Source organism: Thioalkalivibrio sp. AKL19, from assembly GCF_000420165.1.
Lineage (GTDB): Bacteria > Pseudomonadota > Gammaproteobacteria > Ectothiorhodospirales > Ectothiorhodospiraceae > Thioalkalivibrio.
Window position 1 is genome coordinate 170,954 of record NZ_ATUK01000013.1, and the last position, 56,960, is coordinate 227,913.

Annotated in this window: 55 protein-coding genes and 1 tRNA gene (2 of these 56 running past the window's edge); 22 read left to right on the forward strand and 34 right to left on the reverse strand. The window is 66.3% G+C overall.

Features of this window, described 5'->3' with window-relative positions:
* The 6 genes from F817_RS0109000 to F817_RS0109025 all read right to left on the reverse strand — a co-directional run.
* On the reverse strand, positions 1–354 hold the 5' portion of the coding sequence (locus tag F817_RS0109000) for an HDOD domain-containing protein (protein ID WP_024327337.1). It extends 486 nt beyond the left edge of the window; 354 of the gene's 840 nt are visible here — the first part of the coding sequence; it begins with the start codon at positions 352–354; the stop codon falls past the left edge of the window.
* Positions 354–683, reverse strand: coding sequence for a hypothetical protein (locus tag F817_RS0109005; protein WP_024327338.1), 330 nt, complete (start codon positions 681–683; stop codon positions 354–356). The genes F817_RS0109000 and F817_RS0109005 overlap by 1 nt, the downstream gene beginning before the upstream one ends.
* Before the next feature lie 67 nt (positions 684–750).
* Entirely contained in the window at positions 751–3,504 is a 2,754-nt protein-coding gene (acnA, locus tag F817_RS0109010; RefSeq protein WP_024327339.1) for an aconitate hydratase AcnA, read from the reverse strand.
* A 15-nt stretch (positions 3,505–3,519) separates the two neighbouring features.
* A complete protein-coding gene (gene hflD, locus F817_RS0109015; RefSeq protein ID WP_024327340.1) occupies positions 3,520–4,149 on the reverse strand; it encodes a high frequency lysogenization protein HflD in 630 nt (209 codons plus the stop codon).
* A 75-nt stretch (positions 4,150–4,224) separates the two neighbouring features.
* Positions 4,225–5,322, reverse strand: coding sequence for a tRNA 2-thiouridine(34) synthase MnmA (gene mnmA, locus F817_RS0109020; protein ID WP_024327341.1), 1,098 nt, complete (start codon positions 5,320–5,322; stop codon positions 4,225–4,227).
* On the reverse strand, positions 5,319–5,780 hold the full coding sequence (locus F817_RS0109025; protein ID WP_024327342.1) for an NUDIX domain-containing protein: 462 nt from the start codon (positions 5,778–5,780) through the stop codon (positions 5,319–5,321). Before F817_RS0109025 ends, mnmA begins: the two co-directional genes overlap by 4 nt.
* A 154-nt stretch (positions 5,781–5,934) precedes the next feature.
* Here F817_RS0109025 and icd point away from each other — a divergent pair, with 154 nt between their 5' ends.
* The 3 genes from icd to clpA all read left to right on the forward strand — a co-directional run bounded on the left by icd (position 5,935) and on the right by clpA (position 9,907).
* Positions 5,935–7,191: an NADP-dependent isocitrate dehydrogenase gene (icd, locus tag F817_RS0109030; protein ID WP_024327343.1), complete on the forward strand. Its 1,257-nt coding sequence runs from the start codon at positions 5,935–5,937 to the stop codon at positions 7,189–7,191.
* A gap of 113 nt (positions 7,192–7,304) precedes the next feature.
* A complete protein-coding gene (clpS, locus tag F817_RS0109035) occupies positions 7,305–7,631 on the forward strand; it encodes an ATP-dependent Clp protease adapter ClpS (protein ID WP_024327344.1) in 327 nt (108 codons plus the stop codon).
* A gap of 5 nt (positions 7,632–7,636) precedes the next feature.
* Positions 7,637–9,907 (forward strand): ATP-dependent Clp protease ATP-binding subunit ClpA, encoded by a 2,271-nt coding sequence (gene clpA, locus F817_RS0109040; protein ID WP_024327345.1) that lies wholly within the window; start codon positions 7,637–7,639, stop codon positions 9,905–9,907.
* An 87-nt stretch (positions 9,908–9,994) separates the two neighbouring features.
* Here the strand turns inward: clpA and infA are convergent, their stop codons facing one another.
* Positions 9,995–10,213, reverse strand: a complete 219-nt coding sequence (gene infA / locus F817_RS0109045) for a translation initiation factor IF-1 (RefSeq protein WP_012982660.1) — start codon at positions 10,211–10,213, stop codon at positions 9,995–9,997.
* Between the two features lie 211 nt (positions 10,214–10,424).
* Here infA and fabD point away from each other — a divergent pair, with 211 nt between their 5' ends.
* The 10 genes from fabD to F817_RS0109095 all read left to right on the forward strand — a co-directional run bounded on the left by fabD (position 10,425) and on the right by F817_RS0109095 (position 19,206).
* Positions 10,425–11,369, forward strand: coding sequence for an ACP S-malonyltransferase (fabD, locus tag F817_RS0109050; RefSeq protein WP_081644477.1), 945 nt, complete (start codon positions 10,425–10,427; stop codon positions 11,367–11,369).
* Positions 11,370–11,449: 80 nt separating this feature from the next.
* Entirely contained in the window at positions 11,450–12,187 is a 738-nt protein-coding gene (fabG, locus tag F817_RS0109055; protein ID WP_024327347.1) for a 3-oxoacyl-ACP reductase FabG, read from the forward strand.
* A 128-nt stretch (positions 12,188–12,315) separates the two neighbouring features.
* Positions 12,316–12,555 (forward strand): acyl carrier protein, encoded by a 240-nt coding sequence (gene acpP, locus F817_RS0109060; protein ID WP_017941560.1) that lies wholly within the window; start codon positions 12,316–12,318, stop codon positions 12,553–12,555.
* Positions 12,556–12,684: 129 nt separating this feature from the next.
* Positions 12,685–13,905, forward strand: coding sequence for a beta-ketoacyl-ACP synthase II (gene fabF / locus F817_RS0109065; RefSeq protein WP_024327348.1), 1,221 nt, complete (start codon positions 12,685–12,687; stop codon positions 13,903–13,905).
* A gap of 15 nt (positions 13,906–13,920) precedes the next feature.
* Positions 13,921–15,270 carry an aminodeoxychorismate synthase component I gene (locus F817_RS0109070; RefSeq protein WP_024327349.1) on the forward strand — a complete coding sequence of 450 codons (1,350 nt, stop codon included), beginning with the start codon at positions 13,921–13,923 and terminating at the stop codon, positions 15,268–15,270.
* On the forward strand, positions 15,267–16,079 hold the full coding sequence (locus tag F817_RS0109075; RefSeq protein ID WP_024327350.1) for an aminotransferase class IV: 813 nt from the start codon (positions 15,267–15,269) through the stop codon (positions 16,077–16,079). Before F817_RS0109070 ends, F817_RS0109075 begins: the two co-directional genes overlap by 4 nt.
* Positions 16,066–17,100, forward strand: coding sequence for an endolytic transglycosylase MltG (mltG, locus tag F817_RS0109080; protein ID WP_024327351.1), 1,035 nt, complete (start codon positions 16,066–16,068; stop codon positions 17,098–17,100). Before F817_RS0109075 ends, mltG begins: the two co-directional genes overlap by 14 nt.
* A gap of 15 nt (positions 17,101–17,115) precedes the next feature.
* Entirely contained in the window at positions 17,116–17,769 is a 654-nt protein-coding gene (gene tmk / locus F817_RS0109085) for a dTMP kinase (RefSeq protein ID WP_024327352.1), read from the forward strand.
* Between the two features lie 7 nt (positions 17,770–17,776).
* Entirely contained in the window at positions 17,777–18,766 is a 990-nt protein-coding gene (locus tag F817_RS0109090; protein WP_024327353.1) for a DNA polymerase III subunit delta', read from the forward strand.
* A 101-nt stretch (positions 18,767–18,867) separates the two neighbouring features.
* On the forward strand, positions 18,868–19,206 hold the full coding sequence (locus F817_RS0109095) for a PilZ domain-containing protein (RefSeq protein ID WP_017941553.1): 339 nt from the start codon (positions 18,868–18,870) through the stop codon (positions 19,204–19,206).
* 98 nt (positions 19,207–19,304) lie between these two features.
* Here F817_RS0109095 and F817_RS0109100 read toward each other — a convergent pair whose 3' ends face one another.
* Complete coding sequence (locus F817_RS0109100) at positions 19,305–20,438, reverse strand: aminotransferase class V-fold PLP-dependent enzyme (protein WP_024327354.1); 1,134 nt, start codon at positions 20,436–20,438, stop codon at positions 19,305–19,307.
* A 299-nt stretch (positions 20,439–20,737) separates the two neighbouring features.
* Here F817_RS0109100 and F817_RS0109105 point away from each other — a divergent pair, with 299 nt between their 5' ends.
* Together F817_RS0109105 and F817_RS0109110 are read left to right on the forward strand one after the other, a co-directional pair.
* The gene (locus tag F817_RS0109105; RefSeq protein ID WP_024327355.1) at positions 20,738–22,108 is read left to right on the forward strand and encodes a KamA family radical SAM protein; all 1,371 of its coding nucleotides are present in this window, start codon (positions 20,738–20,740) and stop codon (positions 22,106–22,108) included.
* A gap of 36 nt (positions 22,109–22,144) precedes the next feature.
* Positions 22,145–23,503, forward strand: a complete 1,359-nt coding sequence (locus F817_RS0109110) for an adenosylmethionine--8-amino-7-oxononanoate transaminase (protein WP_024327356.1) — start codon at positions 22,145–22,147, stop codon at positions 23,501–23,503.
* A gap of 218 nt (positions 23,504–23,721) precedes the next feature.
* On the opposite strand, the gene F817_RS0109115 is transcribed toward F817_RS0109110, so the two are convergent.
* The 5 genes from F817_RS0109115 to uvrB all read right to left on the reverse strand — a co-directional run bounded on the left by F817_RS0109115 (position 23,722) and on the right by uvrB (position 28,785).
* Positions 23,722–24,474, reverse strand: coding sequence for an S-methyl-5'-thioinosine phosphorylase (locus F817_RS0109115; protein WP_024327357.1), 753 nt, complete (start codon positions 24,472–24,474; stop codon positions 23,722–23,724).
* Between the two features lie 21 nt (positions 24,475–24,495).
* The gene (locus F817_RS0109120; protein WP_024327358.1) at positions 24,496–25,047 is read right to left on the reverse strand and encodes a hypoxanthine-guanine phosphoribosyltransferase; all 552 of its coding nucleotides are present in this window, start codon (positions 25,045–25,047) and stop codon (positions 24,496–24,498) included.
* 141 nt (positions 25,048–25,188) lie between these two features.
* Positions 25,189–25,557 carry a DsrE family protein gene (locus tag F817_RS0109125; RefSeq protein ID WP_018866315.1) on the reverse strand — a complete coding sequence of 123 codons (369 nt, stop codon included), beginning with the start codon at positions 25,555–25,557 and terminating at the stop codon, positions 25,189–25,191.
* A 111-nt stretch (positions 25,558–25,668) separates the two neighbouring features.
* Positions 25,669–26,712 carry a beta-N-acetylhexosaminidase gene (nagZ, locus tag F817_RS0109130; protein ID WP_024327359.1) on the reverse strand — a complete coding sequence of 348 codons (1,044 nt, stop codon included), beginning with the start codon at positions 26,710–26,712 and terminating at the stop codon, positions 25,669–25,671.
* A gap of 42 nt (positions 26,713–26,754) precedes the next feature.
* Positions 26,755–28,785: an excinuclease ABC subunit UvrB gene (gene uvrB / locus F817_RS0109135; RefSeq protein WP_024327360.1), complete on the reverse strand. Its 2,031-nt coding sequence runs from the start codon at positions 28,783–28,785 to the stop codon at positions 26,755–26,757.
* Between the two features lie 85 nt (positions 28,786–28,870).
* Between uvrB and F817_RS0109140 the strand changes: the two genes are divergently transcribed.
* A complete protein-coding gene (locus tag F817_RS0109140; RefSeq protein ID WP_024327361.1) occupies positions 28,871–30,061 on the forward strand; it encodes a pyridoxal phosphate-dependent aminotransferase in 1,191 nt (396 codons plus the stop codon).
* An 84-nt stretch (positions 30,062–30,145) separates the two neighbouring features.
* Positions 30,146–30,221: transfer RNA gene (locus tag F817_RS0109145), tRNA-Asn, on the forward strand.
* 69 nt (positions 30,222–30,290) lie between these two features.
* Here F817_RS0109145 and F817_RS0109150 read toward each other — a convergent pair.
* Together F817_RS0109150 and F817_RS0109155 are read right to left on the reverse strand one after the other, a co-directional pair.
* Positions 30,291–31,178 (reverse strand): c-type cytochrome, encoded by an 888-nt coding sequence (locus F817_RS0109150; RefSeq protein ID WP_369774213.1) that lies wholly within the window; start codon positions 31,176–31,178, stop codon positions 30,291–30,293.
* A gap of 27 nt (positions 31,179–31,205) precedes the next feature.
* Positions 31,206–31,673 (reverse strand): cytochrome c, encoded by a 468-nt coding sequence (locus tag F817_RS0109155; RefSeq protein WP_024327363.1) that lies wholly within the window; start codon positions 31,671–31,673, stop codon positions 31,206–31,208.
* 209 nt (positions 31,674–31,882) lie between these two features.
* Here F817_RS0109155 and F817_RS0109160 point away from each other — a divergent pair, with 209 nt between their 5' ends.
* Positions 31,883–32,554, forward strand: coding sequence for a class II aldolase/adducin family protein (locus F817_RS0109160; RefSeq protein ID WP_024327364.1), 672 nt, complete (start codon positions 31,883–31,885; stop codon positions 32,552–32,554).
* A gap of 93 nt (positions 32,555–32,647) precedes the next feature.
* On the opposite strand, the gene F817_RS0109165 is transcribed toward F817_RS0109160, so the two are convergent.
* Positions 32,648–33,202: an NUDIX domain-containing protein gene (locus F817_RS0109165; RefSeq protein WP_024327365.1), complete on the reverse strand. Its 555-nt coding sequence runs from the start codon at positions 33,200–33,202 to the stop codon at positions 32,648–32,650.
* Between the two features lie 134 nt (positions 33,203–33,336).
* Between F817_RS0109165 and hspQ the strand changes: the two genes are divergently transcribed.
* From hspQ to F817_RS0109180, 3 genes are all read left to right on the forward strand, one after another.
* Positions 33,337–33,657, forward strand: coding sequence for a heat shock protein HspQ (gene hspQ / locus F817_RS0109170; protein WP_024327366.1), 321 nt, complete (start codon positions 33,337–33,339; stop codon positions 33,655–33,657).
* A 64-nt stretch (positions 33,658–33,721) separates the two neighbouring features.
* On the forward strand, positions 33,722–35,413 hold the full coding sequence (gene ilvD, locus F817_RS0109175) for a dihydroxy-acid dehydratase (protein ID WP_024327367.1): 1,692 nt from the start codon (positions 33,722–33,724) through the stop codon (positions 35,411–35,413).
* A gap of 16 nt (positions 35,414–35,429) precedes the next feature.
* Entirely contained in the window at positions 35,430–36,116 is a 687-nt protein-coding gene (locus tag F817_RS0109180) for a rhomboid family intramembrane serine protease (RefSeq protein ID WP_024327368.1), read from the forward strand.
* A 26-nt stretch (positions 36,117–36,142) separates the two neighbouring features.
* Here F817_RS0109180 and galU read toward each other — a convergent pair whose 3' ends face one another.
* The 17 genes from galU to F817_RS0109265 form a co-directional block, all read right to left on the reverse strand.
* Positions 36,143–37,030: a UTP--glucose-1-phosphate uridylyltransferase GalU gene (galU, locus tag F817_RS0109185; protein ID WP_024327369.1), complete on the reverse strand. Its 888-nt coding sequence runs from the start codon at positions 37,028–37,030 to the stop codon at positions 36,143–36,145.
* 105 nt (positions 37,031–37,135) lie between these two features.
* Positions 37,136–37,417, reverse strand: coding sequence for a ComEA family DNA-binding protein (locus F817_RS0109190; RefSeq protein ID WP_024327370.1), 282 nt, complete (start codon positions 37,415–37,417; stop codon positions 37,136–37,138).
* 86 nt (positions 37,418–37,503) lie between these two features.
* A complete protein-coding gene (gene pyrF / locus F817_RS0109195; RefSeq protein WP_029681083.1) occupies positions 37,504–38,235 on the reverse strand; it encodes an orotidine-5'-phosphate decarboxylase in 732 nt (243 codons plus the stop codon).
* Positions 38,232–39,464 (reverse strand): tetratricopeptide repeat protein, encoded by a 1,233-nt coding sequence (locus F817_RS0109200; protein ID WP_024327372.1) that lies wholly within the window; start codon positions 39,462–39,464, stop codon positions 38,232–38,234. Before F817_RS0109200 ends, pyrF begins: the two co-directional genes overlap by 4 nt.
* 69 nt (positions 39,465–39,533) lie before the next feature.
* Positions 39,534–39,851, reverse strand: a complete 318-nt coding sequence (locus F817_RS0109205) for a lipopolysaccharide assembly protein LapA domain-containing protein (RefSeq protein WP_024327373.1) — start codon at positions 39,849–39,851, stop codon at positions 39,534–39,536.
* A gap of 7 nt (positions 39,852–39,858) precedes the next feature.
* A complete protein-coding gene (locus F817_RS0109210) occupies positions 39,859–40,155 on the reverse strand; it encodes an integration host factor subunit beta (protein ID WP_024327374.1) in 297 nt (98 codons plus the stop codon).
* A 93-nt stretch (positions 40,156–40,248) separates the two neighbouring features.
* Positions 40,249–41,955, reverse strand: a complete 1,707-nt coding sequence (gene rpsA / locus F817_RS0109215; protein ID WP_255347014.1) for a 30S ribosomal protein S1 — start codon at positions 41,953–41,955, stop codon at positions 40,249–40,251.
* 49 nt (positions 41,956–42,004) lie between these two features.
* Positions 42,005–42,712 (reverse strand): (d)CMP kinase, encoded by a 708-nt coding sequence (gene cmk, locus F817_RS0109220; protein WP_024327376.1) that lies wholly within the window; start codon positions 42,710–42,712, stop codon positions 42,005–42,007.
* Complete coding sequence (aroA, locus tag F817_RS0109225; protein ID WP_024327377.1) at positions 42,709–44,013, reverse strand: 3-phosphoshikimate 1-carboxyvinyltransferase; 1,305 nt, start codon at positions 44,011–44,013, stop codon at positions 42,709–42,711. The genes cmk and aroA overlap by 4 nt, the downstream gene beginning before the upstream one ends.
* A 6-nt stretch (positions 44,014–44,019) precedes the next feature.
* The gene (locus F817_RS0109230) at positions 44,020–44,901 is read right to left on the reverse strand and encodes a prephenate dehydrogenase/arogenate dehydrogenase family protein (protein WP_024327378.1); all 882 of its coding nucleotides are present in this window, start codon (positions 44,899–44,901) and stop codon (positions 44,020–44,022) included.
* Positions 44,898–46,055: a histidinol-phosphate transaminase gene (gene hisC, locus F817_RS0109235; protein WP_024327379.1), complete on the reverse strand. Its 1,158-nt coding sequence runs from the start codon at positions 46,053–46,055 to the stop codon at positions 44,898–44,900. The genes F817_RS0109230 and hisC overlap by 4 nt, the downstream gene beginning before the upstream one ends.
* A gap of 44 nt (positions 46,056–46,099) precedes the next feature.
* Positions 46,100–47,215, reverse strand: a complete 1,116-nt coding sequence (gene pheA / locus F817_RS0109240; RefSeq protein ID WP_024327380.1) for a prephenate dehydratase — start codon at positions 47,213–47,215, stop codon at positions 46,100–46,102.
* Between the two features lie 3 nt (positions 47,216–47,218).
* Complete coding sequence (locus F817_RS0109245; RefSeq protein WP_024327381.1) at positions 47,219–48,382, reverse strand: 3-phosphoglycerate dehydrogenase family protein; 1,164 nt, start codon at positions 48,380–48,382, stop codon at positions 47,219–47,221.
* A gap of 49 nt (positions 48,383–48,431) precedes the next feature.
* Positions 48,432–49,511 carry a 3-phosphoserine/phosphohydroxythreonine transaminase gene (gene serC, locus F817_RS0109250; RefSeq protein ID WP_024327382.1) on the reverse strand — a complete coding sequence of 360 codons (1,080 nt, stop codon included), beginning with the start codon at positions 49,509–49,511 and terminating at the stop codon, positions 48,432–48,434.
* Positions 49,508–52,123 carry a DNA gyrase subunit A gene (gene gyrA / locus F817_RS0109255; RefSeq protein ID WP_024327383.1) on the reverse strand — a complete coding sequence of 872 codons (2,616 nt, stop codon included), beginning with the start codon at positions 52,121–52,123 and terminating at the stop codon, positions 49,508–49,510. Before gyrA ends, serC begins: the two co-directional genes overlap by 4 nt.
* A gap of 142 nt (positions 52,124–52,265) precedes the next feature.
* Positions 52,266–53,342, reverse strand: a complete 1,077-nt coding sequence (gene mtnA, locus F817_RS0109260) for an S-methyl-5-thioribose-1-phosphate isomerase (protein WP_024327384.1) — start codon at positions 53,340–53,342, stop codon at positions 52,266–52,268.
* Between the two features lie 9 nt (positions 53,343–53,351).
* Complete coding sequence (locus F817_RS0109265) at positions 53,352–55,655, reverse strand: DNA internalization-related competence protein ComEC/Rec2 (protein ID WP_024327385.1); 2,304 nt, start codon at positions 55,653–55,655, stop codon at positions 53,352–53,354.
* Positions 55,656–55,870: 215 nt separating this feature from the next.
* On the opposite strand from F817_RS0109265, the gene F817_RS0109270 reads away from it, so the two are divergent.
* Positions 55,871–56,464 (forward strand): DUF2062 domain-containing protein, encoded by a 594-nt coding sequence (locus F817_RS0109270; RefSeq protein ID WP_024327386.1) that lies wholly within the window; start codon positions 55,871–55,873, stop codon positions 56,462–56,464.
* 42 nt (positions 56,465–56,506) lie between these two features.
* On the opposite strand, the gene F817_RS0109275 is transcribed toward F817_RS0109270, so the two are convergent.
* Positions 56,507–56,960 carry the 3' portion of an ABC transporter ATP-binding protein gene (locus F817_RS0109275; protein ID WP_024327387.1) on the reverse strand. 266 nt of this gene lie beyond the right edge of the window, so the window shows 454 of its 720 coding nt (coding positions 267–720); its start codon lies off the right edge, out of view — the gene reads right to left on this strand; the stop codon is at positions 56,507–56,509.

The window sequence follows — 56,960 nt, forward strand, 5'->3', positions numbered from 1 at the left end:
ACTGAGAACGCCCACGGCGATGCTGTGGCGCCAGAAGGATTCCATGTCCACACCGATCACCGGCAGACCGCGAAAATGCTCGATGACGATCGTCGACAGCACGATCTGGCGCATCTGCTGCAGGCCAATGATGGACACCGCCCGGTGCAGGGTGTCGATCGGTTCCGGGAACCCGTACAGGGAGGAGTTGGCCATCCGCAGTGTCTTGGCGGCGATGGTCGGGTCCAGCTCCACCGCCTCGGTAATCCCGGCCACGTTCGCGGTCGGGTCGCTAAGGCGCGTGAAGATTGTGTTGTAACTACCGGAAAAGCTGCACAGCGCGTCGTCCTGCTCGAGAAACTCGGCAACCGTCATTACGCACTCCGGGCGTTGGGGCCGCGGCGCATCAGTTCGTCCAGCAACTGCTCGCGGGCCAGGCGGTAGATCCCGTCCATCGGATGGGCCGTCACGTCACAGTGACGAAAGCGCTCGGACAGGATGGTATCGGCTTGCTCCTCCATCTCCGGCGTGGGCCGGGCGGCCGCCGGTGTCTCCGGGGGGGTGTCCTGGCCGTCATTGGCCGCCGCATGTTCGTCCTCGATGACCTCGACGGTGCTGATGCCCCAGGACAGCAGCACGCGAATCTGCTTGTCCTGGAGGACCATGCCGGCGGGGATCAGGAGACGGCCCGAACGGTCATGCACCGCCGTCGCCAGCGTCTGACCGGACTGTACCGACTCCGTGGATATCCGTCGCCCCATGGATCAGACCTTATGCGGAAGCGGCGAGCTGGCGCAACACGTACGGGAGAATGCCGCCATGGCGGAAGTAGTCCACCTCCTGCGGGGTATCCAGGCGCACGCGTACCGTGAAGGTCTTGCGCTGGCCGTCGTCATCCACGGCCGTGACCGTGGCCTCGCGGGCTTCGCCGTTCTCCACGCCGGTAATGCTGTAGGTCTCGCGCCCGGTCAGTTCGTGGCTGGCCGCGTTCTCGCCGGGCAGGAACTGTAGCGGCAGCACGCCCATGCCGACGAGGTTGGAGCGGTGGATGCGCTCGAAGCTTTCGACAATGACCGCCTTGACGCCCAGCAGCAGGGTGCCCTTGGCGGCCCAGTCGCGCGAGGAGCCGGTGCCGTATTCCTGGCCGGCGATCACGATCAGCGGGGTATCCTCTTCCTGATAGCGCATGGCCGCGTCGTAGATGGACATCTGTTCGCCGTCCGGCAAGTGCTGGGTCACCCCGCCCTGGGTACCCGGCGCCAGCAGGTTGCGCAGGCGCACATTGGCGAAGGTGCCGCGCATCATCACCTCGTGATTCCCGCGACGGGAACCGTACGAGTTGAAGTCGGCCGGCTTCACGCCCTTGGATTCCAGGTAGCGGCCCGCCGGGCTGTCCTTGGCGATGGAGCCGGCCGGGGAGATGTGGTCGGTGGTGACCGAGTCGCCCAGCAGGGCCAGCACGCGCGCGCCCTGGATGTCGTGCCAGGGCATAGGCGTCATGCCCATGCCCTTGAAGTAGGGCGGGTTGCGCACGTAGGTTGAGTCTTCCTGCCAGTCGAATCGCTCGCCCTGCGGGGCCTCCAGATTGCGCCAGCGGTCCTCGCCGGAATAGAGATCGCCGTAGGCGCTCGTGAAGCTGCCGGCGCCGACATGGCTGGCCACTGTCTCGCGCACCTCTTCCGTGGTCGGCCAGATGTCCTTCAGATAGACCGGGTCACCGGCGGCGTTCTCGCCGATCGGATCACTGTACAGGTCGATATTGCTGCGGCCTGCCAGGGCATAGGCGACCACCAGCGGCGGCGAGGCCAGGAAGTTCATCTGCACCTCGGAATGGATGCGGCCCTCGAAGTTGCGGTTGCCGGAGAGCACCGAGCTGACGATCAGGTCGTCCTTGATGATGGCCTCGGAGATCGGTTCCGGAAGCGGACCGGAGTTGCCGATGCAGGTGGTGCAGCCGTAGCCGACCACGTGGAAACCCAGGTGCTCGAGGTCCTTCAGCAGACCCGACTTTTCGAGATAGTCGGTGACCACGCGCGAGCCAGGGGCGAGGGACGTCTTCACCCACGGCTTGACCTGCAGGCCGAGTTCGCGCGCCTTGCGGGCCACGAGACCGGCGCCCAGCATCACCGACGGGTTGGAGGTGTTGGTGCAGGAGGTGATCGCGGCAATCACGATATCGCCGTGATCCAGGGTAAAGGTCTCGCCGTCCATCTCGATGGCGGTGTGGTGGGGCTCCTCCGCCTGGTGTTCCACCCCGACCGCGGTATGGCCGCCCTCGGCGGCGAAACGCTCCGCCTCGGCGGGTTCGTCGGCGCCGCTGTCGCGTTCCTTGAGCATGGTGTCCAGATGGCGGGTAATGGTGGCACCGGCCTGGCTCAAGGGGATACGGTCCTGCGGCCGCTTGGGCCCGGCCAGGCTCGGCTCCACGGTGGACAGGTCCAGCTCGAGCATGTCGCTGTAGCGGGCGATCGGGGCGTTGTCGTTGCGCCACAGGCCCTGGGCCTTCGCGTAGGCCTCGATGAACTCGATGTGCTGGGCGTCGCGCCCCGTCAGGCGCAGGTAGGTCAGGGTCTCGTCATCGATCGGGAAGATGCCGCAGGTGGCGCCGTATTCCGGGGCCATGTTGGCGATGGTGGCGCGATCGGCCAGTGGCAGGTCGGCCAGGCCGTCGCCGAAGAACTCGACGAACTTGCCGACCACGCCCTTCTTGCGCAGCGTCTCGACAATCACCAGCACCAGGTCGGTCGCGGTCGCGCCCTCGGCCAGCTTGCCGGTCAGGCGGAAGCCCACGACCTGCGGGATCAGCATGGAGATCGGCTGGCCGAGCATCGCGGCCTCGGCCTCGATGCCACCCACGCCCCAGCCGAGCACGCCCAGGCCGTTGATCATGGTGGTGTGGGAGTCGGTCCCGACCAGGGTGTCCGGGTAGGCCATGCAGCCCCCCTCGGCCTGGTCGTCCACGAACACCGTACGCGCCAGGTATTCGAGGTTCACCTGGTGGACGATGCCGGTATCTGGCGGCACCACCTTGAAGGTATCGAACGCCTGCTGGCCCCACTTGAGGAAGCTGTAGCGCTCGCGGTTACGCGAGTATTCGAGCTCCGCGTTCAGGTTCATCGCGTTGGCGTTGCCGTGGGCATCCACCTGCACCGAGTGGTCGATGACCAGCTCGGCCGGCTGCAGCGGTGTGATCTTCTTGGGATCACCGCCCAGGGCCTCCATGGCATCGCGCATCGCGGCGAGGTCGACGACCGCCGGCACCCCGGTGAAGTCCTGCAGCAGCACGCGCGCCGGACGGAACGCGATCTCCTGGGTCGGTTCGGCCTTCGGATCCCAGTCCAGCAAGGCCTCGATGTCGGCGCGGCGCACCGTGCGCTCGTCCTCGAAGCGCAGCAGGTTTTCCAGCAGCACCTTCAGCGCAAACGGCAGGTCGGTCGCCCGGGCATCGTCGGTGATCGGCACGTAGCGGCATTCGCGGCCGCCAGCGGTGAGGGTCCGGGTGTTCTTGGGGTCAGCGTGGCTCATGTGCGTCTTCCGCGTTCAGGTATTGAGTCGATTGAGGATGTCGTTCGCTTCGCGAATCAGCCGCTTGCGGCCAAAAAGTAGTTTCCAGCGCGATCCGCCGGCCTGGCGCCAGAGGACCGCCGCGCGGATCCCGGCCAGCAGCAGGGCGCGGATGCGCGCCGCGGTTTCGGGGTTGGACAGGTTGTTCTGTTCGCCCTGCACGATGATGCGCGGGCCGAGCTCGGAGATGGTCTCCTTGTAGATCTCGGCCAGCCGGGCAATCACGCTTTCGTGCGTAATGTGGAAGTAGTCGATCTGGCGCTGGGCGCCCTGCAGGCCGTCGGTCAGCTTCTGCAGCATGTCGTCGCGCTTTTGCAGCTTGCGCTCGAGGAAGATCAGCCCGATGGCGTAACGGGTGATCTCCATGTCCGGCGGCTTGCTGCCGTTTTGCAACTGGCTCTCGATGCGCTCCAGGCCACTGCGCAGGCTGACCGCCTCGCGGTAGACGGCCTCGGGAGTCTCGGCGTCGAAGGCGAACAGGCTGCCGATCAGGACCTCGAATTCGTATTCGTCGCAATTGCCGCGCCAGGCCAGATCCTTGACCAGGCTCGCGCACTGGAAGAGGGCGGCCAGCGCCAGGGTGCGGTTGTGATCGGAGCGGTCCAAACCAGTCGGTTCCTTGGGTGGGTCGGAGTCGGGTCGCCGGGCAGCGGCCACTATACCGGAAGTGGCCTGGGAGACTCACGGCGCATTCGTGGTTCGTGTGGCGATCACCGCCCCGCCCAGGCAGACATCACCACGGTAAAAGGCGATGGACTGCCCCGGCGTCGCCGCCCGTTGGGGTATGTCGAAGACCACGGTGGCGCCGGTCGTGTCCAGTGCCTGCACCCGGCATTCCTGCAGGGGCTGGCGATGGCGCAAGCGGGCCTGGAGTGGTTCACCAGGGACCGGTACATCGTGGATCCAGTGAACGGGCTCCGTCGTCAGCGAGGGGCTCATCAAGAGCGGGTGCAGCGGGTCCTGGGCGACGACCAGGGTGTTGCCCTCCAGGTCCTTGTCGACGACGTACCACGGGGCCTCGGCGAAGCCGTCGACCCCGCCGATCCCCAGGCCCTGGCGCTGGCCGAGGGTGTAGAACATCAGGCCCTGGTGGCGACCGACCACCTGGCCCTCCGGGGTGCGCATGTCTCCCCCGGAGGCCTTTAGATACTGGGCGAGGAAGTCGCGGAAGCGTCGCTCGCCAATGAAGCAGATCCCGGTGGAGTCCTTGCGGGCGTGGTTCGGCAGGCCCAGTTCGCGCGCCCGCTCCCGGACCCGGTCCTTGGGGGTGTCGCCCAGCGGGAACAGGGCGGGGCGCAGTTGTTCCTGGGTCAGGGTGTGGAGGAAGTAGGTCTGGTCCTTGTTGGCATCGGCTGCCGTACACAGTTCGCTGTAGCCGGCGTGGTGGCGCACCCGGGCGTAGTGACCCGTGGCGATCCGGGTGGCGCCCAGCTCGCGGGCGTGGTCGAGGAACGAGCGGAACTTGATCTCGCGGTTGCAGAGGATGTCCGGGTTCGGGGTACGCCCGGCCTCGTATTCATGGAGGAACCGGGCGAACACCCGCTGGCGGTAGTCCTCGGCAAAGTTGGCCTTGTGCAGCGGGATTTCCAGGCAGTCGGCGACTTCGCGGGCCATTTCGTAGTCGGCCTCGGCGGCGCAGTATTCGGCGTCGTCGTCATCCTCCCAGTTCTTCATGAAAAGGCCTTCGACGCGGTAGCCGGCCTCCAGCAGACGGCTGGCCGCGACGGCGGAGTCGACCCCGCCGGACAGGCCGATGATGACGCGCTCGCGACCGGTCATTGCGCGGCGGTCCGCACAAGACTGCCGACCGACTCCAGGGGCAGCCGCAGGCCCTCGCGGTATCGGCGGATGCTGCGCATCACCAGCGGGCTGCGCAGCGGCCAGTCGCGTTCGGCCCTCTCGGGGGTCAGCCAGTGCAGGGCATGGATCGCCGGGTCGCGCGGCGCGGGCGATGGCAGCGGGGTCGCCGCACCGGAAAAGGTGACGCGCAGAATCACGGCCCCGCCCGCCAACTCCAGCAGGTCACAACCCAGGGTGGCGTCGGGCGTGAACGCCATGCAGGTTTCCTCCCGGACCTCGCGTACCACCGCGCCGATCAGGTCCTCTCCGGCATCCAGGTGTCCGGCCGGCTGGTTCAGGACCCGGCGCCCGCCATCGGTTTCCTCGACAAACAGGAACTGACCATCGTGTTCGATCACGGCGGCCACGGTGATGTGACAGGGGAGGCGGTCGGTCATGCGGCGAATGATAACGCAGCCGCCGGGGCAGGCTGCCATTCCGGAACGCGCAATCCGTACCCCTTCGCCCACCGGAAACGGCGTTTCGGCATGTATAATCGAGCCATACGCAATCAACCCATCGATTTTCTCGAGTTCCGCACAAGGAGTTTGCATGGCCTACCAGCACATTCAGGTCCCGGAGAAGGGCGAACGCATCACCGTCGATGACCAGGGAAAGCTGCAGGTGCCGGATCATCCGGTGATCCCCTACATCGAAGGTGACGGGATCGGTGTGGACATCACCCCGGTGATGCGCCGGGTGACCGATGCGGCGGTGGAGAAGGCCTACGGCGGCAAGAAGGCCATCGAGTGGATGGAGGTTTACGCCGGCGAGAAGGCGACGCAGGTCTACGATGACGACTCCGGGCTGCCTGACGAGACCCTGGAGGCGGTGAAGGACTATCGCGTGTCGATCAAGGGTCCGCTGACCACCCCGGTGGGTGGCGGCTTCCGCTCCCTGAATGTGGCCCTGCGTCAGAAGCTGGATCTGTATGTCTGTCTGCGCCCGGTGCGCTATTACGACGGCACCCCGAGCCCGCTGAAGGAGCCGGAGAAGACCGACATGGTGATCTTTCGAGAGAATTCCGAGGACATCTACGCCGGGATCGAGTTCGAGTCGGGGACCCCGGAGGTCAAGAAGGTCATCGACTTCCTGCAGGACGAGATGGGGGTCACCCAGATCCGCTTCCCGGAGACCGCCGGGATCGGTGTGAAGCCGGTCTCCAGCGAAGGCACCAAGCGCCTGGTGCGCAAGGCCATCGAATATGCGATCGATAACGATCGCCCGTCGGTGACCCTGGTGCACAAGGGCAACATCATGAAATTCACCGAGGGCTCCTTCAAGGCCTGGGGCTACGAGCTGGCACGCGAGGAATTCGGTGCGAAGGATCTGGACGGCGGTCCGTGGCAGACCTTCAAGAACCCGAAGACCGGGCGCGAGATCGTCGTCAAGGATGTCATCGCCGACGCCTTCCTGCAGCAGATCCTGCTGCGTCCGGAGGATTACTCGGTGATCGCCACGCTCAACCTCAACGGCGACTATATCTCCGACGCGCTGGCCGCCCAGGTGGGTGGCATCGGGATCGCTCCGGGTGCGAACCTGTCGGATACCACGGCCATGTTCGAGGCGACCCACGGGACCGCGCCGAAGTACGCCGGCCAGGACAAGGTGAACCCTGGCTCGCTGATCCTGTCTGCCGAAATGATGCTGCGGCATCTGGGCTGGTCCGAAGCGGCCGACCTGGTGGTCAAGGGCATGGGCGGCGCGATCAGTGCCGGCGAGGTGACCTATGACTTCGCCCGGCTGATGGATAACGTCGAGCCGATCGCGTGCTCGGCTTTCGGCGAGGCTATGATCAAGCATATGTGACGAACGGGCAGCAGGTGGTCGGAGTGTCCGTAAGGGCACTTGGCCCCAGCCCGGAACCATTCGAGGATGGAGACGACCCAAACGAGTAACCGCTGAAGGCGCGAGTTCGACCGATGAGTGAAGACAAGCCCCAAAACCCCGATCGAGACGACTCGGTAACGGTCGAAGAATCGAGGCCGGAGCTCAAGCCACCGCGACAGTACAAGGTGGTCCTGCTCAACGACGATTTCACGCCGATGGAGTTCGTGATCGAGGTACTGGAGACCTTCTTCAGCATGGATCGCGAAAAGGCCACCCGGGTGATGCTGCACGTGCACACGCGCGGCAAGGGAGTATGCGGCATCTTTACCCGGGATGTGGCCGAGACCAAGGTGGCGCAGGTGAACGACTACGCCCGCAGTCATCAGCACCCACTGCTTTGCTCGATGGAGGAGGCCTGACTCCCATGCTCGACAAGGAACTCGAATTCAGCCTGAACATGGTCTTCAAAGAGGCCCGCGAAAAACGTCACGAGTTCGTGACCGTTGAGCACTTGCTGATGGCGCTGGCGCAGAATCCCAGCGCGGCCACGGTGCTGCGGGCTTGCGGGGGCGATCTCGATCGCATCCGTGACGAGCTTGAGGCCTATATCGACGAGAACACGCCGCGCATCCCGCCGAACGATTCGCGCGAGACGCAACCGACGCTGGGTTTCCAGCGCGTGCTGCAACGGGCGGTGTTCCACGTGCAGTCCAGCGGACGCAAGGAGGTGTCCGGCGCCAATGTCCTGGTCGCGCTGTTCGGCGAGCAGGACAGCCAGGCCCTGTACGTACTGGGCCAGCAGAATATCTCGCGCCTGGACGTGGTCAATTTCATCTCGCACGGCATCTCGAAGGTGGGCGAGGACGAGCTCGGGGCGCAGCCCACCCCGAACGAGTCCCAGGCCGAGCCGGTGGAAGGCGAGCGCGACGACAAGACCAACGCGCTGCAGCTCTACGCCAGCAACCTCAATGACAAGGCACGCAGGGACGAAATCGACCCGTTGATCGGTCGCGATCACGAGATCGAGCGGACCATCCAGATCCTCTGCCGCCGGCGCAAGAACAACCCGCTGCTGGTGGGCGAGGCCGGCGTCGGGAAGACCGCCATTGCCGAGGGTCTCGCCCGGCGCATCGTCGACGACCAGGTGCCGGAGGCGATCGAATCCGCCACCGTCTATGCCCTGGACCTCGGCGCCCTGGTGGCCGGTACCAAGTATCGGGGTGACTTCGAGAAGCGCCTGAAGGGCGTGCTGGCCCAGCTCAAGAAGGAGCCGGGGGCGGTGCTGTTCATCGACGAGATCCACACCATCATCGGGGCCGGCGCGGCCTCCGGCGGGGTGATGGACGCCTCCAACCTGATCAAGCCGATGCTCGCCTCGGGCGAATTGAAGTGTATTGGGTCCACCACCTATCAGGAATACCGCGGCATTTTCGAGAAGGATCGCGCCCTGGCGCGGCGCTTCCAGAAGATCGAGGTGCCGGAGCCGACGGTGGACGAGACCGAGCAGATCCTGCGCGGGCTCAAGTCCCGGTTCGAGATGCACCACAACGTGCGCTTCACCAAACCGGCCCTGCGGGCGGCCGCGGAGCTGGCCGATCGCTACATCACCGACCGCTTCCTGCCGGACAAGGCGATCGACCTGATCGACGAGGCCGGGGCCAGTCGGCAGTTGCAGCCGGTCAGCCAGCGCAAGAAGACCATTGGCGTGCAGGATATCGAGACGATCGTGGCCAAGATCGCGCGCATCCCGCCGAAGTCGGTCTCCAGCTCCGACAAGGAGACCCTGCGCAACCTCGACCGCAACCTGAAGATGACCGTCTTCGGCCAGGACGAGGCCATCGGGACCCTGGCGACCGCCATCAAGATGGCGCGCTCTGGGCTGGGCGATATGGACAAGCCGATTGGCTCGTTCCTGTTTGCCGGCCCGACGGGGGTGGGCAAGACCGAGGTCACGCGTCAGCTGGCGCAGCAGATGGGCATCCACCTGGCCCGCTTCGACATGTCCGAGTACATGGAGCGGCACACCGTGTCCCGCCTGATCGGGGCCCCGCCGGGCTATGTCGGCTACGACGAGGGTGGTCTGCTGACCGACGCCATCCTGAAGCATCCGCATTGCGTGTTGTTGCTGGACGAGATCGAGAAGGCGCACCCGGATGTCTTCAACGTGCTCCTGCAGGTGATGGACCACGGCACGCTGACCGACGCCAACGGCCGCGAGGTGGACTTCCGCAACGTGATCCTGGTGATGACCACCAACGCCGGCGCCGAACAGGCGAATCGTCCGTCGGTGGGGTTCACCCAGCAGGACCACTCCAGCGATGCAATGGAGGCAATCAAGCGCACCTTCACACCGGAGTTCCGCAACCGCCTGGATGCCACGATCCAGTTCGGCCCGCTGGACGAGGCCACCATCCTGAACGTGGTGGACAAGTTCCTGATCCAGTTGCAGGCCCAGCTCGACGAGAAGAAGGTGCACCTGACCGTGGAGCCGGAGGCCCGGGCCTGGCTGGCCGAGCACGGCTACGACGCCAAGATGGGCGCGCGGCCGATGGCGCGCACGCTGCAGGAGCACATCAAGAAGCCCCTGGCCGACGAGCTGCTGTTCGGGCGCCTTGCGCATGGCGGGGAAGTGGTGGTCCGACTGGGCGAGTCCGGCCTGGAACTGGACATTCAGGAGGCGGCTGTGTCGTCCTGACGCGGCGGTTCGGCGCAGGCGGGTCCGCAAGGGCCCGCAAACGAAGAAGCCCCGGTCCGGCCGGGGCTTCTTCGTAGGAGAGGGAACTTACTTGTTGCGGTAGACGATGCGACCCTTGGTCAGGTCGTAGGGCGTCATCTGCACGATCACCTTGTCACCGCGCAGGATCCGGATGTAATGCTTGCGCATCTTTCCGGAGATGTGCGCCGTGATCGTGTGCCCATTTTCGAGCTCCACCCGGAAGGTGGTGTTCGGGAGCGTCTCGACGACGGTGCCCTCCAGCTCGATTTCGTCTTCCTTCGCCATACAGTTCCTCTCGTATTGAATCAAGGTGGCGACATTATCCGGATGCGCCGGTGGAACACAAGTCATGACGCGCCTCGCGCCGCTTGCTGGTCGCATCAGAGGGGCGGCTGAACCGGGCGGTGGCCGCGCGAGGCACGCCTATCCTCCGCGTTTGCCGACACTTAACGGACCGCCTACACTACGCGCGCTTTCACGCGCGAGACCATTGCGAATGACAACATCTTGGGCAGCTGTTTTTCCGGGGCAGGGTTCCCAGTCCACCGGCATGCTGGCCGATCTGGGCGACGATCATGCCATTGTCCGCGACACCTTCCAGGAGGCGTCGGACTGCCTCGACGCCGATCTCTGGAGCCTGTGCCAGCACGGGCCCGTGGAGCAGCTGAACCAGACGGAATGGACGCAACCGGTGATGCTGGCCGCGGGGGTTGCCGCCTGGCGGCTGCTGAGCGAACAGACGTCCGCGCGTCCGCAGGCGGTTGCCGGGCACAGCCTCGGCGAATACAGCGCCCTGGTCGCCGCCGGGGTGCTCCGCTTTCCCGATGCCGTTCGCCTGGTGGCCGAACGCGCCCGGGCCATGCAGGCCGCCGTACCGGAAGGCGAGGGCGCGATGGCCGCGATCCTGGGGCTGGAGGACGACGCGGTGCGGGGTCTTTGCGACGAGCACGCGGGGGGCGAGGTACTGGAGGCCGTCAACCTGAACGCCCCGGGCCAGATCGTCATCGCCGGTAATGTGGCGGCGGTCGAGCGGGCCGTGGGGGCGGCGAAGGATGCGGGGGCCAAGCGAGCCCTGAAGCTGCCGGTATCCGTCCCCTCGCATTGTGCGCTGATGCGCCCTGCGGCGGATCGCCTGCAGGCCGCGCTGGACCGCACCACCTTCAACCCGCCGGCGATCCCGGTCTGGCAGAATGTGACGGCAGCACCGGCGGATTCCGCCGAGGTGATCAAGGACAATCTCGCCGCACAGCTGTATCGTCCGGTGCGCTGGGTCGAGATCGTACAGGGGCTGCGCGGACAGGGCGTGGCGGTACAGGTCGAATGCGGCCCGGGGCGCGTGCTGACCGGTCTGGCCAAGCGGATCGACCGCGAACTGGAACTGTTCGATGTCGCCGACCGCGATACGCTGAAGGCCACCCTCGAGCGCCTGGGGCGGGATTGAGCCGGCTCGCCCGGGATCTTCTGGGTGGGCCAGCCACCCCCGTCGTCGTGAATCCCTTTTACTGAAGCAAAGGCACAACCATGTCCGACAGCAAACGTGTAGCCCTGGTCACCGGCGCCAGCCGCGGAATCGGCGCCGCCATCGCACGCCGACTGGCCGAGCAGGGCCTTCAGGTAATCGGCACCGCCACCAGCGAGGCCGGCGCCGACCGGATCACCGAGGCCCTGAAGGAATGGGGCGGCCGCGGTATCGCAATGGACGTAACCGATGCCGAATCCGTCGCCGGCGGCCTGAAGGCGATCCAGGACCAGGAAGGGGCGATCGAGGTGCTGGTGAACAATGCCGGCATTACCCGCGACAACCTGTTCATGCGCATGAAGGACGAGGAGTGGGATGCGATCATCGACACCAACCTCTCCGCCGCCGTGCGCCTGACCCAGCGGCTGCTGAAGGGCATGATGAAGCTGCGCCGTGGGCGCATCATCCTGATCGGATCCGTGGTGGGCTCCACCGGCAACGCCGGGCAGACCAATTACGCGGCCGCCAAGGCGGGACTGGCAGGCTTTGCCCGCTCGCTGGCGCGCGAGGTCGGGAGCCGCAACATCACGGTCAACACCGTGGCCCCCGGGTTCATCGACACCGACATGACGCGCGATCTGGGTGACGACACCAAGGAGGCTCTGCTGGGACAGATCCCGCTGGGGCGGCTGGGTGCGCCGGAGGAGATCGCCGCGACGGTGGGTTTCCTAGCCTCGGAAGAGGCGGGTTACATCACCGGCGAGACCTTGCACGTGAACGGCGGGATGTTCATGCACTGATCACGACGGGCCGGCCGCAGGCCGCCCTTATGGCCCGCTGCGCGGATCGCTAGATCGCGGCGGGGCTTTTCTCTAGAATGGCGGACCTTTCAACGAAGCCGCCTCACACCGAAGGGGATTTCTGAACCATGAGTAGCATTGAAGAACGCGTCAAGAAGATCGTTGTCGAGCAACTGGGAGTCAAGGAAGAGGACGTGACCAACGCCGCCGCTTTCGTCGACGACCTGGGTGCGGATTCGCTGGACACGGTGGAACTGGTGATGGCGCTCGAAGAGGAATTCGAGACCGAGATCCCCGACGAGCAGGCGGAAAAGATCACCACCGTGCAGCAGGCGATCGATTACATCAACGAGCACATGAAGGACTGATCCGACGCCTCCGGGCGCCGGTCAGGACGACGCGAACGGGCCTTCCTGCGCGCAGGGCGGCCCTTCGTCGTTTCGCTGAACGCGTATTTCAGTCTTTCGAGGAGAACATCATTGGCTAAGCGACGTGTCGTGATTACCGGACTGGGGATCGTCTCCCCGGTCGGATCCACTATCGACAAGGCCTGGAGCAACATCAAGGCCGGCAAGAGCGGCATTTCCCCCATCGATGTCTTCGATGCCTCGGAGATGCCGGTAAAGATCTCCGGTGCGGTTCGGGACTTCGAGGCCAATGACTACGTCCCGACGAAAGACCAGAAGAAGATGGACACCTTCGTCCTCTACGGGATCGCCGCCGGGCTGCAGGCCCTGGACGATTCGGGGCTGGAGGTGACCGAGGAAAACGCCGAGCGCATCGGGGTCGCCATTGGCTCCGGGATCGGTGGTCTGCCGTACATCGAGCGCTCCTACGGCGCGTATCTGAAGGGCGGGGCGCGCAAGATCTCGCCGTTCTTCGTGCCCAGCGCCATCATCAACATGGTGGCCGGGAACCTGTCCATCATGCGCAACCTGCAGGGCCCGAACATCTCCATCGTCTCGGCCTGCGCCACCGGTACCCACAACATTGGTGACGCCGCGCGCATGATCGCCTACGGCGATGCCGACGCGATGGTTGCCGGCGGCGCCGAGATGGCCACCACGCCCCTCGGCATTGGTGGGTTTGCGGCCGCGCGGGCGCTGTCCACCCGCAACGACGACCCGGAACGCGCCTCGCGTCCCTGGGATCAGGACCGCGACGGCTTCGTGCTCAGTGACGGTGCCGGCGTGATGATGCTGGAAGAGTACGAGCACGCGAAGGCCCGCGGGGCCAACATCTACTGCGAGATCGCCGGGTTCGCCTGGAATGCCGATGCGCACCACATGACGCAGCCCGTACAGGATGGCTCGGGCGCCGCGAAGTGCATGCATCGCGCGCTGAAGGATGCGGGCGTGAATCCGGAAGAGGTCGGGTATATCAATGCCCACGGGACGTCGACCCCGGCCGGTGACCTGGCCGAAACCCAGGGGCTGAAGAAGGCCTTCGGCGATCATGCCTACAAGCTGCTGGTGAACTCGACCAAGTCGATGACCGGCCACCTGCTGGGCGCCGCCGGTGGCATCGAGGGCGTGTTCACGGCCCTCGCGCTGCGCGACCAGGTCTCGCCGCCAACCATCAACCTGGAGAACCCGGGCGAGGGTTGCGATCTCGATTACGTCGCCAACGAGGCGCGCGAGATGAATACCAAGGTCGGGCTGTCCAACTCGTTCGGGTTCGGCGGCACCAACGGCACCCTGGTGTTCCGCAGCATCTGACGCTGCGGCGCCGCCATGGCGGTCCATCAACTGGCCGCCGGGGTCGATTTCGCGGCCCTGGCGCGGCGTTTCCCCGAACGCTATCCGCACCTGCTGGAGTCGGCCCTCATCGGGCAGGCTCCCGCACGCTTTTCCATCCTGTTTGCCTTTCCCGGGCGGACGCTTTCCAGTGCATCCGCGGACGATGTGCTCGGCGCACTGGATCAGGATCTCGCCCGGTCGCCGGCACTCGACGCTGATGATGCCGCTCATGCCCATCTGCCCTTCCTAGGGGGGTGGTTCCTCTACGCGGGCTACGAACTGGCCTGGCACCTTGAACCGGCTCTGGGCCGGTGCCGGGGTGACCCATGGCTGCCGGACGCACTGGTGACCCGTTTCCCGGGCGCCCTGATCCATGATCACCATGAGGGCACGACCTGGTGGGTGGACGAGGAGGGAGTGCCGGCGCGGCGGGAGCAGGTGGAGTCCGACTGCGCGGCAGTGCGAGGCGCAGTGGAGGCCAGGAGCGAAGCGCTGCCCGGCCTTGCCCTGCGGGAAGAGCCCCCGGAACAGTACCTCCACGCGGTGCAGCGGGGGCTGGAATACATCCGGGCCGGCGATACCTTCCAGGTCAACCTGTCGCGGGAATGGCACGCCACGGCCCGCGCGGCGCTGGATCCGGCGGTGCTGTACGCGCGCCTGCGGGAGGCGAATGCGGCACCGTTTGCGGCCTGGCTGCAACTCCCGGGTGCGCATGTCATCAGTTCTTCGCCCGAGCGCCTGGTGTCGGTGGAGGCGGGCATGGTCGAGACCCGGCCGATCGCGGGGACGCGACGGCGGGATGCGAATGCCGAGGAGGACCAGCGCCTTTTCAGTGAGTTGACGTTCAATCTAAAGGAACGGGCCGAGCACGTGATGCTGGTGGACCTGGAACGCAACGATGTTGGACGGGTCGCCGAGACCGGGAGCGTCCGGGTGGCCGAATTGATGACCATCGAGAGCTACCGCCGGGTGCACCACATCGTGTCCAGCATAGTCGGACGCCTGCGTGCCGGGACCACGGCGGCCGATGTCCTGCGCGCGGTCTTTCCGGGGGGCACGATTACGGGCTGCCCGAAGATCCGCAGCATGCAGATCATCCAGGAACTGGAACGACATGCCCCACGCGGCGCCTATACCGGCGGTTGCGGATACGTCAGCCGGCATGGGCGCATGGACACGAATATCCTCATCCGTACCCTCGTGGTGCGCGGAAACGAACTGCGCTTCCGGGCCGGCGCCGGGATCGTCGCGGACTCCGATCCCGAGCGCGAACTGGAGGAGACACGGCACAAGGCACGTGGCCTTCTGGAGGCGCTCGGCGGCGCGAACGAGGACGTGGCGTGATCCTGGTCAACGGAGAAGCGGAAGGCCGGATTGCGCCCCTCGACCGCGGTCTGTTGCTGGGCGACGGACTGTTCGAGACCCTGCTTGTACGCGCCGGTCGACCCCAGTTATGGGCGTATCACCGCGACAGGCTCTGGCGGGGCCTGCAGCAGCTGGGTTTCCCGGAACCGGACGAGCCACAGATCCTGGCGGAGGTCGCCCGGGTCGCCGTGCCGGGCAGCTGCCTGGTGCGGCTGACGCTGACCCGTGGCGAGGGGCCGCGGGGCTATGCGCCGCCGGAGAACGCGACCCCCACACGGATTGTGAGCGGGGGGGCGCCCATTGAGGAAACACCACCCTACGCGCGGGCACCGTTGATCGTGGGCCATTCGGAGGTCCCGGTGGGCGTGAATCCGGCCCTGGCGGGGCTTAAGCACACCAGTCGCCTGGAACACGTGATGGCGCGACGCAGCTGGCAGCCGGGATGGGACGAGGCGATCCTCGACGATGCCCTTGGGCGCGTCGTGAGTGCGACCCAGGGCAATCTGTGGCTGCGCGAAAAGCGCCGCCTGGTGACGCCGCCGGTCGAGCAGTCCGGGATCGCCGGGACCCGGCGCGCCTGGATACGGGATCACGCGGCCCGGTTCGGGTTCGAGGTCGTCGAGGCCTATCCGGACCCGGTCCGTTTGGAACAGGCGGATGGCCTCTACGTCACAAGTGCGCGCCTCGGTTTGACCCCGGCGCGACGGGTCGAAGCGGACAAGCCGGGGCCCGCGTGGCAGGATGATCCGCTGTATCCAATGGGAATCGCGTTGCATGAAGCGGATTAGTCTCGCCGTACTGGCCTTCGTGGTGGTGCTGGCCCTGGTGGCCGCGTGGTGGTTGAGCGAGGATTACCGCGCGCAACTGGATACGCCGCTGGTGCTGGAGACGTCGGAGCGTTACCAACTCGAATCCGGTCAGGGGCTGCGCGCGGTCAGTCAGTCGTTCGCGGAGCGGGGCTGGATCGATTCCGCATGGGTGGCCGAGGTCTATGGCCGTCGGCAGGGAATCGCCCCGCGTCTGCAGGCAGGGGAGTATGCGGTCACCCCGGGGATGACGCCGCGCGACTTGCTCCACGCGATGGCCCGTGGCGATGTCGTTCAGCACCGCCTGACATTCCCCGAGGGCTGGACCATCCGTCAGGCGCTGGCCGCCTTGCGCGAGCATCCCGAGCTGGTCGGTCCGCCCGAATCCGTCGGCGTGCACAACCTGCTCGAGACCCTCGGTCTTTCGGACCTGGAACATCCCGAGGGCTGGTTCCTTCCGGATACCTACTTCTTCGGATCCGGGACCAATGCCCTGACGGTGCTGGAGCGCGCGCACCGGGCGATGCGCCTGCATCTCGACCGTGCCTGGGAAGACCGCATCGAGGAACACCCGGTGGACTCGCCCTACGAACTCCTCATCCTGGCCTCGATCATCGAGCGCGAGACCGGGCGCGGCGACGAACGCGACCGCGTGGCCGGCGTGTTCGTGAATCGCCTGCAACGCGGCATGCGTCTGCAGACCGATCCGACGCTCCTGTATGTGCAGGAACCGGGCGTGCAACGGCTGACGCGCGACGAACTCGACCGCGACCATCCCTACAACACCTACACCCGGGTCGGGCTCCCGCCGACGCCGATCGCGCTCCCCGGGCGGGCGGCCCTGCAGGCCGCGGCCCGGCCGGCCGATACCAACGACCTGTTCTTTGTCTCGCGCGGCGATGGCAGTCATCATTTCTCCGAGACGTATCGCGAACACCGCGAGGCCGTGATTCGCTACCAGCTCGGCGGCGACGGCAGCCGCTACGGCATTCGCAACCGCTAACCGGAGTCCCTGCGCATGGATCGCTCGCCCCATCCTGGCCGCTTCCTGGTGCTCGAAGGCATCGAGGGCTCGGGCAAGACCACCCAGATGGAGCGCCTGGATGCCGCCCTGCGGGCCGCGGGTCACCCGGTGTGCAACACCCGCGAGCCCGGCGGGACCGCACTGGGCGAACGGCTGCGCGGCCTGCTGCTGGATCCGGACCTCCCCGGCATGTGCGCGGAGGCCGAACTGCTACTGATGTTTGCCGCGCGCGCCCAGCACCTGTCGGAGGTGATCCGGCCCGCGCTGCAGGCCGGGGAGTGGGTCCTCAGCGATCGCTTCACCGATGCGTCGTTTGCGTATCAGGGGGCAGGTCGTGGCCTGGGTTCCGGGCGCGTGGCCGAGCTGGAAACCTGGTTGCAGGGGGCGCTACGGCCGGACCTGGTCATCCTGCTGGATATTGAGCCTGAAGCTGGACTGGAACGGGCGGTGCAGCGCGGCCGGCGCGACCGTATCGAACGCGAGGCGGTGGACTTCTTCGAGCGTGCCCGCGACGCGTATCGCGAGCGCGCGGCCGGGGCCCCCGATCGGTACCTGGTCGTCGATGGCGCCTCGGACCCGGACACGGTGGCTGAACGCATCCTTGCGGGGGTTCGCGAGCGGCTGCCCCTGCATGCACTCGAGGGGTAGGGGCGACATGGACACCGTCACGACAACCGAGACCCTCCCGCCCTGGCTACGCTCGCCCTGGGAGTCCCTGATCCGGCGCGGGCGTGACGGACGCCTGCCTACCGGCCTGCTGCTCCATGGCGCCACAGGGGTGGGCAAGGTGCTCCTTTCCCGGGCACTGGTCCAGGCCCTTCTGTGTCAGCGCGCGACCGGCACCGAGGCCGCCTGTGGCGAGTGCAATGCCTGTCGCAGCTTCGTCGGCGGCGTGCACCCGGAGGTCCTGAGCCTGGAACCCGAGGAGGCCGGCAAGGAGATCCTGATCGCGGCGGCCCGCGAGGCGACCGACTTTCTCTCCCTTTCCGGCTCGGGGAACCTGCGCTGCGTCCTCATCCGTCCGGCCGACGCCCTGAACACCAATGCTGCCAACGCCCTGCTCAAGACCCTGGAGGAACCGCCACCGGGCGCCATGCTGATCCTGGAGGCGGCGCAGCCGGCACGACTCCCGGCGACCATCCGCAGCCGCTGCCAGATGGTCGAGATCCCCACCCCGGACCCGGCCGACGCCACTCAGTGGCTGCGGGGGTTCGCGGACGATGCGAGGGCCGTGGACGAGGCCTACGCCGCCAGCCTGGGGCGTCCACTGGCGGCCCGGGAGATCCTCACCGACCCCGAGCGTATGGGGCGCTGGGAGCAGGACCGCGAGGCCCTGAGCACGCTTTTGCGTGGCCAGGGCATCAGCGTGATGGCCAGCACCATGCAGCGCAGCCTGCCGGAGTCCCTGATTCCGCGCATCCAGGCCCTGCTGGTCGCGGCGCAGCGGCTGCTGGTCAGCGGCGAACCGGACGCATTCGGGTGCCAGTTCCCGCGCGACCAGCTGGAGGGCTTTGCGCGGCGCACGGGATCCCGGCGCCTGGCCGAACTTTCCGCGCAGGCGCTCGTCTGGCAACGCCAGGCCACGCGCCAGCTGAATCCGCAGTTGCGCATGGAAGACATCGCACTGAGCTTTCTGCGCAGATAACGCGACGTTCGCGACGGGTGCCGCCCCGGGGTGGCGCCGTATCGGTGCGATGGGCGATACTGCCCGACCGAGCACGATTTCTGGTCACCACGGGAGGGTCTATGGCCGGGCAGGGCATGCTGACCTTGGCAATCAAGGAAAAACCCGCGCTGTATGCGGCGTACATGCCGTTCGTGACCAATGGCGGCCTTTTCATCCCCACCGACAAGGCCTACAAGCTGGGAGACCAGGTCTTCCTGTTGCTGTCGCTGCTGGAGGATTCCGATCGCCTGCCGACGCCCTGTACCGTCGTCTGGATTACCCCGCCGCGTGCCCAGGGCAATCGCCTGCGCGGGATCGGCGTTCAGTTCAACAAGTCGGACAAGGGTGTGACCCACCGCCGGATCGAGGAACACCTGGGCGGCATGCTCAACTCCGATCGCAAGACCCACACGTTCTAGCCCGGCCGCAGCGACTCCCGTTCCGTCATGGCCCCGGCCCATGAGGCCAGGCGATCGCCTCGTCCCGCCGCTACCCGCGTTGCCGGCAACCGGTACGGTCAGCGCACCGGGATCGCGCGGGTCTCGCGGATGGCCTCGCCCAGTACCTCGAGGGCCTGATCGATCTGCTCACGGTCCAGATAGAAGTGCGGCGCAAAACGGATTCCGCCGCCCCGCTGGGCACACAGGACCCCGTGTGCCTGAAGCCGGGCGTAAAGGGCATCGAGGTCCTCGACCGGAGGCCGGAATGTGATGATGCCGGCCCGTCGGGCGCGCGGCGTCAGGATCCGGCAGTCCTGCGCCCGCAGACCTTCTTCGAGATGCAGCCAGTGTTCGCGGATCTCGTGGTCGATGGTCTCCAGGCCGACCTCGAGTAGCAGGGACAGGCTGGCGTGCAGCGCATGGATCCCGAGCATGTTCGGGCTCCCCGGTTCGAAACGCCGGGCGTTCCGGGCCGGTTCGATCCCGGGGTTGGAGAAGTCACCGGCGTGCGCCAGCATGTTCCAGCCGTATTCCTGCAGCGTCAGGCGTTCACGGCTCTCCGGATTCACGTAGAACACGCCAATCCCCTCCGGTGCCAGCATCCACTTGTGGGCATCCGCCATCACGAAGTCGGCATGGCAGCCGGGCGCATCAAAGGGCAGGGCGCCGAGATGCTGGATTGCATCGACACAGAACAGGATGCTGCGCGAACGGAGCTCGGCGCCCAGTGCCTGGACATCGATCCGCATCCCGGAGTCATAGCGCACCGCGCTGGTCGCCACCAGGCGGGTGCGCCCATCGCAGGCGGCCAGCAGGTCACGTTCCGGTTCCTCGCCAATGTCGATCTCGCGAGCCTCGATACCGAAGCGTTCCGCCGCCGCGAGCCACACGACGCGGTTGGAAGGAAACTCGTGCGCGGGGAAGACAACGTTGTCGCCCGGTTGCCAGTCCAGACCAAAGGCCACCATCGACAGCGCCTCGGAGGTATTCTTCACGAAGGCGATGTCTTCCGCGGATGCCGCGCCGATCAGGGCCCGGGCCAGCTCGCGGGTCGCGTCGATCCGCTGGAGCCATTGCAGGTAGTCGCGCGAACCATGGGCCACGTTATCGCGCGCAAACTGGCAGACGGCCTCCTCGGTTCGTCGGGGCCACGGCCCGACGGCGGCATGGTTGAGATGGATAATCCCTTCCTGTGGAAATTCCGGGTGCATGCGATCCTCCTGAACAGGACCCGAAGGGTAACCCAGTCCGCCGGGACGTAGAACACCGCAACCGCGCCTTGTGGTCCGCTGAAGGCGCATGGAACCGCGAACCCAGGGTCATACGCTTGTTGTGATTCCGCCGGCAAGTTGTTAATTTGCCGCATCCTCGATTTCCCCGTGTCCGCGCCCGGCTGCCCACAAGCCACCCGGGCCCGGCTCATTGCACTGGTGGATTGCCCTGGTCCCTGCAGCGGTCTCCCCGCGCCGGGTTCGCGTTCCCGTGCACCTTGTCAGTACAGGAGGGGCGGATGAATTCCGTTGTCCAGTTTTACCGAGACCCGCACGATGGCGTGGTCGAGCCGCGCGAATTTCGTGTCTTCAATGATCGTTCGATGGACCGCATTGCCGCCCTGAACCGGCTTCCCGGGGCCATGCGTTTCGAGATGGCTGTGGTCGCCAGCGTGCTGCCGTTCCGGGTCAACGATTACGTGATCGACGAGTTGATCGACTGGGAGCGCGTGCCCGACGACCCGATGTTCCAGCTGACCTTTCCGCAACGCGACATGCTCGCCCCCGAGGCGTTCGAACGCATGGCGGCATTGCACCGCCGGGGGGCGGACCGCGCCGAGATCCAGGCCCTGGCGCGCGAGTTGCGCGAGGCGCTGAATCCGCATCCGGCGGGGCAGATCGAGCTCAACCGCCCAAGCGAGGAGGCGGGGGAGGCCATCGACGGCCTGCAGCACAAGTATCGCGAGACCGTGTTGTTCTTTCCCGGCCAGGGACAGACCTGCCACAGCTACTGCACCTTCTGTTTTCGCTGGGCCCAGTTTGTCGGGGACAAGGCGCTGCGTATCGCCAGTACCGACGCCGAAATGCTGCACGACTACCTGCGCGGCCACCCGGAGATCAGCGACCTGCTGATGACCGGTGGCGATCCGATGGTGATGAAAACCAAGCACCTGAAGGCCTATCTCGAGGCATTGCTGGAGCCGGAGCTGGCACATGTCCAGACCATCCGGATCGGCACCAAGGCGCTGACGTTCTGGCCTTATCGCTTCGTAACCGACAGCGACGCCGACGAACTCCTGCGCCTCCTGGAACGCCTGGCCGAGGCGGGCAAGCACGTGGCGCTGATGGCGCACTACAACCATCCCAACGAGTTGCGCACCCCGATCGCCCACGAGGCGATCCGGCGGGTGCGCGACACCGGCGCCGAGATCCGCGCCCAGGGCCCGCTTCTCCGGCACATCAACGACCAGCCCGCCGCCTGGGCCGATCTCTGGCGCGAGCAGGTGCGTCTCGGGATCGTCCCGTACTACATGTTCGTGGAGCGCGATACCGGTGCGCGGCGGTACTTCGAGGTCCCGCTCGCGCGGGCCTGGGAGATCTACCGCGAGGCCATGCAACAGGTCTCGGGACTCGGGCGCACCGCGCGAGGCCCCTCGATGAGCGCCGAACCCGGCAAGGTCGAGATCCAGGGTGTGGCCGAGATCCACGGCGAAAAGGTCTTCGTGCTGCGCTTTATTCAGGCGCGCAATCCCGACTGGGTGCAGCGGCCGTTCTTCGCGCGCTATGACGAACAGGCCACCTGGCTGGATCAGCTCGAACCGGCCTTCGGCGAGGACCGGTTCTTTTTCGAAGACGAACTGGCGGCCATGAAGGCCGAATCCGGTCACTGAATCCGCCGCGGCGGGCGGTTTGGCACAATGAGCCACATGGACAACGAGACCCTCAAGAACCGCGACCTGCGTGCCCTGTGGCATCCCTGCACCCAGATGAAGGATTACGGGGAGGAGGGGACCCTGCCGCTGCTCCCGATCCAGCGCGGGGAGGGTGTCTGGCTCCACGATTTCGACGGCAACCGCTACCTGGATGCGATCAGCTCCTGGTGGGTCAACCTCTTCGGGCATGCCAACCCGCGCATCGGTGATGCGGTCAAGGACCAGCTGGACCGGCTGGAGCATGTGATCCTCGCCGGCTGCACCCACGAGCCGGTGGTCGAGTTGTGCGAACGCCTGATCGACATCACCCCCAAAGGCCTGGACCGGGTGTTCCTGGCGGACAACGGCAGCGCCGGGGTCGAGGTCGCCCTGAAGATGAGCTTTCACTACTGGCGCAACGTCGATCGCCCGCAGAAGACCCGCTTCATTCGCCTGTCCAACAGCTACCACGGCGAGACCCTGGGCGCCTTGTCCGTGAGCGACGTACCGCTGTACAGCGCGACCTACGAACCGCTGATGCTGGACGTCGTCACCGTGCCGGCACCGGATTGTTTCGACCGCGAAGACGGCGAAACCTGCGCCGATGTGGCGCGCCGCCAGTTTGTCCACATGGAGCAGGCCCTGGCGGAACATGCCGACGAGGTCGCCGCGGTCATCGTGGAGCCCCTGGTCCAGTGCGCCGGTCACATGCGCATGTACGACCCCGAATACCTGCGGCTACTGCGCGAAGCCTGCGACCGTCACGGTGTCCACCTGATCGCGGACGAGATCGCGGTCGGCTTCGGGCGCACGGGCACGCTGTTCGCCTGCGAACAGGGGCCGATCACGCCCGATTTCATGTGCCTGTCCAAGGGACTGACCGCCGGCTATCTGCCCATGGCGGCGGTGTTGACCACGGATACCATCTACCAGGCGTTCTACGACGATTACGAAAAGCTCAACATGTTCCTGCATTCGCATTCCTATACCGGGAACCCGCTCGCGTGCAGGGCCGCACTTGCCACACTGGACATCTTCGAATCCGATCCCGTTCTTGAGCGAAACCGCGAGCTTGCCGCCCATATCGAGAAACGACTTGAACCACTGAAGGCGCATCCGCATGTCGCCGACGTGCGCCAGCACGGCATGATTGCGGCGGTGGAACTGGTGCAGGACAAGTCCCGGCGCACCCCGTATCCGTGGCAGGAACGTCGCGGACTGCACATCTATCGCCACGGCCTGACACGCGGTGCGCTGTTGCGACCGCTGGGGAACGTGAGCTATCTGATGCCACCGTACGTGATCACCGAGGAACAGATCGACTTCCTCGTCGAGGTGATGACCGAGGGCATCGAAAAGGCGGTGCGCGCCTGACGTGCGAGATCGAGCCTGGCGCAGCCCGTGTTGGTGATTTCGATGGCAGCATCCCGGTCATTCAGGTCGAGACCCGCCCATCCTCAATGTCGCATAATACATATTATGTTAAATCGTAGATTGGAGCGGAATGGCCACGGATGTGACGGTGTCGTATAGCGGAACGGATGGCGAATGCCCGGCGTTGGAATACTCTCCCCGGCCGGGACGGATTCTCGTCAGGAAAGACTGCTGATTACGTGCGTGAGGATCTGCTTCACCCGGCTCATGCCCACGTCCAGGTTCGCGGCAATGTCGTCCATGGTGATTTCGCCCTCGGCGCGTCCGGCCGCCCAGTTGGCGATCACGGCACAGCAGGCATAATTCAGCCCGAGTTCGCGCGCCAGCGCCGCCTCCGGCATGCCGGTCATACCGACGAGGTCACAGCCGTCACGTTCGAGACGGTCAATCTCCGCGGCAGTCTCCAGGCGCGGCCCCTGCGTGGCTCCGTAGGTACCGTGTTCCACCGCATCGATCCCGAGCTCGTCGATCGCCCGGATAAGGGTCTGGCGGACTGACTCGCTGTACGGCCAGGTCATGTCGATGTGGGTCACCTCTTCCAGGTCGCCGCCTTCGAAGAAGGTGTTGGCGCGCGACCAGGTGTAGTCGATGATCTGGTCAGGGATTGCGACGATACCGGGTTTCATTTCCTCGGCGATCCCGCCGACCGCGGCCACCGCCACCACGTTGTCGATACCGGCGTTGTGCAGGGCCCAGATGTTCGCCCGGTAGTTCACCTGGTGCGGCGGGATGGTATGCCGGGCACCATGGCGCGGCAGAAACACGATCTCGGTATCGTTCAGGCGGCCGAACACCAGCGGCCCGGAGGGCTCGCCAAAAGGCGTGTGCATCACCTGGCGCCGGGTAATCTCCAGATCCTTCAGCCGGGTCAGGCCGGTGCCGCCAATCACGGCAATACGGGGTGCGGACATGAACGCCTCGAACGTCGGTGGTTAGTGGTCGGCCACGGCGAAGATGCCGGGAGCATTGCGCAGATAATCCTGGTAGTCCATGCCGTATCCGAACAGATAGCGGTTGGGCGCCTCCAGGGCCGCGTAATCGACGGTGATCGCGGGGTCCCGCTCGGGGTTGTGCTTGTCCACGAGGACGATCGAGATCACCTGCTCGGCCCCCTGCTCTACACAGAAGGTCTTGATCCCTTCCAGCGTGATGCCGCCGTCGAGGATGTCGTCGACAATCACGACGGTACGCCCCTTCAACGCGGCCTGCGGGCGTGCCAGCCAGTGGAGCTGGTCACCACCACGGGTGCCACCGCGATAACGGGTGGCATGGAGATAGTCGACCTGCATCGGAAACGACCAGCGGGTCAGCAGTCCGCCCATCAGCACCACACCCCCGTTCATCACGCCCATCACCAGCGGGTTGCGGTTCTTCAACGCCGCCGCGGTGCGTTCGGCCAGGCGGTCGATGGCCATCTCGACGGCATCGCGACTGAAGAGGCAGTCGGCATCACGCAGGGTGGCTCGGGCCTGTTCCGGGCTCATGGCATGTCCTGAGGGTGTCAGTGCGGGGAAATCATGTCCGAGCGCCGCGCAATCGGCAAGGTTGCCCTCGCCGTTCCTGGCCCCGGAAACGCAACCGGCCGGCACAAGGGCCGGCCGGCTAGCGAACAAACGTCGGAGACCTTAGTAGGTAAAGGTGACCGTGTCGTCGTCCATTGCCTCGGAGATCACGTAGGCGCCGCCCACGGTTTCTTCGATTTCGGGGATCAGGTCGTTGCCCCACAGGTCCAGGGTCGGGGTGCAGACCTTCATCACGACGCCGGCTTCGTGGGCGTCCTTCATGAAGTCGTAGACGCTCTTGCTGGAGCCTTCCTGCACGAACAGGTTCTCGGCCACACCCTTCTTGGCGAGTTCCCCGGCACGGCCGGTCATCACGACTTCAACGTCGTATTCCATGGCGGCGGCGACGGTGGCCTGGAAGAACGGGGCACCCAGTTCGGAAGCGTTGCTCGGGTCGGTGTTGACCATGACGATCAGGAGCTTGTCGGCCATTTTGGATCTCCAACTTCAGTGGTGAGTGTGAATATTAATAGCTGCTCAATTGCAAACCGGTGGCGCATTATAGGCGCCTCGGCTCGCGGGCGCCAATCCACTTTGATGGGCTCATGCAATCGCCAGCTGGCTGGCCTGGAGCCAGTGCGCCAGTTGTGCGCGCAGCGCGGTGATCCGGTGTCTGTCGGCCTCCACCGGGCGCGCCCGCAACCGCTCCAGGCGGCGCCGTGCCTCGGGTGACAGGGGCTGACCTGCCTGAGCGGAAAGAATGGTGTCGGCTTGTTCCGGCTGGTTGCAGATCAGCACCATGTCGCAGCCGGCCGCTCGCGCCGCCGTGGCCCGCTCGGCTGGATCACCCACCTTCTCGGCCCCGACCATGGCCAGGTCATCGCTGAGGATCGCGCCGCGATAGCGCAGCTCGCGCCGCAGAATGTCCTGCAGCCAGACCCGCGAGAAGCCCGCGGGCTGGGCGTCGACCTGCGGGTACACTACATGGGCCGGCATGACACCTTCGAGATCGCCCAGGACCGGGCGAAAGGCCTCCAGGTCCTGGTTCTCGATCTCGGACAGCGGCCGGTCGTCCACCGGCAGGGCCACATGCGAGTCGGCGGCCACCGCGCCGTGCCCCGGAAAATGCTTCCCGACGGCCGCCATCCCGGCGGCCCCGAGGCCGCGGATCAGCTCCGCGGCAAGGCGCGCGATCACGTCCGGGTCATGATGGAATGCACGATCCCCGATGACCTCGCTGATCTCCAGGTCACGGTCCAGCACCGGGGCAAAGCTGAAGTCGATGTCCACGGAGCGCAGTTCGCGGCCAAGCAGTTCGCCGGTCGCGCGCGCCAGCTCGCAGGCCTTGTTGCGGTCGAGATCGTAGACATGGCCCAGCTGCCGCATGGGCGGGATGGCGGTGAAGCCTTCGCGCAGGCGCTGCACCCGCCCGCCTTCCTGGTCGACGGCGATCAGGATGCCGGGGCGTTCGGCACGAATGGCCGCAACCAGCGCGGCGACCTGTTCCGGCGCACCCACGTTGCGGGCGAACAGGATGACCCCGCCGGTGGCCGGATGGCGAAGGCGTTCACGGTCTTCCGGGGTCAGTTCCAGCCCGGTGACGTCGAGCATCACCGGGCCGAGGGGCAAGGGGGTGTTTTCGGACATCGCTAAGGGGCTCGGATCGACGCTCCCGCGGGAGCCATCTTTTCAGGATAGCGAGGCTTCGGGGAGAAACGCGAGTGCCTTCAGCTTTTCGATGCGGTCGCGAATGCGGGCGGCCTCCTCGAATTCGAGGTCGCGGGCCTTGGCAAACATCTCCTGTTCCAGGCGTTCGATCTCTTTCGCGGCGTTCTCCGGCGCGCCGAGGTAATCCGCGCCCTCTTCCGCCACCTTGCGGCCGCGCCGACCTCCGGATCCCGGCGTGGCATTGCGCGCCTCGAGGATGTCCGCGATGTTCTTGCGGATTCCCTTGGGTGTGATGCCGTGAAGCTTGTTGTGCTCGATCTGTCGTTCGCGCCGCCGTTCGGTCTCGTCGATCGCGCGTTGCATCGAACCGGTGACCTTGTCGGCATACAGGATTGCCTTGCCGTTCACGTTGCGAGCGGCCCGGCCGATGGTCTGGATCAGCGAGCGGTCGGAGCGCAGAAAGCCTTCCTTGTCCGCGTCGAGGATCGCCACCAGCGAGACCTCGGGCATATCGAGCCCCTCGCGCAGCAGGTTGATGCCCACCAGCACGTCGAACTCGCCGAGGCGCAGGTCCCGGATGATCTCCATGCGCTCGACGGTGTCGATATCGGAGTGCAGGTAGCGCACGCGCACGCCGTGTTCCGAGAGGTAGTCCGTCAAATCCTCGGCCATGCGCTTGGTCAGCGTGGTGATCAGTACGCGTTCATCTCGCTCCACCCGATCGCGTACCTCGGACAGGCAGTCATCCACCTGGGCCCCGGCCGGGCGCACCTCGAGGACGGGGTCCAGCAGGCCGGTCGGGCGTACGACCTGATCGACGATAGCCCCGGCGTGCTCGCGCTCGTAGGGGCCCGGCGTAGCTGACACGTAGATCGTCTGCGGCTGCAGCGCTTCGAACTCCTCGAAACGCAGGGGCCGGTTGTCGAGTGCCGACGGCAGGCGGAAGCCGTACTCCACCAGCGTCTCCTTGCGCGAGCGGTCCCCCTTGTACATCCCGCCCACCTGCGGCACCGACACGTGGGATTCGTCGATCACCAGCAATGCATCCTTGGGCAGGTAGTCGAAGAAGGTCGGCGGCGGCTCGCCCGGCGCACGCCCGGAGAGATAGCGCGAGTAGTTCTCGATGCCGTTGCAGTAGCCGATCTCCAGGATCATCTCCAGATCGAACAGCGTCCGCTGTTCCAGCCGCTGCGCCTCGACCAGGCGATCCTCCTTGCGCAGGAAGTCCAGGCGCTCCTTCAGCTCGTCGCGGATGTGGTCCACCGCCTCCAGCAAGGTCTCGCGCGGCGTCACGTAGTGTGTCTTCGGGTAGATCGTCAGCCGCGGTACGGTGCGCAGCTGCTCGCCGGTCAGCGGGTCGAAGTACGAAAGACGCTCGACCTCGTCGTCGAACAGCTCGATGCGCACGGCCTCGTTGTCGGACTCCGCCGGATGGATGTCGATGACTTCGCCCCGCACGCGATAGGTGGCACGGCGCAGCTCGGTATCGTTGCGGGTGTACTGCAGCTCGGCCAGGCGGCGCAGCAGGTCGCGCTGGTCGATCCGGTCGCCCCGCTCCACGTGCAGCACCATGGAGAGATACTTGCGCGGATCCCCGAGGCCATAGATCGCCGAGACCGAGGCCACGATGATCGCGTCGCGCCGTTCCAGCAGGGCGCGGGTCGCCGACAGGCGCATCTGCTCGATGTGATCGTTGATCGAGGCATCCTTCTCGATGTAGGTATCCGACGACGGGACGTAGGCCTCGGGCTGGTAGTAGTCGTAGTAGGAAACGAAGTACTCCACCGTGTTGTGCGGGAAGAACTCCTTGAATTCCCCGTACAATTGCGCAGCCAGGGTCTTGTTCGGGGCGAGGATGATCGTTGGACGCTGTACCTGTTCGATCACGTTGGCGATGGTGAAGGTCTTGCCCGAGCCGGTCACGCCAAGCAGAACCTGGTGTGCCAGACCGGCCTCCAGACCCTCGGTCAGGGCCTGGATGGCCGTGGGTTGATCGCCCGCCGGCTGGTACTCGGACACGACCTTGAATTGTTCGCCTTCGCCTGGCTGCACCTTATCCTCCGCGCCTGATTTCAGTATCATTTCGCACCCGGCCGCCCACGCGGTCCCTTGTCCCGATCACACAGAGGCCTACCCCTTGGATATCGAGCTCTCCGACCGCGTCCAGCGCATCCAGCCCTCCCCCACCCTGGCCGTCAGCGCGCTGGCCGCACAGCTGCGCGCCGAGGGCCGGGACATTGTCGGGCTGGGGGCCGGAGAACCGGATTTCGATACCCCCGAGCATATCAAGCAGGCCGCGATCGACGCGCTTGCCCGCGGAGAAACCAAGTACACTCCGGTGGACGGCACGGCCAGCCTGAAGGCCGCGATCATTCGCAAGTTCGATCGTGACAACGGCCTGACGTTCACCCCCGACCAGATCCTGGTCTCCTCCGGCGGCAAGCAGAGCATCTTCAATCTCTGCCAGGCCTTGCTCAATCCCGGTGACGAGGTGGTGATCCCGGCGCCCTACTGGGTGTCCTATCCGGATATCGCCCTGCTTGCGGGGGCCCGGCCCGTGATCGTCAGCGCCGAACAGGAGGCCGGTTTTCGTATTACCGGCGAGCAACTCGAGGCCGCGATCACCCCGAACACTCGCCTGGTGTTCCTGAACAGCCCGTCCAATCCCACCGGGGCCGCCTACTCGGCCGAGGAACTGACGGAACTGGCCGACGTCCTGCGCCGCCATCCCCGTGTCGTCATCGCGACCGATGACATGTACGAACACATCCTTTTTGCCGGGGCGCCGTTCGTGAACATCGTCAACGTCGCACCGGACCTGCTGGAGCGCACCGTGGTCCTCAACGGTGTGTCCAAGGCCTACGCGATGACCGGCTGGCGTATTGGCTACGCCGGCGGGCCGAAGAACCTGATCGCGGCGATGAAAAAGATCCAGTCGCAGAGCACTTCCAACCCGACCTCCATCGCGCAGGCCGGTGCCGAGGCCGCGCTGAATGGCGACCAGGGCTGCGTGGTCGCCATGTGTTCCGCCTTTGCCGAGCGCGCACGCCACGTGGTGGCCGGACTCAACGCCATCGACGGCATCGACTGCCGGATGCCCGATGGCACCTTCTACTGTTTTCCGCGCGTCACCGGACTCATGGAAGCCGCCGATATCGACACCGACGTGGCCCTGACCAAGCAGCTGCTGGACGAGGTGGGCGTTGCCCTCGTCCCCGGCAGCGCCTTTGGGGCCCATGGCCACGTTCGCGTCTCCTTTGCCACCAGCGTCGACCAGCTCGACAAGGCACTGGAACGCCTGCGCCAGTTCGTCGCAAGCCACCGCTGATCCGAGAACGGGCAGCGTGAAGGCGCGAGGTGGCCAGATTTTCCTTGACGCCCTCGCCCCGCCCCATTAGGATTTGCGCCCAATTCCCCGGTAGCTCAGTCGGTAGAGCGGGTGACTGTTAATCACTAGGTCGGCGGTTCGAGCCCGTCCCGGGGAGCCAGATATAAAGAAAGGGCCAGGTCACTGCGACCTGGCCCTTTCTCGTGGTGCGTGAGTTGTTTCACCCTCGCTAGTCGGGTTCGTGCTCGATGGGATCGAGGGATCCGATATAGGCCGCGATGGCGCGCCGATCGGCATCAGTAAGATGGGCGGTGCCATGATCGATGACGTCGGCCATGCTGCCCCCGGCAAAGTCCCCGTCCCGGGTCAGGCCCATCTCGAGGTAGCGCGCGATATGCCGCTCGCCCCAGCGCCCGATCCCGGTCTCGCGATCGGGGGTGATGTTCGGTGCGACATCGCCGTCGGGCAGACGGGCCCCGGCCCCGATGCGGTTCAGGTCCAGTCCGCCGGTCCGGGTGCGCGGGGTGTGGCACTCCATGCAGTGGCCGAGGGCGTTGGTCAGATAGGCCCCACGGTTCCAGTCGTCCGACTGCTCGGGATCGGGCTCGAAGGCTCCCGGTTCGAAATGCAGCCACTTCCAGCCCACCAGGGACGGCCGGAACCGCGCATACCAGACCAGGTCGTGCGGAGTGTTCTCGCGGGCGACCGGTTCCACTCCGGACTGCAGAAAGGCCCACAGGGCTTCCACGTCGCGCGGTTGCATCCGGGTGTACGCGGTATACGGAAAGGCCGGATAGTAGTGCCGCCCGTCCGGGCCGCGGCCTTCCAGCAGGGCGCGCTTGAAGTCCTCCTCCGACCAGTCTCCGATACCGTATTCCTTATCCGGAGTGATATTCGGGCCGTAGAACGCGCCAAACGGGCTCTCGATGGCCCGTCCGCCGGCCAGGAAATCGCCGTCGTCCGCCGTGTGGCAGGTCACGCAGCCACCGGCGCGCAGGACATACTCGCCATAGGCGATCTGCTCATCGGATCCGACTGCCGGGTCGTGCTCGCCGATCGAAACATCGGCCCGGGCCGTCGCAGCCACCAGAAAAAGGGCTGACAGGCAGGCTGTCAGCCCCTCCTTGCGCAGCACCACCGCGAATCAGTCGCGGCGGAAGTCGTCGTGGCAGGCCTGGCAGGACTGCCCGAGGTTGCGGAAGCGAATGGCATATTCGTCTTCGTCACCCGCTTCGACCGCCGCATGCAGGGCCTTGGCGGCCTCCTGGGTGTCGCTGGAGAGCTCCTTGAAGTGCTCCCAGTCGTCCCAGATCTCTTCCTTGGCATCGGTGTCCGGGAAGTCACTGCCCTCCGGGAACAGGCCCGGGATATCCTGGCTGAGCGCCACCAGCTGGCTGGTATGCATCTTCAGGTTGTCGCCAAAATCGGCGCCATCCACGACGACGGCCGCGATGGCGCCGACGTTCCCGCCGATCGCGCGCATCACGCCCTGGCGGTAGTCAATGGTGGCCTCGTGTTCATCGAAGGCATGAACGGTGCTGGTCGCGCCCAGCCCGATGGTCAATGCGGCGGCCACGGTGGTGGCGGTAAACAGTCGTGCTACGTTCTTCATGGTGTTTCCTCCCTGTACCGAACAAAGGATTCGCCTGCATCTGGCGAACCGGATATTGGGACCCAATATAGACGGTAGGCCCGCCCGATTTCCATGAGCACGGTCTTGATCCCGCATGCCGGACGGGCCCTCTCCGTTGACCCCACGCCCAATGAGGGGTTCCGTGCGAACCCGGTACAATCACCCCGCATCCATTCGCCGCCGCAAACATGCCAGAACAGTCAGCTGACACAACCCACGAGGCCGCCCTTCGCGAGGCCGTCATCCACGCCGGGCTGGAGACCAACCGCCGGGGCCTGAATCAGGGCACCTCCGGCAATATCAGTGTGCGTCACGGCGACGGCATGCTGATTACGCCTTCCGGCATCCCCTACGAAGCCCTGCAGCCGGATGACCTGGTGCAGGTCGACGGGGACGGGCACTGGACCGGTGATCGCAAGCCTTCCAGCGAATGGCATTTCCACCGTGCCATCCTCCAGGCGCGTCCCGAGTTGGGCGCGGTCATCCATGTACATTCGCTCCATGCCAGCGTGGTGGCGATCCAGGGCCTAGACATACCCGCCCTCCACTACATGATCGCGGCCGCCGGGGGAAACTCGATCCGCTGCGCGCCGTACGCCACCTTTGGTACGGAAGCCCTGTCGCAGCTTGCCGTCGAAGCCCTGCAGGATCGCACCGCATGCCTGCTGGCGAACCACGGGATGATCGCGACCGGACCGGACCTGGAGCGGGCGCTGTGGCTCGCCGGAGAGGTTGAGCTCCTGGCACAGCAGTATGTGCTCAGTCTGCAGATCGGGGGGCCGCGGCTTCTGGACGACGCGGAAATGGAGCGTGTTCTGGAGAAGTTCCGCCACTACGGGCCCCAGCGTGGGGGGGACTAGGTTCGCCTCGTGCAGAATGGCCGCGCGGCAGTCACCGCGCGTTGTCCGCACGCAAAAGCGACTCGCGCACGAACGGGTACATTGATCCGTCCTCTAGAGTCCGGGCGGCTCGCCTTCCGCGTTGGCGAGAGGCGCCGAGCGCGGAGCAAAATCGGTTTGATCGCGTGTGTCGAGATAGTGGCGCAGGGCCCAGGTGACCGACGGGAAGGCCAGGTCCCCCGGCAGGTCATCGAACCGAAACAAACCAACCTCTTGCGATTCGGGGCCTGGCGCGATCGCATCACTGAGCAGGCGCGCCCGGTAGATCATCTGTACATGGCCGATATGCGCCACGCTGTAGACCCCAAGCAACTGATCGGTTTCCAGGTGGGCACGGGCTTCCTCCCAGGCCTCGCGGCGGGCGCCGGCGGCCGGGCTCTCGCCCTTTTCCATGAAGCCGGCCGGCAGCGTCCAGTAACCCCGGCGCGGTTCGATGGCCCGGCGGCAAAGCAACACGCGATCCTCCCAGATGGCCACGCTGCCGACGATGATTCGCGGGTTCTCGTAGTCAACGAACCCACAATGGTCGCAGACGCGTCGTTCGCGATCGTCGCCCTCGGGGATATGAACGTGGAAGCTGGGGTCCAGGCCGGACGGGTTACGACTCATGGCGGTACCGTATTGGGTATTCAGGGACTACGGACAAGGCGAATCGGCATCACTCGACGACGTATCTCGAAACACGCGCCGGCGGCGAAGGTCCACAATAGAGAATTGCGCACCGAAGCAGTACAGAGGGGATCATGACCACACGCACACGCTTTACCGTCGGTGAGCTGGTTCACCATACCAAGTTCGATTATCGCGGTGTGATCGTCGATGTCGATCCGGTGTATGCCGGCTCCGACGAATGGTACGAAACCGTGGCCAAAAGTCGTCCACCCAGGGATCAACCGTGGTATCACGTGCTGGTGGATGGTTATTCGCACAGTACCTACGTCGCCGAACGCCATCTGGAGCCGGATACCGGCGGCGAGCAGATCGAGCATCCCGCCCTCGGCCAGTTCTTCGACCGCTTCATGAATGGCCGTTATTCGCGCCACGGCGACCCCGGCGCCCATTGAGCCCGTCGCCGAGCCCCGTCTCCATACCCGGCGCCTCCACCACCCAACCGCACAGGGAAGCAACATGGCACAGGACAACCGCCGCAGTCGCGTCGTCACCGAAGGCCCGCGCCGCACGCCCAACCGCGCGATGCTGCGCGCCGTCGGCTTCGGGGATGACGACTTTCAGCGCCCGATCGTGGGCATCGCCAATGCCCACAGCACCATCACTCCCTGCAACATGGGCATTGGCGCCCTCGCCGCCCGCGCCGAACAGGCCGTGCGAGAGGGTGGCGGTATGCCGCAGACCTTCGGCACCATCACCATCTCCGACGGCATCTCCATGGGGACGCCCGGGATGAAGTACTCGCTGGTCTCGCGCGAGGTGATCGCCGACGCCATCGAGACCGTGGTCAATGGCCAGAGCCTGGACGGTATCCTGGCCACCGGCGGCTGCGACAAGAACATGCCCGGTGCGATGATCGCCCTGGCCCGCCTCAACGTACCCGGCATCTTCGTCTATGGCGGCACCATCAAGCCCGGCCATTACAAGGGGCAGGACCTGACCATCGTCAGTGCCTTCGAGGCCGTGGGCCAGCACGGTGCCGGTAATCTGTCCGAAGAGGACCTCCAGGGCGTGGAACGTAACGCCTGCCCGGGCGCCGGCTCCTGTGGCGGCATGTTCACGGCCAACACCATGTCCAGTGCCTTCGAGGCCATGGGCATGAGCCTTCCCGGCTCCTCCACCCAGGCCGCCGAGGACCCGGAAAAGGGCGACTCGGCCGCACGATCGGCCGAGGTGCTGCTGGAGGCGATCCACGCGAACCGCCGTCCGCGCGACATCCTGACCCGCGAGGCCTTTGAAAACGCTTTGGCCGTGGTCATGGCCCTGGGCGGCTCCACCAACGCGGTGCTCCATCTGCTGGCGATCGCCCACGCCGCCGAGGTGCAACTCGACATCGATGACGTCGAGCGCATCCGCCGCAAGATCCCTGTGCTATGCGACCTGAAGCCCTCCGGGCGCTACGTCACCACCCAGTTCCATGCGGTGGGCGGCACGCCACAGGTCATGAAGATGCTCCTGAATGCCGGGCTGATGCACGGTGAGTGCCTGACGATTACCGGGGCCACCCTGGCCGAGACCCTGGCGGCGATCCCCGATACGCCCTCCCCGGATCAGGAGATCATCCGCCCGCTGGAGCGGCCCCTGTACCCACACGGGCACCTGGCCATCCTCAAGGGCAATCTCGCGACCGAGGGCGCGGTGGCCAAGATCACCGGCCTCAAGCGGACCGCGATCGCCGGCCCCGCTCGCTGCTTCGATTCCGAGGAAGAATGCCTGGACGCGATCCTGGCCGGCCAGGTCCAGGCGGGCGACATCCTGGTCATTCGCTACGAGGGCCCGCGTGGCGGCCCCGGAATGCGCGAGATGCTGGCGCCGACCTCCGCCATCATCGGGGCCGGCCTCGGCGATGCGGTCGGACTGATCACCGACGGGCGTTTTTCCGGCGGGACCTACGGGATGGTGGTCGGCCATGTGGCACCCGAGGCTGCCGCGGGCGGTACCATCGCGCTGGTTCACGATGGCGATATCATCGAAATCGATGCCGACGACAACCGGTTGGCGCTCCGCGTCGAGGAGGCGGAACTGGAACGCCGGCGCGCCGCCTGGCAGGCCCCGGCCCCGCGCTTTGACCGGGGCGTCCTCGGAAAGTACGCGCGTACGGTGGGTTCGGCGAGTCGCGGGGCCGTAACCGACGACTTCAGCGGATCGTGACCCGGCACCCGGCGCCATGACGCATCCGGATCCCCGGCATCCCGACTTCAGCATAATGCCGCCGGTGATCGGCTTTTTGCTGGTCACCAATGTCGCGCTGTTCCTGGCGATGCCCTGGCTGGGCGACTGGCTGATCAGTCACTTCGGGCTCTGGCCCATCGGGACGCCGGCGACCATCCACCAGGACGGCACCTGGATGCGGGTTCCGGACTTCCAGTTGTGGCAACTGGTGACCTACGGCTTTCTGCATGGCGGCCCGGTCCACCTGTTCGTGAACCTCTTTGCCGTTTGGATGCTGGGGGTACAGATCGAGAATGCGTGGGGTTCGCGCACCTTCGGGATCTATTTCCTGATCTGCGTGATCGGTGCGGGACTGGTGCAGCTGATGGTCACCGCCCACGGCAACGGCGACATGATCTATCCAACCATCGGTGCCTCGGGCGGGGTATTCGGGGTGTTGCTGGCGTTCGGCATGATGTTCCCCAACCAGCGCCTGTTCCTGATCTTCCTGCCCATCCCGATCAAGGCCAAGTACTTCGTCATCGGCTACGGCGCGCTGGAGTTATACCTGGGGATCTCCGGTACGCTGGCCGGGATTGCCCATTTTGCCCACCTGGGCGGCATGGCCTTCGGCTTCCTGCTGATCCAGTACTGGCGTGGACGTCTGCCGATCCGGCCGCGCCAGCGTCGTTTCTGGTGGTGAAGTCCGCCGTTGGCCGGACGCCGGGATCAGCGCGCGGAGCGGTCCCGTAGATAGGCCGCGAAGTCGTCCTTCAGCTCCGGATGGTTGAGCGCGAACTCCACCGTCGCTTCCAGGTAGCCCAGCTTGGAGCCACAGTCGAAGCGCCGACCCTCGAAGTTGAAGGCCGTCACCCGCTCCAGATCCAGCAGGCGCGCGATGGCATCGGTCAGCTGGATCTCGCCGCCGGCCCCCGGCTTCTGCGTGGCCAGCATCTCGAAGATCTTCGGCGTCAGTACGTAGCGCCCCACCACGGCGACATTGGAGGGTGCCCGGTCGGGGTCGGGTTTTTCCACGATCCCCTTGACGTCCCAGCTCCGCGGACCGGTCTGCACCGGATCGATGATCCCGTATTGATGCGTCCGGTCCGCCGGGACCTCTTCCACCCCGAGCACGCTGCAGCCGTGCTCGGCGTATTGCTCGACCATCTGCCGCGTCGCGCCGCCGTTGGCCGATTCGATCAAGTCATCGGCCAGGATGACCGCAAAGGGCTCGTTGCGGACAATCGGATGGGCACAGGCGACGGCGTGCCCGAGGCCCAGCGCATCGGACTGGCGCACGTAGACACACGTGACCTTGGGCGGGACGATGTTCCGGACCTGCTCGAGAAGCTCGGTCTTGCCGCGCTCCTCGAGCTCGTGTTCCAGCTCGTAGGCCTTGTCGAAGTGATCCGGAATGGAACGCTTGTTGCGCCCGGTGACGAATACCAGCGTCTCGATCCCCGCCGCGACGGCCTCCTCGGCCGCGTACTGGATCAACGGCTTGTCGACGATTGGAAGCATCTCCTTCGGATTCGCCTTGGTAGCCGGCAGAAAGCGCGTGCCCATGCCGGCCACGGGGAAAACGGCGGTACGAATCGGGGCGTGATTCTGGCTCATTCCTTCTCCTGATGGCTCCATAACGAACCCCCGGCCCACGCATCCTTTCGGACTCGTCGACCGGGGGCAGGAACTGGATGGCGGCAGGGGCCGCCATCCACCGCGTTACTCGACGACGATGCGGTCGAGATTCATCTCCACGGTACGCTCCCCGATCCCTGAAACCTCGGTCAGGGCCTGCACCGAGGCAAAGTCACCGTGGGCCTCCCGGTGTTCCACAATGGCTTGCGCCTTGACCGGGCCCACGTTGTCCAGTGCGGCCAGTTCCTCGGCGGATGCCCCGTTCAGGTCGATCGGCTGCCCGCCCGAGGCGGTCACCATCACCAGTGGCAGGACACAAAGACCCGCCAGGGCCCAGCACTTCGCACATTGAAAAAGCTTGTTCATGAAAACGCTCCTTATCTTCATTGGTTGACCGGTGCATCCCTGCACCAAGGGCATCCTAGCGGGATCAACGGGCCGGGAAAACCCCCTTAATCCACAGCGTCATTCGGCACACCCAGCCGTGTGACGAAGGCCTCCATTGCCCTGGCCGGATCTTGTGCCCGCGTGATCGGCCGGCCGACGACGATGGCGCTAGCGCCGGCCGCAAGGGCCCGTTCGGGAGTCATCACGCGCTTCTGGTCATCCCCTGCCGCGTCCTCCAGCCGGATCCCCGGGGTCACCAGGAGGGGGCGTTCGCCCAGACGGCGTCGCAGCATGGCCGCCTCCTGGGCCGAACAGACCAGGCCCTCCAGCCCCGCCTTTTGTATCGCTAGTTCGCCCAGCAGGCCTACCTGCTCCGCCGGCTCACGGCTCACGCCGATCTCACGCAGGGTGCCGGCGTCGCTGGAAGTCAGTACGGTCACCGCCAGTAGTGCGCTCGTGTCATTGGTCTCGCGCACCGCTTCGTGTGCCGCCCGCATCATCTCCAGGCCACCGCTGGCATGCACATTGATCAGCCAGACGCCGGTTCGCGCGGCCGCCCGGCAGGCGGCCGCGACGGTGTTCGGGATGTCATGGAACTTCAGGTCCAGAAACACCCTAAAACCCAGATCGTGAAGCCGGTGCAGCAGGTCGGGCCCGGCGACGACGAACAGTTCGAATCCGACCTTCAGCGCACAGTGGGCCGGGTCGAGTTGGCGCGCGAAGGTCAGGGCCGCATCGGCCTCGGCGAAGTCGAGGGCCACGATCAGGCGTGTTGCAGGTTCCGGGGTCACAGTCATGAGTGGGGGCTCCCTTCGCGGATCAGCGCCTCCTCGGCGGCCTCCGTCGTCTGGTCAATGTCGAAATCCAGGCCGCGCAGGGTATCCCAGCGGCGGCAACTCGGGCACTGCCATACATGCGCTCGCCCCTGATAGCCACAGTTCACGCACTGGTACAGGTGCTGGGTCCCGAGCTGGTCGGCCAGGGCCTTTTCGAATGCCGAGAATTCCGTACTGTATTGCTGGACCGCCGGGAGGATCTTCATCCAGCGCACGGCTTCCAGCAGCCCCGATGTCGGTACCGGGCGCTGTGCCAGGATCTGGCCCAGTTCCGCCAGGGCCGCGTCCAGCCTTCCCGTGCGTCGGTACAACCGCATCAGTGCGATGCGCGCCATCGTAATGCCGCGATTTCGGGCCAGATCATCCAGCAGTTCCTCCAGCTGGCCCAGGCGGTTTTCCCCGGGGAGCTCCTGATGCAACCGTTCGATTCGAGGTACCAGCAGTGGCGCCAGTTGCGGGGTCCGGGCGACCGCTTCGCGTCCGAACCGGATTGCCTCGTGGATCTCCCCGGCCCGTGCCGCGATCTCCGACTGAATCAGCAGGGCCCGGGACAACCCGGGCACCAGGACCTCGGCCTGTTCCGCGCGCGTCCGGGCGGCGGCCGCGTCGCCCTGGTCCAGCGAATTCTGCGCCAGCTCACAGTGGTAGTGCGCAAGCCGTTGTTCTTCGTGGGGAACCCCGTGCTCCTTGAGGCGTTCGCCGACCTCGATTGCCCGTTCCCACTCGCGTTGCGTCTCGTACACCTGACGCAGCCCTTCCAGCGCCGCGACCGCCTGGTGCGGCGAATCCGCCAGCTCCCGAAACACCGCCTCGGCTCGATCCAGCACCCCGGCCAGGAGGAAATCCTCCCCCAGTTCGCAAAGCGCCTGGGCACGTTGCGCCGCGGGCAGCGTGGGTCGGGCCACCAAATTCTGGTGGATGCGGATCGCCCGGTCGACCTCGCCCCGGCGCCGGAACAGTCGGCCCAGGATCACGTGGGTCTCGAAGGTCTCGTGATCCACCTCCACCATCTCGATGAAGGCCTGCAGGGCATCATCCGTGCGGTCATCCAGCAGGTGGCGCACTCCCTCCAGATAGCGATCCAGCGAGGGCTCGCGCTCCTCGGGGTCTTCCGGCACACCGAAACGTGCCAGCCACCACCCGCTAGCCGCCGCGATCGGAAGCAGCAACCAGAACCAGTCATCGATCATGGGAGAGAACGGTTCCCGGGTGCGAAGTGATCAGGAAGGGAAGGACGACGTCGCATGAACTTCGCGCGACTAGTAGAAGTCCCGCATGGGCGCGGTACGCAGCTGCTCGACCTCGACCTTGAGGGCATGGTTCTGTTCGCGAAGGTCGGCGATCTTCTGGCGCAGGCGGCGCAGCCGAAGCCACAGCACAAGCGAGGCCAGGACCACCCCGAAGAGGGCCGCAATGCCGAGAAACACGACCAAGGGTGCCTCGATCTGGATGCCCGGAAGCGCCAGGGTCACCAGGTCTTCGTTCAAAACCACAAGAATGCCAACAGCGGAAGAGATCACGATCAGCGCGGCAAAGGCCACGGCGTTGCGAACCTGTTGACGACGCCGGTCATCCATGGGCGGTCTAGGCGCTCTCTTCCACGGAGCCGTTTACCCGTTCACGCAATTCCTTGCCGGGTTTGAAATGGGGGACATGCTTGCCGGGCAAGGCAACGCCTTCGCCGGTCTTGGGGTTGCGTCCCAGCCGCGGTGGCCGGAAATGCAGGGAAAAACTGCCAAAGCCGCGAATCTCGACTCGTTGGCCGTTGGCCAGCGCATGACTCATGCGTTCGAGCAATGCCTTGACCGACATCTCGACATCCCGGGCCGGTAGATGAGGCGACTTCCGCGCGAGGTTCTCGATCAATTCCGATTTGGTCATCTGGCACTCGTCACAGACAGGAAGGAAATCCGGTTTCCCGGTACAAAATGGCCCACGGCACCCTCTGGTACCGCGGGCCGGGGCGGAACGGACTTAGTCGTTCTTGTCCATCTGTTCCTTCAGCAGGTCGCCCAGGGTCGTGCCGCTACCGGCGTTGCTGCCGTAGTCGGACACCATCTCGGCTTCCTCGGCACGATCCTTGGCCTTGATCGACAGGCTGATCGCGCGGGTCTTCTTGTCAACGCCCATGAACCTGGCTTCGACGGTGTCGCCCACCTTGAGCACGGTGCTCGCGTCTTCAACACGGTCCTGCGAGATATCCGCAGCCCGCAGGATGCCGTCGATGCCGTCGGCCAGTTCGATCACGGCGGCCTTGGCGTCCACTTCCTTCACGGTGCCCGACACGATGCTGCCCTTGCTGTGTTCGGCCACGAAGTTGGCGAACGGGTCGCGGTCCAGCTGCTTCAGACCAAGCGAGATGCGCTCGCGCTCGGGGTCCACGGACAGGACCACGGCCTCGACTTCGTCACCCTTCTTGAAGTTGCGGATCGCCTCTTCCCCGGCTTCGTGCCAGGACAGGTCGGACAGGTGGATCAGGCCGTCGATGCCCCCTTCTAGGCCGACAAAGACGCCGAAATCGGTGATCGACTTGATCTGGCCACGGACCTTCTCGCCACGGTTGTGGTTGGCGGCGAAGTCGTCCCAGGGATTGGACTGGCACTGCTTCATGCCCAGCGAAATGCGGCGGCGCTCTTCGTCCAGGTCCAGGATCATCACCTCGACCTCGTCACCGATGGCGACCATCTTGCCCGGATTGACGTTCTTGTTGGTCCAGTCCATCTCGGACACGTGCACCAGGCCTTCCACGCCGTCTTCGATTTCCACGAAGCAGCCGTAGTCGGTGATGTTGGTGACCTTGCCGAAGATGCGGGTACCAGTCGGATAACGGCGGGTGATGTTCTCCCACGGATCCTCGCCCAGCTGCTTCAGGCCCAGCGACACGCGCATGCGTTCGCGATCGAACTTGAGCACCTTGACCTCGACTTCTTCGCCGATCTCGACCACGTCGGACGGATGCTTGACCCGCTTCCAGGCCATGTCGGTGATGTGCAGCAGGCCGTCGATGCCGCCCAGATCCAGGAACGCACCGTAGTCGGTCAGGTTCTTGACGATACCCTTGACCTGAGCGCCTTCCTGCAGGTTCTTCAGCAGCTCTTCGCGCTCGGCGCTGTATTCCTGCTCGACCACGGCGCGACGCGAGACCACCACGTTGTTGCGGCGACGATCCAGCTTGATGAGCTTGAATTCCAGCTCCTTGCCTTCCAGGTACGCGGTATCGCGCACCGGACGGACATCCACGAGTGAACCCGGCAGGAACGCACGAATGTCACCCAGCTCGACGGTGTAACCGCCCTTGACCTTGCCAGAGATCTTGCCGGTGACGTACTGCTCTTCTTCCATCGCGGCTTCGAGACGGTCCCAGGCCTTGGCACGCTTGGCCTTCTCGCGCGACATGCGCGTCTCGCCGAAACCGTCTTCCGGGGTCTCGAGGGCCACTTCGACGACATCGCCGACCTTGACCTCGAGCTCGCCCTCCTCGTTCATGAACTGCTCGGTGGGAATGACCCCCTCGGACTTCAGGCCGGCGTTCACCACGACGACTTCCGGGGTGACCTCAATGACGGTGGCACTGAGGATGGCACCCGGCTGCATCTGGGTGTAGGCCATGCTCTCTTCGAGCAGTTGCGCGAAACTTTCACTCATGGATTTGTGAACCTGTGGTTTAACAAATGCTTGCAGAAACTTCCTGCAACCAGTTCTAGACGTTTGTGATCCCGCTTCCGACGGCTTATTCCGCGGGGCGGGGGCTTTGTTCCGGGAGTACGTCCCGGAGGCGCTCCAGGATCATGTCCACCACGCCGACGATATCGAGGTCCGTGGTATCCACTTCCCAGGCATCTTCGGCGGGCTTGAGGGGGGCCACGCTGCGTTCGCGGTCACGACGGTCACGGGCCTCCATCTCATCCTGAAGGGCGGAGAGATTAGCACTAAGTCCTTGTTCCTTCAACTGCATGTAACGCCGCCGTGCCCTTTCTTCCGCCGACGCCGTCAGAAAGATCTTCAGGTCCGCTTCGGGGAACACGACCGTGCCCATGTCGCGCCCGTCGGCAACCAGCCCCGGGGCCTTGGCAAAGCCGCGCTGGCGCTCGAGCAAGGCCTCGCGCACGGCGGGAATCGCGGCCACCTGGGAGGCATCGCTGCCGGCTTGCTCGGTGCGGAGCAGCTGGTCCACCGGAGCCCCCTCCAGGAGGGTGGTCACGGCCGTGGCGTCGCGGTTGACCTCGAAATCCATATCGAGGCCGGCGGCCAGGCGCACCAGTGCAGCCTCGTCGGTCAGCTCCACCCCGTGCTGGCGCGCAGCGAGGCCGAGCAGCCGGTACAGGGCGCCGCTGTCCAGCAAGTGCCACCCCATCGCGGCCGCCACGCGCATGCACACCGTGCCCTTTCCGGCCCCGCCGGGCCCGTCAATGGTCAGTACCGGAACTTCCGAACTCATGCCGCCTCCAGTTGCAGCCCGGCCTCGCGTGCCAGCTCCACGAAGCCGGGAAAGGATGTACTCACGTTCGCGCAGTCACGGATGCGGATGGGGGCACGGGCACGCAAGCCCGCCATCGCGAAGGACATCGCGATCCGGTGGTCGCCGTGGCTGTCGACTTCGCCGCCGCCAAACCCGTCGCCGCCCCGGATCCGGATCCCGTCCGGCTGGACCTCGCAATCCACGCCCAGGGTCATCAGGCCATCGGCCATCACCTGGATGCGGTCGCTTTCCTTCACCCGCAGCTCCTCGGCTCCGGTCAGGACGGTTTCGCCCTGGGCGCAGGCGGCCGCAACGAAGATCGCGGGAAATTCATCGATCGCCAGTGGCACAAGGTGCTCGGGGATCTGGATACCCTTCAGGGCCGCGGCCTCGACCTCCAGGTCGGCTACCGGCTCGCCGCCCGCCTCACGCTCGTCCAGCACGCGGATCTCGGCGCCCATCAGGCGCAGAATGTCGATCACCCCGGTGCGGGTCGGGTTGATCCCGACATGTTCCAGGCGCATGCGCGAGCCGGAGGCGATCGAGGCCCCGACCAGGAAGAATGCCGCCGAGGAGATATCCGCCGGCACGTCGACCGGGCTCGCGACCAGCCGGCCGCCGCCGTGGACACAGGCGCGCGGCCCGTCGCGCTCGACCGGGTAGCCAAACCCGGCCAGCATCCGCTCGGTGTGATCGCGCGTGGGCGCCGGCTCGGTCACGCAGGTCCGGCCATCGGCCCACAGACCGGCCAGCAGCAGGGCCGATTTCACCTGGGCACTGGCCACTTTGAGCACATGATCGGTCCCTCGTAGCGGTGCTCCGCCGTGCACACGCAGCGGCGGCGTCCCGGCCTCGCTGGTATCGATCCGGGCGCCCATCGCTGCCAGCGGCTCGGTGACCCGGCGCATCGGCCGCCCGCTCAGGGAGCGATCCCCCACCAGTTCGCTGTCGAACGCCTGACCCGCGAGGACGCCACACAGCAGGCGCATCGCGGTACCCGAGTTGCCCATATCCAGCGCCGCGGAGGGGGCCTTCAGGCCATGCAGCCCGGCGCCCTGGATGCGCACGCCACCCGGGCCGGTCCGCTCGATGGCCACGCCCATGGCGCGGAACGCCTCCAGGGTCGCGATGCAATCCGCGCCTTCAAGAAAGCCGGTCACATGCGTCTCGCCCTCGGCGAGCGCACCCAGCATGATCGCGCGGTGCGAGATCGACTTGTCGCCCGGCACGCGGGCATGGCCCGCAAGCTGGCCCCCGGGCTGTACGGTAAAGGTATTCATCGGGTTTCAGGTATCCAGTTGTGCATCCGCGGGGTCGCACAGGCGATCGCGGGTTTCTTTGGCGTGTTCAAAGCTTCGTTCGATGGTCGCGGCATCCCGGCCCTCGATCGCCGCGCGCAGGTTCTCCAGATCGGCCTGGTATTGTCCGATCACCTCGAGGATGGCGTCGCGATTGGCCAGGCAGATATCGCGCCAGACCACCGGATCGCTGGAGGCGATCCGCGTGAAGTCGCGAAAGCCACCGGCGGCGTAGTGAAAGATCTCGTCACGCTCGCTCATGTTGGCGAGCGACGATACCAGCGTGAAGGCCAGCACATGCGGTAGATGGCTGGTCGCCGCCAGGACGCGATCGTGGTGTGCCGGTGTCATGTACTCGACCCGGGCGCCTGCGGCCTGCCACATTGCGGCGACCCGGTCGGTCGCCAGCGGGTTCGTGGCATCCGCCGGCGTCAGGATCACCAGGCGATCACGGAACAGGCTGGGAAAGGCCGCCGTCACCCCGCTCTTCTCCGTGCCGGCGATCGGGTGGCCCGGTACGAAGGCGCGCGGGAGGCCGCCGAACCCGGAGCCCACGGCGTCGATCACGGCTTGCTTGCTGCTGCCCACGTCGGTCAACGGGCTGTCCTCGGGCCAGGCCGCCGCGAGCTCGCGGGCCAGTGGCTCCATGGCACCCAGCGGGACCGCGAGCACACCCATGTCGGCGCCCTCGGCGGCTGCCGCGATGTCCGTGGTCCACCGGTCGATCACGCCCAGGCGCTGCGCCTCGCGCAGGTTGTCCGCGTTGCGCGAGCAACCCACCACCTCGCGCACCGCGCCTGCCTCGCGCAGGGCCAGGGCCAGGGAGCCGCCGATCAGGCCGACCCCGAAGATCACCAGCCGTTCGATCACGCCAGCGCCTTGTGGAGCGCCGCGAGGAAGCGGGCGTTGTCCTCGTGGGTGGAGACGGTCACGCGCAGATGCCCGGGCAGTCCGTAGTTCTCGACCGGGCGCGTGATCACGCCCTCGCGCAGCAGGGCCTCGTATACCGGGCCAGGCTCGCGGTCCGTGTCGAAGGTGACGAAATTGCCGACCGACGGGATCACGCGCAAGCCCAGCTCGCGCAGGGCCGCACTGACCTGCCGGAGCCCTTCGCGGTTGATGGCGACCGACTTCGCCACATGCTCGACATCGTCCAGCGCCGCCAGGCCGGCGGCCTGAGCGATGGCATTGACGTTGAAGGGCTGGCGCACGCGGTTCAGCAGATCCGCGATCTCCGGAGAGCTGACGGCATACCCGAGACGCAGGCCGGCCAGGCCCTGGATCTTGGAAAAGGTCCGGGTCACGACCAGGTTCGGATAGCGCTCAAGCCACCGGGTGGTGTCCGGATACCCGGCCTCCTCGACATACTCGAAATATGCCTCGTCCACCACGACCACGGTGGTCGCCGGCATCGCCGCCACGAAGGCCTCCAGCGTCCGGCCATCCAGCCAGGTCCCGGTCGGGTTGTTCGGGTTGGCCACGAACACCACCCGAACATCCTCGTCCACCCGGGCGCGCATCGCGTCCAGGTCATGCCCGAAGGGCTGCAACGGATGGTCGGCGGCCAGTGCCGGCGCCACCCGTGCCTCGGCACCCACCGCCTGCGTCACCAGTGGATAGACGGCGAACGCGTGTGCGGAAAACACGGCCGCGCGCCCCGGCGCGAGCCAGGTGCGGGCGATCAGTTCCAGCACTTCGTTGGAACCGTTGCCCAGGGTGATCTGGTCCGGCGTCACCCCGTGGCGCTCGGCCAGACGGGCCTTCAGTTCGAAGCCATTGCCGTCGGGATAGACGTGCGCCTCGGCCAGGGCCGCCCTCCCCGCCTCCACCGCGAGCGGTGACGGCCCCAATGGGTTTTCGTTGGAGGCCAGCTTGATCGCCTGGGTAATCCCCAGTTCGCGCTCGAGCGCGGCCACCGGCTTGCCCGGCTGATACGGGCTCAGACCCTGGACACCGGCGACCGCGAGCGCGACCGGATCAAACGCCGCGCCGGCCGCAGTGGATGCGGAGGGATTGGATGCCATGCGGAAAACCTCGGCCATTCGGATAAGGACGTCGGGTAGGCGAATCAGGTGGCGGCCTGGGGATAGCTCCCCAGAACCTTCACGGTGTCGGCGCTGGCTCGCAGCTGCTCCAGACAATCGCGGATCAGCGGGTCCTGCTGGTGACCGATAAGATCGAGGAAGAACACGTAGTTCCAGGGTGTGCAGCGCGACGGGCGCGACTCGATGCGGGTCAGGCTGATCCCGGCCTCGGCGATCGGCTTGAGCAGCGAATACAGTGACCCCGGGCGGTTGGCGGTGCTCAGCATCACCGAGGTGCGGTCGGCGCCACTGGGCTCGGTCGTCCCGGCGCCGATGATCAGGAAGCGCGTCGTGTTGTCGGCGCGATCCTCCACATGCTGCGCGCGGACCGGGACGTTGTAGTGCTCGGCCGCCGCCTGGCTGGCCAGGGCCGCGGCTGCGGGATCCTGGGCCGCGATCTCGGCCGCCCGGGCGTTGCTGGAAACCGCCTCCCGTTCGGCGTGAGGCAATGCCGTATCCAGCCACTGGCGGCACTGCGCGAGTGCCTGCGCATGGGCCAGTACACGCTGGATCTGGCCAAGATCCTCGGCCTGCGCCAGCAGGTGGTGATGAATCGGGGTCACGACCTCGCCGCAGATCTGCAGCGAGGAGTCCATGAAGCAATCGACGGTATGCGTTACCACGCCCTCGGAGCTGTTCTCGATGGGGACGACGCCGAACTGCGCGCGGCCGGTTTCCACCGCGCCGAAAACGGCATCGATGGAGGCGAGCGGCTGGGTTTCCACCGCATGTCCGAAGTGCTTGCGCGCCGCCAGGTGCGTGAAGGTCCCGACCGGCCCGAGATACGCCACATGAAGCGGATGCTCCAGTGCCAGGCATTCCGACATGATCTCGCGGAACAGCCGGGTGACCGCCTCGCCCGACAGCGGACCGGGATTCTGCTCGCGCACCCGGCGCAGGATCTCCGCCTCGCGCTCCGGTCGATAAAACACCGGATCGCTCTCCTGGCGGCGCTTGACCCGGGCCACGGCCTCGGCGCAGCGGGCCCGCTCGCTCAGGCGTTCGAGCAGCTCGGCGTCCAGGGCGTCGATGCGTGCACGCAGGGCCGCCAGGTCCTCTGGCTCGCTCGCGGCCTGCGACGAATGCGAATCCCCCGCCACGACCTAGAGCACCCGGGCCCGCAACACGCCGTCGATCCGGTGCAACGCGTCCAGCGTGGCCGCATCGGGATGGCCATCGACGTCCAGCAGGGTGTACGCCAGATCGCCGCGCGAGTCGTTCATCAAGTGCAGGATGTTGATGTTCGACTCGCCCAGGGTGTGCGAGATGCGTCCGACGCGATCCGGCAGGTTGCGGTTGACGATCGCAATGCGCGTGTCGCCCTTGCGACCGAGCACCAGCGTCGGCAGGTTGACGGAATTCACCACGTTGCCGTTTTCCAGGTAGTCGCGGAGCTGGTCGGCAATCATCACCGCACAGTTTTCCTCGGATTCGGTCGTCGAGGCCCCCAGGTGCGGCAGGGTGATCACGCGCGGGTGGCCCACCATCCCCTGCACGGGGAAGTCCGTGATGTAGGCGTGCAGGCGCTCGGCATCCAGCCCTTCGCGCACGGCCTCGTCATCGACGATGCCCTCACGCGCCAGGTTCAGGACCATCGCCCCGGTGTTCATGCCCCCCAGGTTCTTCGCATTGACCAGGTTGGCGGTATTCTCGGTCAATGGCACGTGGACGGTGACCGCGTCGGCACCCTCCAGGGCCGCCTCGACCGAGCGGGCCCGCTCGATGCCGGAATCCAGCCGCCAGGCATTCTCCACCGTGACCTTGGGATCGAAGCCGACCACCTCCATGCCCAGCGCGCGGGCGGCGTTGGCCACGCCCACCCCGATCGCGCCCAGGCCCAGGACGGCCAGCCGCCGGCCCGGCAGCTCGAAGCCGGTGAATTTCTTCTTGCCCTGCTCCACCGCGGACATGAAGTCCTCCTTGGTGGGGTCCAGCTCCTGGACATAACCCGCGGCCGGCAGCAGATTGCGCGCGGCCAGCAACAGACCGGCGATCACCAGCTCCTTCACCGCGTTGGCGTTGGCGCCCGGGGCGTTGAATACCGCCACGCCGCGCTCCGACAAGGCTTCCACCGGGATGTTGTTCACCCCGCTGCCCGCTCGCCCGACCGCGAGGACCGAGTCCGGGATCTCCACGGAATGCAGGTCGAACGAGCGCAACATCAGCGCGTCCGGCTGATTGATATCCGACGCGACCTCGTAATGATCGCGCGGGAAGCGGTCCAGCCCGCGCACCGCGATGTTGTTGTAGGTCTGGATCCGGTACATCACGACCTCCTGGCCCGGTAGTACTACCGGTGACTGCGTTTGGGCGGGATCAGGCGTGACGGTTTTCGAAGTCCGCCATGAACTCGATCAGGGTGTCCACCGCGCTCTCCGGGACCGCGTTGTAGATGCTGGCACGCATCCCGCCTACCGAACGATGGCCCTTCAGCGAGGACAATCCGGCGGCATCCGCCTCGTTCAGGAAGGTCCCGTCGAGGGCATCGTCCGCGAGGATGAACGGCACGTTCATCCAGGAACGGGCCGAGGGTTCCACGGGATTGCGATAGAACGCCGAATTGTCGATGTACTGGTAAAGCTTGGTGGCCTTGCGCTGGTTGACCTCGGCCATGGCCTCCAGGCCCCCCTGGTCCAGCAGCCACTCGAATACCAACCCGGCCAGGTACCAGCCAAAGGTTGGCGGGGTGTTGTACATCGAGTCATTCTCGGCCTGCAGCGCCCAGTCCAGTACCGCCGGGACCGCGCCCCTCTCTCGTTTCAGCAGGTCGTTGCGCACGATCACCACGGTCAGGCCCGCCGGACCGATATTCTTCTGCGCCCCGGCGTAGATGACGCCGAATTTCGACACGTCGATCGGGCGCGACAGGATGGTGGAAGACATGTCCGCCACCAGCGGGACATCGCCCACCTCCGGGATATCCGGGAATTCCACCCCGCCGATGGTCTCGTTCGGGGTGTAGTGCACGAAGGCCGCGTTCGGGTCCAGGTTCCACGTCGCGCGATCCGGGATCGAGTCGTACCCGCTCGCCTGCGAGCTCGCCACGATATTCACCGGGCCGTACTTCTGGGCCTCCTTGATGGCCTTGCCCGACCAGGCACCGGTATCGACATAGTCCATGCCCTGGCCGTTGGCCAGGTTCATCGGGATGGCCGCGAACTGCCCGGTCGCCCCGCCCTGCAGGAACAGCACCGAGTAGTCCTCCGGGATGTTCATCAGCTTGCGCAGGTCGTGCTCGGCCTTCTCCGCGACGGCCATGAACGGCTTGCCACGGTGGCTCATCTCCATCACGGACATCCCGGAACCGCGGAAGTCCAGCAGTTCGTCACGGGCCCGTTCGAGCACGGCCTGGGGCAGGGCCGCCGGCCCCGCGCTGAAGTTCATCACTCGCGTCATGCATGTTCTCCATCGTCGCTGGATTCGAGACCCGACTCCGGGTCTGCCCCGGCCTCGGACGGACCGGGATCGTCTTCGTCCTCGCCCTGCAGCTGCGCCACGCGGGCCAGCTCCACCAGGTTCTCGCCTTCGTCGAGGCGGATCAGGCGTACCCCCTGGGTGTTGCGGCCGATCAGCGGGATCTGGTCGATCGGCGTGCGGACCAGGGTTCCGCCGTTGGTGATCAGCATCACCTCGTCATCGTCCAGGACGCGCGACGCCCCGACCAGCAGGCCGTTACGGCCCTCGGTCTGGATCGCGATCACGCCCTGGCCGCCACGGCGGTGCACCGGGAACTCGTCGAAGCGGGTACGCTTGCCGAAGCCGTTCTCCGTGGCCAGCAACGCCGAGCCTTCGTCGACGTTCAGCAGCGCGATCACCCGCTGGTCGTCCTCCATGCGCACACCGCGGACGCCACACGCGGTGCGACCCATGGCCCGCACGTCGCTCTCGTGGAAGCGCACCGCCTTGCCGGCGGTGGTAACCAGCATTACATCCAGGGTGCCATCGGTCAGAGACACATCCACCAGATGGTCGCCGTCGCGCAGATCCACCGCAATAATGCCGGACGCCCGGCGCCGCGAGAAATCGGTCAGCGGGGTCTTCTTGACCGTCCCCTGCGCCGTGACCATGAACACGTAGTGGTCCGGGGTGTATTCGCGAACCGGAAGGATCGCGTTAATACGTTCGTCCGATTCCAGCGGCAGCAGATTGACGATTGGCTTGCCACGCGAGGCACGCGAGCCCTGCGGCAGTTCGTAGACCTTGAGCCAGTACACCCGCCCGCGGCTGGAGAAGCACAGGATGGTGTCGTGGGTGTTGGCGACCACCAGCCGGTCGATGAAGTCCTCTTCCTTGAAGCTGGTCGCGGCCTTGCCGCGCCCGCCCCGGCGCTGGGCACGATAGTCCGCCACCGGCTGGTACTTCACGTAGCCGGCATGCGACAACGTGACCACCACGTCCTCCTCGCCGATCAGGTCTTCCAGGGTCAGGTTCGCCTGGCGCTCGCGGATCTCGCTGCGGCGCTCGTCGCCGAACTGTTCGGCCACCGCCAGCAGTTCGTTGCGGATCTCCTGCTGCAGCCGATCGCCCGAGCCGAGGATGTCCAGCAGGTCGTCGATCAACTCCAGCAACTCGCGGTATTCGTCCAGGATCTTGTCCTGCTCCAGCCCCGTCAGGCGGTGCAGACGCAGATCCAGAATGGCCTGGGCCTGTGCTTCGGACAGCCGGTAGCCGTCCTCGCCCATGCCGTATTCCGGGGCCAGGTCTTCCGGTCGCGAGGCGCTGGCGCCGGCCCGGTCCAGCATGTCGCTGACCACGCCCAGCGGCCAGGCGCGCGCCAGCAGCCCGGCCTTGGCCTCGGCCGGGTTGGGGGCGGCGCGGATCAGTTCGATGACCGGGTCAATGTTGGCCAGGGCAATCGCCAGGCCTTCCAGGATATGGGCCCGCTCGCGGGCCTTGCGCAGGTCGTAGATGGTGCGACGGGTCACCACCTCGCGGCGATGACGCAGGAACGCCTGCAGCACCTGGCGCAGGTCCAGCACCTTGGGCTGACCGTCCACCAGCGCGACGATGTTGATGCCGAACACGTTCTGCATCTGGGTGTGCATGTAGAGGTGGTTCAGGACCACCTCGGCCATCTCGCCGCGCTTGAGCTCGATGACCAGGCGCATGCCGTCCTTGTCCGACTCGTCGCGCAGTTCGGAGATGCCCTCCATGCGCTTTTCCTTGACCAGCTCGGCGATCTTCTCGGTCAGACGCGCCTTGTTCACCTGGTAGGGCAGCTCGGTGACGACAATCGCCTCGCGCTGGCCGCCTTCCAGCGGCTCCACATGCGATCGCGCACGGATCAGCACCCGGCCGCGGCCAGTGCGGTAGGCCTCGCGTACGCCGTCGATGCCGTTGATGATGCCGGCAGTCGGGAAGTCGGGACCCGGCAGGTGCTCCATCAGACCGTCGATGGAGATATCGGGCTCGTCGATCAGCGCCACGCAGGCGTTGATGACTTCGCGCAGGTTGTGCGGCGGGATATTGGTCGCCATCCCGACCGCGATGCCGGCGGAGCCGTTGACCAGGAGGTTCGGAAACTTGCTCGGCAGCACCGCCGGCTCGGTTTCGGAGCCGTCGTAGTTGTCGATGAAGTCGACGGTTTCCTTGTCGATGTCGGCCAGAAGCTCGGCCGCGATGCGCGCCATGCGCACCTCGGTGTAGCGCATGGCCGCCGGGGAGTCGCCGTCAATGGAGCCGAAGTTGCCCTGCCCGTCCGCGAGCATGTAGCGCATCGAGAACGGCTGCGCCATACGCACGATCGCGTCGTAGACGGCGGAATCGCCATGCGGGTGATATTTACCGATCACGTCACCGACCACGCGCGCCGACTTCTTGTACGGCTTGTTGTAGTCGTTGCCCAGCTCGCGCATCGCGTAGAGCACGCGGCGATGGACCGGCTTGAGGCCGTCACGGACATCGGGGAGGGCCCGGCCCACGATTACGCTCATCGCGTAATCGAGGTAAGACTGCTGCATCTCGTCTTCGAGATTGACCGGGAAGATTTCCTTGGCAAATTCAGCCATCGAGGGTTACGCCGTCCGTCTGAACAAGCTCGCGATCATACCACAGGGGTAACCACTGGGGCTTGGGTTTTCGCCCCTCAAAACGGTTCTCCGACGCTCTCAGCCCCGAAAGCGATCGTGCCGGAACCGATTTGCACCGACGTCAGCTGCCGGATGTGGTCAGCTCCTCGTCCGCGCCCTCGCGCAGGGCCGCCAGCCGCTCCCGGCTGGGGGCCTGGACCACGCCACGTTCGGTCACGATGGCATCGATCAGCTCCGCCGGGGTAACGTCGAAGGCCGGGTTGTATCCGCGCGCGCCGTCAGCCGCCACCCGTTGTCCGGCCAGCGCCAGCACCTCGTCCTCGCCCCGCTGCTCGATCGGAATGCCCGATCCGTCCGCCATCGCGAAATCGATGGTTGCCACCGGCGCCGCCACCATGAACCGAACCCCGTGGGCGCGGGCCAGCAGCGCCAGGCCATAGGTGCCGATCTTGTTCGCGGTGTCGCCATTGGCGGCAATCCGGTCCGCCCCGACGATCACCCAGCCCACACGGCCCGTGCGCAGCAGGCTGGCGGCGGCACCCTCGCACAGCACCTGCACCGGGATGCCGTCATGAACCAGCTCCCAGGCGGTCAGCCGGCTGCCCTGCAGCCAGGGTCGGGTCTCGTCGGCAAACACCTCCTTGATTCGCCCGGCGTCCCAGGCGGCGCGGATCACACCGAGGGCAGTGCCATATCCCCCGGTTGCCAGCGAGCCGGTATTGCAGTGGGTCAGCACGCCGCGGCCCGGCTCAATCAATTGCGCGCCCAGGGCGCCTAGCTGACGATTGCCGGCAATATCCGCCTCCAGCATCCGCTCGGCTACTGCCCGGGTCTCGCTCACGGCCGCATCCACCGACTCGCTGGCGGCCACGACCGCCTGCATGCGATCCAGCGCCCAGAACAGATTCACCGCCGTGGGCCGGGAACCGCGCAGGGTCTCGATGTCTGCAGCCACGCGGGCACGCCAGTCGTCCTGCCCCACGGCGCACTGGCAGGCCAGCACGACGCCGAAACCCGCGGTAATACCGATCGCCGGCGCGCCACGCACGACCATGTCACGGATAGCCGCCGCCACGGCGGGGGCGTCCTGGTAGGTCTGCCAGACGCTCCCCCGGGGCAAGCGCCGCTGATCCAGCAATTCGAGCGTACCGTCGCGGAAGCGGATGGGTCGGATGGTGTCGGAGTGTTCGTGATTCATTACGTCATTCTACCAGTGGATCGCGTCCCCTGACGCGGGGTTGCACCCCTCCGGCCCGCGCGACGGCGGGCGCGACGCAGGCCGCCAGAGCCGCCGCTGGCGGGCACGATGCCCGGGCGCCACCTCCAGTTCCGAATTCGCCTCCAGCCGCAATGCGCCGTGCAGCCCGGTTTCCTGCAGTGGGACGCAGGCGGAGCCCAGCCGCTCCCGCACCTCGGCGGCCAGACCCCGCCCCCTCGCATCCGTACTCGCCCACGCCAAACGCGGCCGGGCGTCCTCCAGCCACCCGCGGCTCAAACTGTCGCCACCGGCCCCGCGCGGCAGCACCAGCAGATCGCTGGCACGCCTTTCCGGCAAACCTCGCATCAGCACCGCTTCGCCCAGCCCGCCCAGGCCGCCGGTCAGCAACAACCGGACACCGCCGGCCGTCTCCACCTTCAGGACGCAGGAGGCGGACGAGCTCCCATCCCAGCCGGCCGGTGGGTGCAACACTTCGAATCGCACGCCGTCCCAGTGCCAGCGCTCCCCCGCCTCGCAGGCCCGTTCGTGGTCACCGTCCGGGACCCGGCGCAAAGTCTCCGCCACCGGCATGGCCGCCCGGACACCGTCCGCACCTCCGGTATGCGCGGCATGCTCATGACTGAGGATCAGCCTGTCCAGGTGCCGCACACCCTCGGCTCGCAGCGCCGGGGCCACGATCTGTTCCCCCGCGCTGAAGCCCCCTTCACGCCCGGGGCCCGCGTCAAACAGCAGATTGTGATGCCGTGTCTGCAGCACCATCGCCTGGCCATTCCCGACATCCAGCAACAGCGCCCTCACCGCACCCGCTTCGAGATCGGGGCGCATCGGCAGGATCAGCGCAACGCCCGCGAGCAGGACCCAGATCCCTGCCCGGCGCGACCGGGGCTGCAGGGCCATCACGACGGCAAGCGCCCCCAGCAGACTCGCGGCAAGGGGAACCCGCCGCTCGTCGACCAGCACGGGCAACCCCGACAGTCCATCCAGTACGACGACGAGCAGCGCCAGCACCGCATCGCCCGCCTGCAGGAACGGCTGTCCCAGCGGTGCCCACAAGGCCGCCAGTCCGGCCCCCACCAGCAACACAGGCAGGACCAGCAGGCTGATCACCGGTACCGCCACCAGGTTGGCAAGTGGCGCTACCCAGGAGCCCAACTGGAACCAGGCCAGGCTCAGCGGGAGCATCGCCAGGGCGAGCAAGACCTGGATGCTCCCGGCCTCGCGCCAGCCGGGGCGGCCGGCACGTCCCTGCAACAGCACCAGGATCACCGCGACGGCCCCGAAGGAGAACCAGAACCCCGGGGCCAGTACACTCGCTGGCTGCCACAGCACGACCGCGATGGCGGCCAGCATCAAGCCCCGCCACGCAAACGCTTCGCGCCGCCACAGCAACGCGGCCATGAATGCGACGAGCATGATCAGTGCCCGCTGCGTCGGGATGCTGAAACCGGCCAGTGCTGCGTAGATTGCGGCGCCCGCCAGACTGGCCAGCGCCATGAAGGCCGCCTTGCGCATTCGCCGTTGCACAGGGACCAGTCCCCGCCAGACCCCGGCGGCCAGCAGCCCGACAAACCCGGCGACCAGGCCCACATGCAGCCCGGAGATCGCCATCAGGTGGTTGGTTCCGGTGCGCAGGAACGCCTGCCATTCGGACCGGGTCATCGCCTGGCGATCCCCGATCAACAGGGCCTGTACCAGCCCCGGATGGCGCAACTCCGGAGTGGCGGCTTCCAGGCGCTCGCGCAACCACGCCCGCGTCCCATGGAGACGGGCCCGCCAGGGAACGGCCGGTTCCGCCGCCGGCACATCACCCAGAACCTCGATGTCGAGCAACGTGGCGGAGCCATGCAACCCTTCGCGGTAATACCACCCGGCCCGGTCAAAACCACCCGGGTTCGCAGGCCCCGTCGCGGGGCGCAGGCGCAGCCGCATGACACCCCGGGTGCCGGGTGCCACCGACCGCCGGGCCGGATACGCGGACACCAGCAACTCCTGGGCACGGAAACCCTCGGGCGCCGCCAGGGTCGACTCCACCGCAATCCGGAAACGGCTGCGGTGCCCGGCGTGTTCCGGCAGACTGGTAACGGTGGCCCGCACCGTGACTTCCTCGCCTGCGAGCGAAGGTGCCAGGGAACGGTCGAGCCACTCGGTCGACGTCGCGAAAACCAGTGCCCAGGCGACCAGCACGCCCAGGGACGCGGTCCATGCGCACGTCGCGCGAATACCGAGCCATCGCAGCCCGGCCGCCGCAGTCATGGTGATTAGTACCAGGAGCACCACGAGACCGGGCGTCAGCGCGAGCGGCTCCGGGAGCCGGTGCAACCCCCAGGTCGTGACGAGCAGCCCGAGCGCGAAGCCCGTCACGGCCGGGCTCCCGGCAACCGCGACACGACACGGTCCGCGATCGGCGCGGCAGCCGGCACAAGCAGCCGGCGGCCAAAATCGGCGAGAATGAACGGCCCAGGCGCGGTCACGAGACCGCACGAGATGCAGCATCGGCAACCCGGCACATGGCAAGACACATCATCAAGAAGATGTTTCCCGGCATGGAACACATGCGCGGGCACAAGGCGCTCGCCCCGCTGGGGCCGCGGCTGGGGTCGCCGGATCTGTGGCATTTGAACCGCCGCTCCGTGGCTGGTGCGTTTGCCGTCGGGCTCTTCGTGACCTTCCTGCCACTGCCCATGCAGATGCTGATTGCGGCCGCCGTGGCGGTGGTGGTCCGCGTGAATCTGCCGATTTCGGTGATCCTGGTCTGGATCTCCAACCCGATCACCATGCCGCCCATGTTGTATCTGGCCTACACGATCGGGCGCAAGCTCCTGGACGAACCCCGCCGCGACATCCACCTGGACTGGAGCTGGGAATGGTTCACCACGGAGCTACTGACCATCTGGCAGCCCCTGCTGCTGGGCAGCGTGCTGCTCGGTTCGGCAGCCAGTCTCTCGGGGTATTTGCTTGTGCGTTTCCTGTGGCGCCTGAACGTGGTCCAGCGCGTGCGCAGCCGCCGCTACCTGCGACGCCTGCGCAAGGAAATGGCGGAACGCGAAGCGGCGCGTCGGCGGGAGACGCGCACGCCGGAGGATCGGGACCCGGGCCCGTAAGTCTGCTCCGGCCGGCTCCCCGGCCCAGCCGGGAGGCCGGGTCTATGGGTGGACGGCCAGCTGCCCGTCGAAGGGTTCCTGCTCGAGGTGACCCTTGACCAGCTGGACCGAACGATCCAGCTCGCGTGCGAGGGTGATGTCGTGGGTCACCAGGGCCAGGGCGGTGCCAGTGGAACGGTTCATGGCGCGGAGCAGATCGAACACCTGCGCTGCCCGCTCCTGGTCCAGGTTTCCGGTCGGCTCGTCCGCCAGGATGGCCGAGGGGCGCGTCACCAGCGCCCGGGCGATCGCGACCCGCTGGCGTTCGCCGCCGGAGAGCTCCGCCGGCTTGTGCTCCAGGCGGTGTCCCAGATCGACCTGCTCCAGCCAGTGACGTGCCTCTTCCCGCGCCTTGCGGTTGGACTGCCCGCGGATCAGCAGCGGCAGCGCCACGTTCTCGGCGGCCGTCAGCTCGGGCAGCAGGTGATGAAACTGGTAGACAAACCCGAGATGCTGA

Coding starts and splice junctions, on each gene's coding strand:
- F817_RS0109245 (WP_024327381.1), bottom strand. CDS start 48,382: ATGTACCGGATCCAGACCTACAACAACATCGCGGTGCGCGGGCTGGAC.
- F817_RS0109160 (WP_024327364.1), top strand. CDS start 31,883: ATGCCAGAACAGTCAGCTGACACAACCCACGAGGCCGCCCTTCGCGAG.
- ilvD (WP_024327367.1), top strand. CDS start 33,722: ATGGCACAGGACAACCGCCGCAGTCGCGTCGTCACCGAAGGCCCGCGC.
- F817_RS0109205 (WP_024327373.1), bottom strand. CDS start 39,851: ATGGATGACCGGCGTCGTCAACAGGTTCGCAACGCCGTGGCCTTTGCC.
- F817_RS0109110 (WP_024327356.1), top strand. CDS start 22,145: ATGGACAACGAGACCCTCAAGAACCGCGACCTGCGTGCCCTGTGGCAT.
- acnA (WP_024327339.1), bottom strand. CDS start 3,504: ATGAGCCACGCTGACCCCAAGAACACCCGGACCCTCACCGCTGGCGGC.
- F817_RS0109200 (WP_024327372.1), bottom strand. CDS start 39,464: ATGATCGATGACTGGTTCTGGTTGCTGCTTCCGATCGCGGCGGCTAGC.
- F817_RS0109095 (WP_017941553.1), top strand. CDS start 18,868: ATGGCCGGGCAGGGCATGCTGACCTTGGCAATCAAGGAAAAACCCGCG.
- gyrA (WP_024327383.1), bottom strand. CDS start 52,123: ATGGCTGAATTTGCCAAGGAAATCTTCCCGGTCAATCTCGAAGACGAG.
- hisC (WP_024327379.1), bottom strand. CDS start 46,055: ATGGCATCCAATCCCTCCGCATCCACTGCGGCCGGCGCGGCGTTTGAT.
- mnmA (WP_024327341.1), bottom strand. CDS start 5,322: ATGACCGGTCGCGAGCGCGTCATCATCGGCCTGTCCGGCGGGGTCGAC.
- aroA (WP_024327377.1), bottom strand. CDS start 44,013: ATGAATACCTTTACCGTACAGCCCGGGGGCCAGCTTGCGGGCCATGCC.
- mtnA (WP_024327384.1), bottom strand. CDS start 53,342: ATGAATCACGAACACTCCGACACCATCCGACCCATCCGCTTCCGCGAC.
- acpP (WP_017941560.1), top strand. CDS start 12,316: ATGAGTAGCATTGAAGAACGCGTCAAGAAGATCGTTGTCGAGCAACTG.
- mltG (WP_024327351.1), top strand. CDS start 16,066: ATGAAGCGGATTAGTCTCGCCGTACTGGCCTTCGTGGTGGTGCTGGCC.
- F817_RS0109270 (WP_024327386.1), top strand. CDS start 55,871: ATGGCAAGACACATCATCAAGAAGATGTTTCCCGGCATGGAACACATG.
- F817_RS0109155 (WP_024327363.1), bottom strand. CDS start 31,673: ATGAAGAACGTAGCACGACTGTTTACCGCCACCACCGTGGCCGCCGCA.
- F817_RS0109090 (WP_024327353.1), top strand. CDS start 17,777: ATGGACACCGTCACGACAACCGAGACCCTCCCGCCCTGGCTACGCTCG.
- clpS (WP_024327344.1), top strand. CDS start 7,305: ATGAGTGAAGACAAGCCCCAAAACCCCGATCGAGACGACTCGGTAACG.
- F817_RS0109165 (WP_024327365.1), bottom strand. CDS start 33,202: ATGAGTCGTAACCCGTCCGGCCTGGACCCCAGCTTCCACGTTCATATC.
- icd (WP_024327343.1), top strand. CDS start 5,935: ATGGCCTACCAGCACATTCAGGTCCCGGAGAAGGGCGAACGCATCACC.
- F817_RS0109100 (WP_024327354.1), bottom strand. CDS start 20,438: ATGCACCCGGAATTTCCACAGGAAGGGATTATCCATCTCAACCATGCC.
- nagZ (WP_024327359.1), bottom strand. CDS start 26,712: ATGTCCGAAAACACCCCCTTGCCCCTCGGCCCGGTGATGCTCGACGTC.
- F817_RS0109105 (WP_024327355.1), top strand. CDS start 20,738: ATGAATTCCGTTGTCCAGTTTTACCGAGACCCGCACGATGGCGTGGTC.
- hspQ (WP_024327366.1), top strand. CDS start 33,337: ATGACCACACGCACACGCTTTACCGTCGGTGAGCTGGTTCACCATACC.
- F817_RS0109025 (WP_024327342.1), bottom strand. CDS start 5,780: ATGACCGACCGCCTCCCCTGTCACATCACCGTGGCCGCCGTGATCGAA.
- clpA (WP_024327345.1), top strand. CDS start 7,637: ATGCTCGACAAGGAACTCGAATTCAGCCTGAACATGGTCTTCAAAGAG.
- pyrF (WP_029681083.1), bottom strand. CDS start 38,235: ATGACTGTGACCCCGGAACCTGCAACACGCCTGATCGTGGCCCTCGAC.
- F817_RS0109070 (WP_024327349.1), top strand. CDS start 13,921: ATGGCGGTCCATCAACTGGCCGCCGGGGTCGATTTCGCGGCCCTGGCG.
- tmk (WP_024327352.1), top strand. CDS start 17,116: ATGGATCGCTCGCCCCATCCTGGCCGCTTCCTGGTGCTCGAAGGCATC.
- fabD (WP_081644477.1), top strand. CDS start 10,425: ATGACAACATCTTGGGCAGCTGTTTTTCCGGGGCAGGGTTCCCAGTCC.
- F817_RS0109180 (WP_024327368.1), top strand. CDS start 35,430: ATGACGCATCCGGATCCCCGGCATCCCGACTTCAGCATAATGCCGCCG.
- infA (WP_012982660.1), bottom strand. CDS start 10,213: ATGGCGAAGGAAGACGAAATCGAGCTGGAGGGCACCGTCGTCGAGACG.
- serC (WP_024327382.1), bottom strand. CDS start 49,511: ATGACGCGAGTGATGAACTTCAGCGCGGGGCCGGCGGCCCTGCCCCAG.
- galU (WP_024327369.1), bottom strand. CDS start 37,030: ATGAGCCAGAATCACGCCCCGATTCGTACCGCCGTTTTCCCCGTGGCC.
- F817_RS0109125 (WP_018866315.1), bottom strand. CDS start 25,557: ATGGCCGACAAGCTCCTGATCGTCATGGTCAACACCGACCCGAGCAAC.
- F817_RS0109115 (WP_024327357.1), bottom strand. CDS start 24,474: ATGTCCGCACCCCGTATTGCCGTGATTGGCGGCACCGGCCTGACCCGG.
- F817_RS0109210 (WP_024327374.1), bottom strand. CDS start 40,155: ATGACCAAATCGGAATTGATCGAGAACCTCGCGCGGAAGTCGCCTCAT.
- F817_RS0109120 (WP_024327358.1), bottom strand. CDS start 25,047: ATGAGCCCGGAACAGGCCCGAGCCACCCTGCGTGATGCCGACTGCCTC.
- F817_RS0109190 (WP_024327370.1), bottom strand. CDS start 37,417: ATGAACAAGCTTTTTCAATGTGCGAAGTGCTGGGCCCTGGCGGGTCTT.
- fabG (WP_024327347.1), top strand. CDS start 11,450: ATGTCCGACAGCAAACGTGTAGCCCTGGTCACCGGCGCCAGCCGCGGA.
- cmk (WP_024327376.1), bottom strand. CDS start 42,712: ATGAGTTCGGAAGTTCCGGTACTGACCATTGACGGGCCCGGCGGGGCC.